We start from the raw sequence: 45987 nt of genomic DNA, 5'->3' as shown, positions 1-45987 counted from the left end.
CGGCGGCTTGTTTCATGAGGGTCTTCCCGACCGGGGTCGACCCGGTGAAGGACAGCTTCCGCAGCCGCGGATCCGCGATGATCGGCGCCGACACGGCCGCCGAGCGGGAGGTGGTGATGACATTGACGACCCCGGCGGGCACGCCGGCCTCGATGAGTAGCTGGGCCACATAGAGCGTGGTGAGCGGCGTGAGCTCGGCGGGCTTGACGACGACGGTGCAGCCCGCGGCGAGGGCGGGGGCGATCTTGCGGGTCGCCATCGCGAGCGGGAAGTTCCACGGCGTGATCAGATAGCACGGCCCCACCGGGCGCTGGGACACCACCATCCGCCCCGTGCCCTCCGGGTTCGACCCGTACCGGCCCGAGACCCGCACCGCCTCCTCCGAGAACCAGCGCAAGAACTCACCCCCATACGTGACCTCGCCCTGAGCCTCCGCCAAAGGCTTCCCCATCTCCAACGTCATCAGAAGCGCGACCTCGTCACGACGCTCCATCAACAGATCGAACGCCCGACGAAGAATCTCACCCCGCACCCGCGGAGCCGTCGCCGCCCACCCATCCGCCGCAGCCACCGCCGCATCCAGAGCACGCACGCCGTCCTCGGGTGACGCATCGGCGATCGTGGCGATGCGCTCGCCCGTGGCGGGGTCGAACACGTCGAGCGTGGCGCCGGCCGAGGCCGGAACCCACGCGCCGTCGATGAGCAGGCCGGTCGGAACCGAGGCCAGCAGCGCCTCCTCGCGGGCGCTCGCGATGCCGGCGCTCACGAGGCGGCCAGGGCGTCGCGCAGCACACCGAGCCCGTCGAGCGCGAGTTCGTCGGAGAGCGTGAGCGGGGGGAGGAAGCGGATGACGTTCCCGAAGGTGCCGCAGCCCAGGAGCACCAGGCCCTGCGCGTGCGACGCGGCGATCACGCGGGCGGTCAGCCCCGCATCCGGAGCGCCCGTCTCGGGGTCGACCAGTTCGATCGCGAGCATGGCTCCCCGGCCGCGGATGTCGCCGATGCGCGGGTCGGCGGCCGCGAGCGCCTCGAGCTCGGTGCGGAACACCGTCTCGAGCTCGCGGGCACGCTCCAGCAGGCCTTCGCTGCGGTAGCTCTCGATGGTGGCCAGCGCCGCGGCGCAGGCGATCGGGTTGCCCGTGTAGGTGCCGCCGAGCCCGCCCGCGTGGGCGGAGTTCATGATGTCGGCGCGCCCGGTGACGGCGGAGAGGGGGAGGCCGCCGGCGATGCCCTTCGCGGTGACGATGAGGTCGGGCTCGATGCCCTCGTGCTCGCTGGCGAAGAAGGCGCCGGTGCGGGCGAAGCCCGTCTGCACCTCGTCGGCGATGAACACCACGTCGTTCGCGCGGGCCCACTCGAGCAGGGCGGCGAGGAAGCCGGGGGCGGGCACGATGAACCCGCCCTCGCCCTGGATGGGCTCGATGACGAGCGCGGCCAGGTTGGCGGCGCCGATCTGCTTCTCGAGGACGGTGATCGCGTTGGCCGCCGCCTCGGCGCCCGAGAGCCCGCCGTCGCGGTAGGGGTACGACAGCGGCGCGCGGTAGACCTCGGGGGCGAAGGGTCCGAAGCCCGACTTGTAGGGCATCGACTTCGCGGTGAGGGCCATCGTGAGGTTGGTGCGGCCGTGGTAGGCGTGGTCGAAGGCGACGACGGCCTGCTTGCCGGTGTGGTGGCGCGCGATCTTGATGGCGTTCTCGACGGCCTCGGCACCCGAGTTGAACAGTGCGGTGCGCTTGTCGAACGACCCCGGGGTGAGCTCGTTGAGCGCCTCGGCGACGGCCACGTAGCCCTCGTAACCGGTGATGGTGAAGCACGTGTGCGTGAAGGCCGCCACCTGCTGCTGCACCGCTTCGACCACCGCGGGGGCGGAGTTGCCCACGCCGGTGACCGCGATCCCCGAACCGAAGTCGATGAGGGTGTTGCCGTCGACATCGCGCAGCACTCCGCCGCCGGCCGCCTCGACGTAGACGGGCAATGAGACGCCGACGCCGTCGGGCACCGCGGCGAGCTTGCGGGCATGCAGCTCGCGCGAGCGGGGGCCGGGGATCTCGGTGACGAGCTCGCGGCGCTGCGGCAGGCCGGGGCCGCCGAGTGGGGGCGCGGGGATGCTCGCGGTGGCGGGCGGGGCGATGGTCACGGTGGCCTCCTCGAGGTGGGTGTGCTGCCCAAGCTAGTGAGTGGAGCGTGATCCTCCATCTGCCGTAGTGGCAATCGAATGGTTGTTCTCTGCCAGAATGGCAGCGACGAGAGGATGCGCGATGCCGGTGTCGATCGATGAACTGCTCGCCGAGACGCGGCTGGCGCTGACGCTGCTCGCTCCGGCCGGGCCGGGCGAGCCCGCCGTGGTCGACTGGTCGCACTCCTCCGATCTCGACGACCCCACGCCCTTCCTCGAACCGGGACAGCTGCTCCTGACCACCGGCCGTCAGTTCACGGGCCTGGCGCCCGGAGACCTGCGGCCGTACTCGGCCTATGTCGCCCGGCTGACCGGCGCCGGGGTGGTGGCGCTCGGCTTCGGCACCGAAGTGGTGCGCGACGGAACGCCCGACGAGCTCGTGCGGGCCTGCCTCGATGCCGGGCTCGCCCTGCTGGAGGTTCCCTACGCCACCCCGTTCATCGCGGTGAGCCGCTTCATCGCCGACCGGGTGGCGGCAGAGGGGCGCGCGCGCCTGCAGGACGCGCTCGACGCACAGGAGGCGGTGTCGAGTGCGGTACTGAGCGCGGGCGGGCTCGCGGCCGCCGTGCGATCGGCCTCGCAGCGGCTCGGGGCCCGGATCGGCGTGCTCGACTCCGACGGCACCGTGCTGGAGGGGCGGGCGGGTGAGGCCGTGCGGGCCAGGGCGATCGCGCTGATCATGAGGGGGAGACGCGCACGCGACAGCGGTGCGGAGTCGGACAGGTGGTGGAGCGCCCAGACCCTCGGCGGGGCGGGCCGGCTCTCCGGCGCGCTCGTCGTGGAGCGCGAGACGCCGTTCGACCCGCTGGAGACCTCGGTGGTCACGGTGCTCGCGGCGCTGACCGAGCTGGCCCTCGAGCACGACGACGACCGCCGCCTGGCTCTGCGGGCCATCGCCCCGCAGCTGCTGGCGGTTCTGCGCCAGCGCGGCACCGCCGGGGTGGACGCCGTGCGCAGCGCTCTCGAGCACCACGGTGTCGGCCTGCCCGAGGAGCCGTTCCGGGTGCTCGCCGCCCGTGTCGACGACCTCCCCGCGGGCGAACTCGACGCGCTCGAGCGCTTGGGCATCTCTCCGCACCGCCGGTTGCTGGTGGTCGTCGAGGGCGACCGCCTTCTCGTGCTCTCCGACCACGGGGGTTCCGACGAGGTGGCCGCGCGTCTGGCCGCCGGCGGCGTTCCGGCGGGTGGCTCCGATCCTGCGGGCTGGAACCGTCTGGGGGAGGCGCTCACCGAGGCCGTGACAGCCCTGGAGGCCGCGCAGGAACCAGGGGTTCTCGGGTTTCACGAGCTCAGCTCGGCGAGCGTGTTCGGACTGCTGACGGCAACCGGTGTGGCCGAGCTCGCACGGCGGCGGCTGAACCCGGTGCGGCAGACGCCGGAGGGGCCGGACCGGTTGCGCGAGGCCGGGGTCTGGCTCGAGCACCAGGGCGCCTGGGACCCCGCGTCGCGGGAGCTCGGCCTGCACCGGCACACGCTCAAGCAGCACATGACCGAGCTGGCGGCGGCGACCGGTCTCGACCTCGACGGCTTCGGCGGCCGGGCGGAGCTCTGGGCGCTGCTGCGAGCGAGCGAGGCAGACCGGAACATCTCGCCGCCGGCGGCGTTGCACTGAGCATGGAGTCACCGCGCCGCGCCACCGTCGTCGTGATCGGCGCCGGTCAGGCCGGTCTCTCCGCTGCCTACCATCTGCAGCGTCGAGGGTTCGCGTCAGCGCTCGAGATGCCGTCCGCCGAGCGCACCTTCGTGGTGCTCGACGCCGACGCCAACCCCGGCGGTGCCTGGTCGCACCGGTGGGAGTCGCTGCGCATGGGCACGGTGAACGGCATCTTCGATCTGCCCGGCTTCCCGGTGCCGCCGGTCGACGAGAGCGAGCCCAGCAGGCTCGCCGTGCCCCGCTACTTCGCCGGTTACGAGGAGCGCTTCCGCTTTCCGATCCTGAGGCCGGTGCGGGTGTCGTCGGTGCGCCGGGTCGACGCCGATCCCCGCGGAGAGCTCGAGGTCGAGACGGATGCGGGTGGCTGGCGCACGCGATTCGTCGTGAACGCGACCGGCACGTGGACGAACCCGCTCCATCCGAGGTATCCGGGTCGGGAGGGTTTTCTGGGCCGTCAGTTGCACACCTCGGAGTACGTCGGCGCCGAGGAGTTCCGGGGGCGCAGGGTGGCGATCGTGGGCGGCGGCATCTCGGCGGTGCAGCAGCTCGAAGAGATCTCCCGGGTCGCCACCACGCTCTGGTACACCCGGCGGCCACCGGTGTTCCACGACGGCCCGTTCGAGCACGAGACCCTGGGGAGGGACACCATCACCCGCGTGACCGCCGACGCGGAGGCCGGCCGGCCGGTCGGCAGCATCGTCTCGTACACCGGACTGGTCTGGACCCCGTACGCACTGGAGGCCGCCCGCCGGGGCGCACTGGAACGCCGGCCCATGTTCGTCGCGATCGAGCCCTACGGAGTCCGTGAGGCGGACGGCAGTTTCACCTCGGTCGACACCATCCTCTGGGCGACAGGCTTCCGCCCGGCGCTCGCCCACCTCGGGCCGCTCGGTCTCGAGAACCCCGGCGGGGGGATCGCGGTCAGCGGCACCCGCGTGGTCGCCGACCCCCGGGTGCACCTCGTCGGATTCGGCCCGTCGCAATCGACGGTGGGGGCGAACCGGGCCGGCCGCGCCGCGGTGGGAGACATCGTGCGCGCGCTCGACGCGGAGCGCCATCCGACCCGCTAGCGTGAGCGACATGGTCTATCTCATGATGAAGAACCGCAAGAACCCGTCGCCGCGCACGAGCTTCATCGCCGTGGGACTGATCTATGTGGCCGCGGTCGCCGACGTGTTCCAGATCATCGGCCACTGGGCGTTCATCGACGAGATCGGCCCCTGGCTCGTCGTGCTCGGTTTCGTGAGCGTCGCCATCCTCCTCACCGTCGCGACCGTGGTGCTCGTGCGCACCCTCAAGACCGTCAAGTACCTCAAGGGCGGCGGCGTGCTCACCGAGCAGCGCTGAGCGGAGCCCGCCGTGCGCACCGATTCCGCGGTCGACGCCGTGGTGGTGGGGGCGGGCCCGAACGGGCTCGCCGCCGCCGTCACCCTCGCCCGTGCGGGGCTCGCGGTGCGGCTGTACGAGCGGGAGGCGACTGCGGGCGGCGGCGCCCGCACCGCCGAACTCACGCTGCCGGGGTTCCGTCACGACGTCTGCTCGGCCGTGCATCCGCTCGCCCTGTCGTCGGGGTTCTTCAGGAGCTTCGGCCTCACGCGGCGGATCGGGTTCGCCGTGCCCGAGATCTCGTACGCGCATCCGCTCGACGGCCGGCGCGCCGGGATCGCCTACCGCGACCTCGATCGCACGGCCGATGCGCTCGGGAGCGACGGCCGGGCGTGGCGCGGTCTGTTCGGCCCGCTGGTGGCGCGCGCCGACGAGGTGGCGCAGTTCACCGGGTCGCACCTGCTGCGGATCCCCGCGCATCCGCTGGCCGCGGCCTGGTTCGGGGCGCGGAGCCTCGAGCTGGCCACTCCGTTCCGGAGCGTGCGATTCTCGGGCGAGGTGGCGCCCGCGATGCTCGCCGGGATCGGCGCCCACGCCATCCAGCCGATCGGCGGACTCGCCGCGGCCGGTGCGGCGTTCTCGCTCGGCGTCACCGCGCACGCGCGGGGCTGGCCCGTGCCGCTGAGTGGGAGCCAGAGCATCGTCGACGCCCTCGTGGCCGATCTGCTCGCCCACGGGGGTGAGCTGATCACGGGCACGCCGGTCGGATCGCTCGCGGAGCTGCCGCCGGCGCGGGCGGTGCTGCTCGACGTCTCGCCGAAGGGGCTGCTCGGGCTCGACCGCGACGGCCGGCTGCCGCGCCGCTACCGGCGGGCCCTCGCGCGTTTCCGGTATGGGCCGGGAGCCGCCAAGGTCGACTTCGCCCTCGCCGAACCCGTGCCCTGGGCGGTGCCCGAGCTCGCGGCCGCGGGCACGCTCCACCTCGGCGGCACCCGCTCCGCCATCGCGGCGGCCGAGGCGGCGGTGGCCGCCGGACGTTCCTCCGACGACCCGTACGTGCTCGTCGCCCAGCCCAGCGCGGTCGACGCGACGAGGGCACCGGAGGGCCGCCACGTGCTGTGGGCCTACACGCACGTTCCCCACGGATCGCGAGCCGACCCGACCGAGGCGATCACCCGGCAGATCGAGCGGTTCGCGCCGGGCTTCCGCGACGTGGTGCTCGCCTCCGCGGCACGGAGCGCCGAACGGCTCGCGGAGTACGATCCGAACTACGTGGGCGGAGACATCGCCGCGGGGGCGGCCGACCTGCGTCAGCTCGTGGCGCGGCCGGTGCTCTCGCTCGACCCCTGGCGCACACCGCTCCGGGGCGTCTATCTGTGCTCGTCGTCGACACCGCCCGGGCCCGGCGTGCACGGGCTCTCCGGGTGGTACGCCGCACGCCGCGCACTCGCGCGGGAGTTCGGGATCGAAGCGCCGTCGCTGCAACCATGAGTACTGCATGCATGCATCGATGCATGCATGCGGTAAGTTAGCTGATGTGAACGATCGCGCATCCGAGAAGGCCTACGACTTCACCAAGGCCGCCATCATCCGCGGCGACTACGCCGGGGGAGCGACCCTCAGCGAGGGCGAGGTGTGCACCGCCCTCGAGCTGAGCCGCACCCCTGTGCACGAGGCCTTCCTGCGCCTCGGGGCGGAAGGACTGCTCTCCCTCGAGGGCCGCAAGGGCGCCGTCGTGGCACCCATGTCGCCGCGCGAGTCGGCCGACGTGCTCGAGATGCGCGAGGCGGTCGAGTCCGCGTGCGCGGCGCGCGTGTGCGCCGAGGGCCGGGGTGCCGAGACCGCGCGGAGTCTCGCCGCCGCGCTCGACGAGCAGGCGAGCGCGGTCGTGAGCGGCGACGTGGAGCGCTTCGTGGAGGCCGACGCGACGTTCCACCAGCTCGTCGTCGCCGCGGCGCGCAACGCGGTGGCCGACCAGGTGTCGCGCCTGCTCGCCGACCGGCAGCAGCGCCTGCGGCACCAGCTCATGCGTGTGCGGCCCGACCGGCTCGCTCTGAGCCTCGATGAGCACCGGATGCTCGCCGCCGCGCTGGCGGCCGACGACGCCACCGCCTACGGCGCCGTTCTGCACGAGCACGTGGCCGCCCACGGCGGCGCACTGTGACCGTGCGGCCCGCGGGCAGGCACTGGCTGCTCGTGTGGGGCACCGTGTTCGTGTGCTCGTGGGGCGGCAACCAGTTCAGCCCGATGCTGCTGCTCTACGAGCAGCGCGAGCACTTCTCCCCGGTGTTCGTCACGTCGCTCCTCGGCGTCTACGTGCTCGGGCTCGCGCCCGCACTGCTCGTGGCGGGCTCGCTCTCCGACCGCCACGGCAGGCGGCCCGTGATGGTGGTCGGGGTCGTGGCCGCGCTGCTCGGCAGCGGGATGCTCGCGCTCGGCGGGCTGAACGGCGCCTTCCTGGTGGCGGGCCGGCTGCTCTCGGGTGTGACGGTCGGGGTGGCCATGGCCGTGGGCACGAGCTGGGTCAAGGAGCTCTCGCAGTCACCGTGGGACCAGGGGGCCGACCGCTCGGCCGGGGCCCGCCGGGCCGCGCTCGCCTTCACCCTCGGGTCGGGTCTCGGAGCCCTGATCGCCGGGCTGCTCGCCCAGTGGGGGCCGTACCCCGAGGTGCTGCCCTTCCTCATCCACCTCGCCGTGACGGCCCCGTTCCTCGTGATCGTGGCGCGTGCGCCCGAGACCAACCTGCTCGGCGGCGTGAGCGGCCCGTGGTGGCGGCAACTCAGGGTGCCGAGCGCCGGCCACCGCCGATTCGTGCGCGTGGTCGCGGTCGCCGCACCCTGGATCTTCCTCTCGGCGGCCGTCGGCTACGGCTACCTGCCCACACGACTGGCGGCGGCCACCGGCGAGAACGGACTCCTCTTCGCCACGGCGGCGACCGTCGTCGCCCTCGGGGTGTCGAGCCTCGTCCAGCCCCTCGCCAAGCGCCTGCACTCGCCGCGATCGGCGCGTGGACTGGTGACGGCGGTGTTCGTGATGGCCGCCGGGCTCGCGCTCGTGACGGGCGCGGTGGCGGTGCAGTCGGTGTGGCTCGGCATCGTCGCCAACGCCGTGATCGGCGCGGGCATGGGCATCGCTCTCGTCTCCGCGCTGCTCGAGGTGCAGGCGATCGCGACCGACCGCGACCTCGCCGGGCTCACCGGGGTGTTCTACGCCGTCGCCTACGTCGGGTTCCTGGCGCCCGCCGGCATCGCGGCGCTGGCCGGTGCCGTCCCGGTCACCACGATCCTCCTGGTGGTGACAGCCTTGGCCGTGGTCGCCGGGGCGGTCGTGCTCGCCTCGAGCCGCCGGTACCTGCAGCGCCCGCCTGCCTGAGCGCGGTCAGTCGGCTCGAAGGGCCCGGTACTCCTCGAGGGTGAGGTCGATCCGCCGGTCGCGCCAGTAGAACTCGCGGTCGTGCTCGCCGATCTCCCGCACCACCCGGCAGGGTGCGCCGAGCGCCACCACTCCGGCGGGGATGTCCCGGGTGACCACGCTGCCCGCGCCGATGACCGAGTCGTCGCCGATGCTCACGCCCGGCATGATGAGCGCGCCGGCGCCGATCCACACGTTGGAGCCGATGGTCACCGGCAGGTTGAACTGGGCCGCCTCCGAACGCAGCTCCGGGTCGACGGGGTGACCCGCCGTGGTGATGGTCACGTTCGGTCCGAACATGACCCGGTCGCCGATGCGGATCGTCGTGTCGTCGACGAGGGTGAGCCCGAAGTTCGCATAGACGCGGTCGCCGAGGTGCACATGCCGGCCCGCCCAGTTGGCGTGCAACGGAGGCTCGATGTAGCAATCGGCGCCGAGTGAGCCGAACATGCGGCCGAGCAGCTCGGTGCGGCGAGCCGACTCGGAGGGCCGCGTGGCGTTGAAGTCGTAGAGCAATTCGAGCGCGGCGGTCTGCTCGGCGGCGAGCTCGGGCTCGTTGGGATCGTAGATGCGGCCGGAGTGCATGCGCTCGAGGTTGTCCATGCAGTCAGCCTCTCACGAGGTCAGAGCGTGTGCGCGAGCAGCTCCAGGCCCACGACGGCCAGGCCCAGCGCCACCTCGAGCAGCAGCACGATCAGGCGCTTCCACCAGCTCAGCCGCACCCGGCGCACCGCGAGGAAGCCGATGACGGCGAGCGAGGCGATGAGCGCGATGACGGTGGCGCGGAGCGACCCCTCGATGCTCCAGTGCCCGAGAGCCGCGAGCCCGATGAAGATCATCGGGAGCACGATCACGCCGAGGGCGCCGAACGAGACGGCGAACATGTGGCGCATCTCGGCGGCGGTGGGCAGCACGCGGTGCACCGCGATGTGGGCGACGACATCGGCGCAGAAGACGGCGAGCACGGCACCGCCCACCGAGATGAGGAGGGTGAGGGCCGCCTGGCCCGGATCGAGGCCGATGGCGTGCGACGACAGCGCCAGCACCACGGCGAGCGCCGTGAAGGTGATGTAGATGCGCTCCTTCAGCCGCTCGGCGCGCTGCTCGGGCACGGCACCCTCGGGCACGGCGCTCTCGGGCACGGGCGGCTCTTCGGTGAAAGAGGTCATCGCCGACGAGTGTAGACCCGTCGGCGGGGAGGCGGGCAGTGCCTGGATAGGCTGGGGAGATGGGCGCAGGGACGGTGTCGCGGATGCGGCTGCCGCGGTCGGGTGCGCGGCGGGCGGCCCTGTCGCTGGTGGCGGTCTTCGCCCTGCTGCTCGGTGTGCTGCAGCTGGCGGTGGGGGCGGCCGACCCCGACGCGAGCCTCGCGGTCACTCTCTTCACCATCGTGTTCTGGGTCTGGGCGGTCGCCGGTCTGATCGCCTGGTGGCGACGGCCGGGGAGCGGAACCGGCGTGCTGCTGCTCGTGGGTTCGGTCGCGGTGTTCCTCTCGGGCCTCGGCAATCTCGGCCTCCCGGTCGCCACGGCCTTCGGCGCCGTGTTCGCCACCGGGATCTTCGCGGTGACGGTGCATCTGCTGCACGCGTTCCCGTCCGGCCGGCTGCGGGGGCGGCTCTCGGTGGCGACCGTGGTGGCCTGCTACGTCGTCGCGCTCGTGCTGCAGGCACCGCTCTACCTCCTCCCCGCCGATGCCGGAGACGTCCGGCGCGCGGCCGAACTGGTGCAGTTCTCGGCGGGGCTCTGTGTGATGGTGGCGACCGCGATCATCCTGGTCGGCCGTCTGCGCTCGGCCGACCGAGCGCACCTGCGCGTGCTGCTGCCGCTCTACCTCTACGGCACCCTCGCGGTGCTCGCGATCCCGCTCTCGACCGTCGTGCTGCCGCCGCTCGTGGCCGATCCCGATCTCATCGGCCTCGTGCAGCTGGCCGTCATCGAGGGCATCCCGATCGTCTTCCTTCTGGGGGTGCTCTTCGGCGGGTACGCCACCACGGGGGAGACCGAGGCGCTGAGCGCCTGGCTGGGGGCGGCCGAGTCGTCGCGCGCGGCCGTGGCGGTGGCGCTGTCGCGCTCCCTCGGGGATGAGTCGCTACGCGTGGTCTACTGGGCGGGGGAGCGCTCGGCGTTCGTCGGCGCCGACGGCGCCGACGCGCCCACGCTCGACGGCGATCCGCACCGGCGGCGCCAGGAGGTGCACGTCGACTCCCGCCTGATCGGGGCGATCGACTACGACAGCAGGATCGTCGGCGACCCCGACGAGGTCTTGCGGGCAGCGAGGGTGCTGGCCGTCGCGCTCGATCGCGAACGGCTCACCGCGGCGGTGCTCGCCACGAACGAGGAGCTGCTGCACTCGCGTCTGCGGCTCGTGGAGACCGCCGACCGTGAGCGCACCCGCATCGCGCGTGACCTGCACGACGGGCTCCAGGCCCAGCTGGTGCTGCTCGCACTCGAGGCGCAGCAGCTGGCGACCGTGCCTGGGGTGGCCGCCACGACCGCCGAGGCGGCCACGGGCCTCCGCCGCCGCATCGACGACTCCGCGGCCGAACTGCGCCGCCTCGTGCACGGGCTGCTGCCCTCGGCCCTGGTCGAACGCGGTCTCTCGGCCGCCGCCGAAGACCTCGTCGACCGGCTCGACCTGAACGCCACGCTCGACGCCCGCATCGACGACGGCGACCTCGACCCCGTGACGGCCCGCACGGCGTACCTCATCGTGGCCGAGGCCCTCACCAACGCGGTGAAGCACTCGGGTGCCGATCGCGTGCACGTCGAGCTGTCGACCGATCGGGGGCGCCTCGTGATCGTGATCGCCGACGACGGGCGGGGCGGGGCCAGAACGGATACGGGCACGGGACTGGAGGGGCTCGCCAATCGGGTCGATGCGCTGGGCGGGGTGCTCGTGCTCGACTCGCCCGCAGGGGAGGGGACCCGGGTGAGGGTGGAGCTGCCGTGCGAGTCGTGATCGGTGAGGACGAGGTGCTGCTGCGCGAGGGGCTCGCGCGGGTGATGGCGGGCGACGGCCTCGAGGTGGTGGCGACGGCCGGCACCGCGGGGGAGCTGGAACGCGAGGTCGCGGCGCACCGTCCCGATCTCGTCGTCACCGACATCCGCATGCCACCGACTCACAGCGACGAGGGTCTGGTGGCCGCTCTCCGCATCCGCCGGGCCTTTCCCGGCACCGCGGTGATGGTGTTGTCGCAGCACGTGCAACGGCGCTACGCGACCGAGCTCCTCGACGACCACAGCGGGGGAGTGGGCTACCTGCTGAAACAGCGCATCGCCGACGTGGGTACCTTCCTCACGGATCTCCGGCGGGTCGCGGCCGGCGGCACCGCTCTCGACCCCGAGGTGGTGGCGGTGCTGCTCTCCCGCGCCGCCCGCGCGGGCAGCCGCGTGGGGTCGCTCACCCCGCGCCAGCTCGAGGTGCTCGGGCTGATGGCCGAGGGCCGGAGCAACGCGCACATCGCCACGCGGCTCGGGCTCAGCGAGAAGGCCGTGGTGCAGCACACCTCGCGCATCTACGACGCCTTCGCGCTGCCGGTCGACGCCGACGACCACAGGCGCGTGCTCGCGGTGGTGCGGTACCTCTCGGAGGCCGGAGGGTCGCCGACGGCGGGGTGAGAGGCCGTCTTCACGGGTGGCGCAGGGAGGCCCGCTCGAGTTCGGCCACGGCGCGATCGAGCACGGCGCGGAGGGACTCGTCCTCGTCGTGCATCCAGACCACCCAGCACCGGTCGAGCGCAGCCACTCCCGCGGCGGCTACCACGGCGGCTCCGAACCGGTCCACACCCGAGTCGGTGAGGGCCTCCGCCAGGGCGTCGATCTGGGGCGCGCGTTCGCGGCGGAGACGTGCACCCACCGCGGGCAGCGACTGGATGAGCGTCATGCGCTGCCGTTGGCGCTGCGGATCGGCCTCCGCCAGCAGGAGTGCCGGCTCGAAAGCGATCCGGAGTCGCGACCACAGACTGCCCGAAAGCGCGATCGGAGAGGCGCGAAGTGTCCGGGAGAACTGATCGACCGGGCCGATCAGCGCGGAGATGATCGCCTCGTCCTTCGAGCCGAGGTACCGGAAGAACGTGGCACGCGACACCCCGACGCCGCGTGCGAGCTCGTCGACCGTGAGGGCCTCGTAACCGCGCTCGATCATCATCTCGAGAGCCGCCTCGGCCATCTCCTGGCGCACAACCTCGTGCGCTCGTTCACGGAGTTCATGTGCCATACTGGTGATCTTAGCTGATACTGAGTCTCACAACAGAGTCAGTGTCTCAGAGAATCGAGAGTCATGAACGCCGGCGGCACCGCATCCTTCACCTCGCCCTACACCCGAATGCGCCAGAACCTCGTCGTCGCCGTGCTGGCGTTCGCGGGGATGGGGGCGTCGTTCATGCAGACCATCCTCATCCCGATCCAGAGCCAGCTGCCGAGGCTGCTGGGGGCGGAGCCGTCGTCGACGGCGTGGGTGATCACGGTCACCCTGCTGGCCTCGGCCGTCGCCGTGCCGATCGCCGGCAAGCTCGGCGACATGTTCGGCAAGCGCACCGTCGCCCTCGTGCTGCTGGGGGTGCTGGTCGCCGGCTCGCTCGTGTGCGCGCTGTCGCCCGGGCTCGTCACGCTCATCGTCGGGCGAGCGCTCCAGGGCATGGGGATGGGGGTCATCCCGCTCGGCATCTCGCTGCTCCGCGACGTCGTGGACACCAGGCGGCTGGGCACGTCGATCGCCCTCGTGAGCGCCACGCTCGGTGTCGGCGGAGCGATCGGCCTGCCCATCAGCGCCCTCGTCACCGAGAACGGCGACTGGCACCTGCTCTTCGTGCTCGCGACCGCCGTCTCGCTGGTCGCCTTCGTGCTCGTCTTCCTCGTCGTGCCGGCCACGGGCGTCCGCACCGGCGGCCGGGTCGACCTGCTCGGTGCCGCCGGACTCGCCGTGGGCCTCGTGGGTCTTCTGCTGGCGGTGTCGCAGGGCAACGTGTGGGGATGGGGGTCTCCGGCCACGCTGGGCTGTCTCGCCGGGGGCGTCGTCGTGCTGCTGGCCTGGGGTTGGTACGAACTGCGCACGAGGAACCCGCTGGTCGATCTGCGGGTGAGCGCCCGACCCGCCGTGCTCACGACCAACCTGGCCTCGGTCGCGATGGGCTTCGCGCTGTTCTCCTCGAGCATCGCCTTTCCGCAGCTGCTCGAGCTGCCGGTCGCGGTAGGCGGGCTAGGGCTCGACCTGCTGAGCGCGAGTCTGCTGCTCATGCCCTCGGGGCTCGCGATGCTCGCCATGTCGCCCGTGGCCGGCCGCATCGAGCGAGCCGTGGGGCCCAAGCCCCTGCTCGTGGCGGGAGCGGCGGTCATCACCATCGCCTACCTGGTGTGCGTGTTCGTGCCGCTCCAGGCCTGGACGATCCTGGTGGTGAACGTCGTGATCGGCATCGGTATCGGGCTCGGCTACGCCGCGATGCCCGCTCTCATCATGGGTGCGGTGCCGCGCAGCGAGACCGGAGCGGCGAACGGGCTCAACACGCTCATGCGGGCCTTCGGCACCACGGTCGCCTCGGCGGTCGTCGGGGCGATCCTCGCCGCCTCGGCGGGCGCCGACGTGACCGGGGCGTTCGGGCTGGTGTTCGTGCTCGGGCTGGTGGCCGCGGTGATCTGCGCGGTGATCGCCCTCCTCATCCCGAAGCCCGGCCGGGTCGACGAGGGAGAGCTCCAGGTGCAGGAGCAGCAGGAGGATGTCACCGCCGGCCCATGATTGTATGACGGTACGGCTGCTAGACAGAAGTCCATGCAGATGTATAGGCTGGCGCACACGGCTTCGATCAAAGGAGATCACCATGACGTATGTCGCCGGCTCGCACCACGTGACCCTCTCCGTCGGACACGCGCAGGAGGACGTGGACTTCCACACCCGCGTGCTCGGACTGCGCTTCATCAAGAAGACGGTTCTCTACGACGGATCGGCCCCCGTCTACCACCTCTACTACTCCAACGCGAACGGCGACCCCTCGGCCGTCATCACCACCTTCCCCTGGGCGCAGGCCGGTCTGTACGGCATCCGCGGCACGAATCAGGCGCGTGAGGTGCTGCTGTCGGTGCCGTCGGGCTCGCTCGAGTTCTGGGCGGCGCGGCTTCGCGATCACGGCATCGAGAGCGTGTTCACCGACGTGTTCGGCGGCCGCAGGCTCGAGCTCAGGCACCCCTCGGGCATCGAGTACGTGCTCATCGAAGTCGAGGGCGACCCGAGGGTCGGCTACACCGGCAACGGCGTGCCGATCGAGTATGCCGTGCACGGCATCTACGGTGTCGGCATCCACGTGTTCGACCAGGACCGCATGGTCGACTTCGGCACCGAGGCGTTCTTCGCCTCGGGCGCGGTGGAGGAGGAGGGCGACCGTGCCCGCTTCCGGGTGGGCGACGCCGGGGTGGGCAACTGGGTGGAACTCACCGGGAACCGCACCGACGAGCAGGGCACGTGGCGCTACGGTGCCGGCGCCTACCACCACTTCGCCTGGAACCTCGACACCCTCGAGAACCAGAACGAGGTGAAGTTCGACATCGAGGGCGCCGGCTACACCGACATCTCCGAGCTCAAAGACCGCACCTACTTCAAGTCGCACTACGTGCGCACCCCGGGCGGGGCCCTGTTCGAGCTCGCCGTCACCCACAACGAGGGCGGCTGGGACTGCGACGAGTCGCCCGAGGAGCTCGGCCGGGCGTTCATGCTGCCGCCGCAGTTCGAGCACGAGCGCGACTCGATCATGGCCAAGCTCGAGCCGCTGCGCGACGAGGACTGAGGCCCGGATGACCCGGCCGGAGACGTCGGCGCTCGAGCGTTGGGGCGACGAGGCGGGCACGACGGCGGTGGTGGCCGTGCACGGGCGCGGTCAGCCGCCGGAGTTCCTGCACGAGGTCTCGGCGCGGCTGGCCGTGCCCGAGCTCGCCTGGTTCGCGCCCTCGGCGCCCGGACGCAGCTGGTACCCGCACCCGTTCCTCGACCCCTCGCCCGAGAACGCCGTGGCACTGGAGGAGGCCCTCGACGCGCTCGTCGCTGCCATCGGGGCGGCCGGGCGCAGCGGCGCCGCGCGCGTGGTCGTGCTGGGTTTCTCGCAGGGCGCCTGCTCGCTCGCGCACCTCCTGCTCACCCGGGAGGTCGGCGTCGCGGCCGCCGTGCTGTTCACCGGAGGCTTCGTGGGACCCCGGATGCTCGACGCAGCGGGTGTGCCGCGGCGAGCGGGCGTGCCCGTGCTGATGCGGTCGGTCGCCCACGACCCCTGGGTGCCCGCGCACCGGGTGGCCGACACCGCCGCGCTGCTCGTGCGTGCGGGGGCGCAGGTCGACGCCCTGGTCGAGCCGGGCACCGAGCACGTGATCACCGAACGGGCCGTGACGGATGCGCGGCGACTGCTGTCGGGGATCGGTGCGTCGTGAGGTTCGACCATCGCACACTCGCGCAACGGGTGCGGTTCGGCACCGGGGGTGCGACCGCGGCCGTCGCCGCCGAGGTCGCGGACCGCGGTGCCCGGGCCGTGATGCTCGTCGCGGGGCCGGGGGAGGCGGAGATCGCGGCGCAGGTGGCCGAGGGGATCGAGCTCGCGGTGGACTGGGGCGAGGTGACGCCGCACGTGCCGGCCGGGCTCGCCGAGCGCGCCCGGGTGGCGGCCCGGGGGGCGGGCGTCGACCTCGTGGTGTCGGTCGGGGGCGGCTCGACCACGGGGCTGGCCAAGGCGATCGCGCTCACCGAGCACATCCCGATCGTGGCCGTGCCCACCACCTACGCCGGGTCGGAGGCGACGAACGTGTGGGGCATCACGACCGACTCCCGCAAGACCACCGGGGTCGACGACGCGGTGCTGCCGGCCTGCGTGGTGTACGACGCCGAACTCACCCTGTCGTTGCCGATCGACCTCACGGTCGCCTCCGGGCTCAATGCTCTCGCGCACTGCGTGGACTCGATGTGGGCGCCGAACAGCGATCCGATCGATCGCGCCCTGGCCGAGGAGGGCATCCGCACCACGGCGTCGGCGCTCCTCGAGCTCGTCGGCGACGGCTCCGACCTCGCCGCGCGCGAACGCATGCTGTTCGGGGCATACGTCTCGGCCGTGGCGTTCGCGTCGGCCGGTTCGGGGCTGCATCACAAGATCTGCCACGTGCTCGGCGGTGCGTACGACCTGCCGCACGCAGCGACCCACACCGTGGTGCTGCCCCACGTGCTGGCCTTCAACGCTCCCGCGGCTCCCGAGGCGGAGACGCGGATCGCGCGGGCTCTCGGCGCCACCGGCGCCGTCTCCGGACTGCGCGCGCTCTACGAGCGGCTGCCGGTCGCCGGTTCGCTCGCCGAGCTCGGGTACGACCTCGCGGCGGTTCCCGAGAGCGTCGAGCTCGTCCTGCCGCTCGTGCCTGCCGGCAACCCTCGTGCCGTCGACCGCGACGCCCTCACGCGCATCCTCACCGCCGCGTGGAGCGGCGACCATATCTGACCGTCAGGGCAGCACGATCTCGAACGCGGTGTCGCCGGGCTGCAGCACCCCGGCGAGCTGGTGCAGCACCTCCTCGTCTCCGTCGATCTCGAGCCCGGGAGAGGTGTGGTCGCCCGCGACGAAGGCCAGGAGCCGAGTTCGGGTGACCGTGAGCTCGACGTCGGAGTCGGCGGCTTCCGGATGTTCACGGGCGATCAGAACGCCGTTGCGGAGGGTGATGAGGTACCGCGTCCCGAGATCGGTGAAGACCACGGAGATGGTGAGATCGAGGTGCCAGGCGCGCGGGCCGTCGACGGCTATGGCGAGCGAGTCGAACAACTGCTCGGCGGTGAGCTGCGCGATGATCGAGGGCGCGTCGGTGGTGGTGGGCGTGCCGAAGTTGCCCTCGCGCAGCTCGTGGGCGCCCGAGAGGAAGAAGTTGCGCCAGGGGCCGTTCTCCGAGCCGTAGCCGAGCTGCTCGAGCGTCTCGGCGTAGAGCCTCCGGGCCGCGACGTGCTGGGGATCGGTGAAGACGGCGTGGTCGAGCAGGGTCGCCGCCCAGCGGAAGTCGCCCTCCTCGTAGGCCTCCCGGGCGAGCTCCACCACACGGTCCACCCCGCCGAGGGCTCGGCAGTACCGCGTCGCCTCCTCGGCCGGAGGGTGAGGCCACAGCCGCGCCGGGTTGCCGTCGAACCACCCCATGTAGCGCTGGTAGATCGCTTTGACGTTATGGCTGACCGAGCCGTAGTAGCCGTGCGTGCTCCATGCAGCCTCCAGCGCGGGCGGCAGAACGAACTGCTCCGCGATCTCGGCGCCGGTGAGACCCTGGTTGAGTAGACGGAGCGTCTGGTCGTGCAGGTAGGCGTAGAGGTCGCGCTGCACCGAGAGGAACCCGACGACGCGCCCGGAGTCCCAGGTGGGCCAGTGGTGCGAGGCGAAGGCCACGTCGCTGCGGTGACCGTAGCGCTCGATCGCCTCGGAGAGGTAGCCCGACCACACGTGCGGGTCGCGCACCAGCGCTCCGCGCAGGGTGAGCAGGTTGTGCAGGGTGTGCGTGGCGTTCTCGGCCATGCACAGCGCCCGGTAGCCGGGGAAGTAGAAGTGCATCTCGCTCGGGGCCTCGGTGCCCGGCGCCATCTGGAACTCGATCTCCACACCGTCGACGACGTGGTTCTCGCCGGTCTCGCCGACGAAGACCGTCGGCACGATCATGCCCACGGTGCCCGTCGAGGTGGTCTGCCCGAGCCCGGCCCCCACCGAGCCGCGCGGGCCGCGGGGGAGGGCCGCGCCGTACATGTACCCCGCGCGCCGCGCCATGGCCGTTCCGGCGTAGATGTTCTCGGCCACGGCGTGCTCCACGAAGCCCTCGGGGGCGATGACCGCGATCGTGCCGGCGTCGACCTCGGCCTGCGAGGCCACGCCGAACACGCCGCCGAAGTGGTCGATGTGGCTGTGCGTGTAGATCACCGCCACCACCGGGCGCTCACCCCGGTGCGCGCGGTAGAGCGCGAGCGCCGCGGCGGCCGTCTCGGCCGAGATGAGCGGATCGATGACGATCACCCCGGTGTCGCCCTCCACGAAGGTGATGTTCGACAGATCGAGTCCGCGCACCTGGTAGATGCCCTCGACCACCTCGAACAGGCCCTGCTTGGCCACGAGCATCGACTGCCGCCACAGGCTCGGGTCGACCGTGTCGGGCGCCTCGCCGGTGAGGAAGCCGTAGCCGTCCGCATCCCACACCACCCGGCCGTCATCGGCGAGCACCGTGCCGGGTTCGAGGGCCGCGATGAACCCCCGGTCGGCGTCGGCGAGGTCCTGGGTGTCGTCGAACGGGAGCTGGGCCAGCCGGGTCCGGTGCGCCTCCCGGATGGGTTCGCTCGCCGCTGTGCTCTCGACCGTCATGATCGCCACCTCTCCGTCGTGGTGCCCCTGTGCATCCGTCCCCACGCTATTGCCGGTCGACCGCTCCACGGAACCCCCACCGTGTCTGTGATCGCGGTCTTGTTCCACGTGCATGTGAGCGGCCACAATGAGCGCACGGCGCCCTCGATGGTCGGCGCGGTGAGGAGGAGCGGATGCGGCCGTTCGCGGGGGTCACGGCGCGCACCCTGCCGCGCGAGCTGCTCGGCGGGGTGACACTGCTCGCCATCGCGGTTCCGCTCAACATCGGCTACTCGCAGATCGCCGGGCTGCCGCCGACCGCCGGCCTTTACGCGCTGGTGGTGCCCGCCGTGCTCTACGCGGTGGTCGTGTCGTCTCGCCAGGTGGTGGCCTCGCCCGACGCGGCGGCCGCCGCGCTCGTGGCCTCGTCGATCGGCGGTCTCGCGGTGGCCGGCAGCGCCGACTACCTCACGATGGCGCTCGCCCAGGCCATCATCAGCGGCGTGCTGTTCGTGCTCGCGGCGGTGTTCAAGCTCGGGTTCCTCGCTTCGTTCCTGTCCAAGCCCATCCTGGTCGGTTTCGTCGGGGGCCTGGCGCTCGACATCCTCGTGTCGCAGGTGGCCAAGATGCTGGGGGTTCCGATCGAGTCGGGAGGCGAGTTCGTCGAGAAGGTCGGCGGGCTGATCACCGGCCTAGGCTCGACGAATCCGTGGTCGCTGGCCATCTCGCTCGCCTCGATCGCCGTGCTCGTGGCGGGCCGTCAGCTGCTGCCCGTGGTGCCCTGGGCGCTCGTCGTGCTGGTCGCCGCGACCGTGCTCATGGTGGCGAGCGACCTCGACGCGGCCGGCGTGTCGGTGCTCGGCGCGATCGAGGCCGGCCCGCCCACACTGACCTGGCCGGTGCTGCCGTGGTCGACCTGGCTGCAGCTCGTGCCCTCGGCGATCGCCCTCACCCTCGTGACGATGGCCGAGGGGCTGCTCGTGGCCCGCAGCTATGCGGAGAAGCGGGGCTACACCACCGACCCGAACCGCGACTTGTTCGCCTTCGGGGTCGCGAACGTGGCCGCGGGAGCCTCGGGCGGTTTTGCCGTGGGGTCGTCGACGTCGCGTACGGCCGCTCTGGACCAGGCCGGTTCGCGCACGCAGCTGCCCTCGGTGGTCGCCGCGGTCGGCACGCTGCTGCTGCTCGTGTTCGGCACGGCGCTGCTCGAAGACATCCCGTCGCCGGCCATCGGCGCGATCGTGGGGGTGGCGGTGCTGCCGCTGCTGGGGGTGCGCGAGTTCCGGGAGCTCTGGCGCGCCGACCGGTTCGAGTTCGCGGTGGGGGCGGCGTGTTTTCTGGCGACGCTGTTCATCGGGGCGATCCCCGGCATCCTGATCTCGTTCGTGCTCGCGCTGGTCAACCTCGCCAAACGGGCGTCGACCCCGCCCATCGACGTGCTCGCGGCCGACGACAATCCGGCGCACTCCCTGCTCGACCGCGCGCCGGCGGGCGCGCTCACGGCTCCCGGAGTGCTCGTGGTGCGGCTGGCGGCTCCGCTGTTCTTCGCCAACGGGTCGGTGTTCGCCGATGCAGTGAAGGCCGCCGTGACGGGAGCGGAGGAGCCCGTGCGTGATCTCGTGCTCGATCTCGAGGCCGTCACCGACATCGACGTCACCGGTGCGGAGGCGTTCACGTCACTGCGGTCGTGGCTCGGCGAGCACGGGGTGGCGCTGTCGTTCAGCCGGGCCCGGCCGGAGACCCTGGCGCGGCTGAAGCGACTGGGGCTTCTAGGCGGCGAGACGGTCTACGACACCAACCGTGCCGCCATCGCGATGCTCAGTGCTCGTTCTTGATGGTGAAGTACGAGCCCCGGATGGTGCCGGCGAGCTTCGAGCGCTGGCGGGCGAACTTGAAGCGCTCGGCGAGTTCGGCCGGCACCTCCATGCCGTCGGAGAGCTTGAAGCCCACCGCGCGCTTGCCCGCGTCGTCGAGCGTGTACATCACGTTGATGGACAGTCCGCTCTGGTAGAACACGTAGGCCATGCGGATGCCCGCCACCTCGAACTCAGTGGCCTCCAGTGGCGGGGAGGCGATCTCGATGTCGCGCTCCTCCTTGAGGATGCCCGTCACCCAGTCGATCGTCGCCTGGGCGTCGGCGGCTGGCTCGACCGTGAACACGTGGTCGTACTTGTTCTTGAAGTAGCGGGCCTCGTTGGCCCGGAGTCCGGCGAGCGCGTCGACCACGGGTGACGACTCGAGCCCCTCGGTCGAGACGGTCACGAAATCCACGGCGTACGACATGCGTCAGCCCTCCTAGTTCTCTTCACAGGGGCGGGTTTCGGCCCTGCTCTCACGATAGCCAGCGGTAGCCGCCGGTGCTTCTCGAAAACGGCTCGATGCCGTCGGGCCACCGCTCGCGCTACGGTGGGCACATGGCGACGGTGGTGCTCGTGCACGGTGCGATGCACGGCGGATGGGCGTGGTCGCCGGTGGCGCGCATCCTGCGGTCGCGAGGCCACGAGGTGCACACCCCCACGCTCACCGGGCAGGGCGAACGGCGCGCGGGCCTCACGCCCGAGGTGGGCGTGCAGACGCACGTGGACGACCTGACCGAACTCCTCTGGTTCGAGGACCTGCACGACGTGGTGCTGGTGCTGCACTCCTACGCCGGGGTGCTCGCGGGGCCGGTGGTGGAACGGTGCGCCGAGCGCCTCCGCCAGGTGGTGTTCGCCGGAGCCTTCACCGCGCGCCCGGGACAGAGCCTCGCCGACGTGGAGCCGCCCGCGGTCGCCGAGCGCTACCGCGAGCTCGCGGCCGGCGACGGTGACGGATGGCGGGTGCCCGCCACGACGGCGTTCCTCGCGCAGTGGGCCGTCACCGATCCGCGGCTGCAGGCCTTCGTGGGCCCGCGGCTGACCGACTTCCCGCTGAAATCGGTGACGGATGCGGTCGACTACGACCCGGGGCCCTTGCTGGCCCTCCCGCGCGTGTACCTCGAGCACACCGCGCCGCCGCTGCCGTCGCTGGCGGCCTCGATGGCCGCCGCCCTCGCCGACGGCGCCGCGCATCGCACCATCGCGACCGGCCACGACATGATGCTCGCCGATCCGGACGGCACGGCCGACCTTCTCGGCGAGCTCCTCTGAGTCTCGCGTCTGAGTCTCGCGCCGGAGCGCCCGCTGCGGACGCCTCAGCGTGGAGCCCGCAGTGCGCGTACCGCCAGCTGCGCGGCGGCGATCACGAGCAGCGCCGCGAACAGCCAGGCGGCCACCGTCGCCGGCAGCAGGAAGGCCAGCGCCACTCCGCCGAACGACGCGGCCGTGGCAGCGGCGCCCACCACCAGCCCGTCGCGCAGGCTCACCATGCCTCCGCGGAGGTTCGTCAGACTGCCCGAGGCCGCGGTGGGGATCATCGCGGCGAGCGAGGTGCCCTTGGCGAGGAGGTCGCCCAGGCTGAAGAGCGCGATGAACGACGGCACCATCACGAGCCCGCCGCCGATGCCGAACAGCCCCGAAGCGACACCCATCACCACGCCGAGGGCGATCAGCGCGAGCACGGTCAGGACCGTGGACGCCGTGCCGGAGCCCCAGTCGAGCCCGTTGCCGCCGCGGGCCGGCGGCACGAGCACGAGGCGCACCGCGACGGCGACGAGCAGCACGATGAACGTCCAGCGCAGCCACCCGACCGGGATGCGCCTGAGCAGCCGGGCACCGGCCCAGGCGCCGACGATGCCGCCCACGGCCACGAGCGCGCCGGCGAGGAGGTCGACCTGCCCGCCCACGAAGTAGGTGACCGAGCCGGCGATCGACGCGGGGAGGATGGCCAGGAGCGAGGTGGTCGAGGCCCGCTTCTGGTCCATGCCCGTGAGCAGCACCAGCAGGGGCACCATCACGATGCCGCCGCCGACGCCGAAGAGTCCGGACAACACACCGCCGAGCAGCCCGACCACGGCCAGCCGCCACACGGGCGGGCGGGGGAGCGCCCCGGCCGAGGTCACGCGAGGCCGTCGAGCAGTGCCGCCACGCGCATCCGGATGTCATCGCGAATGGGCCGAACGTGTTCGAGGTCGAGACCGGCGGGGTCGTCGAGCTGCCAGTCCTCGTAGCGTTTGCCGGGGAAGATCGGGCAGGCGTCGCCGCACCCCATCGTGATCACGACGTCGGACTCCCTCACGGCGTCGACCGTGAGCACCTTGGGCTGCTCCGACGCGATGTCGATGCCGACCTCGGCCATGGCCTGCACGGCCACCGCGTTGATCGCATCCTTCGGCTCGCTGCCCGCCGAGAGCACCTCGACGCGATCGCCGCCGAGCGCCTTGAGGAAGCCCGCGGCCATCTGCGAGCGGCCGGCATTGTGCACGCAGACGAACAGGACGGTGGGGGTGGTGGTCGTGGGCATCGTGCGTCCTCGAATCGGGAGAGGGAGGGTCAGCCCGATTCTCGCAGACCCACAGGCTGGTCGGCCGGCAGGCGCGAGACGTGCTCGACGACCTCACGACGGGTGTTGACACCCCACTTGGCGTAGATGTGGCGGATGTAGGTGACCACGGTGTGCGGCGACACCATCAGCTCTTCGGCGATCTGGCGGGTGGTGAGCCCGGCGTGGATGCGCTGGGCGACCTGGAACTCGCGGTGCGAGAGGCCCGAAGGGTGCTCGGCGTCGGCGCGCGGGCGCCGGTTCACGCCGTGCCGCCGGAGGAGCCGCAGCACCCGGCTGGCGTCGCGCGACGCACCGCAGCTCTCGTAGAGGTCGAGCGCTTCGGCGAGCGCGGCGGTCGCGGTCGCGCCGTCGTCGGAGAGCAGGCCGGCTCCCTCGAGCACGACGGCCTGCACCAGGGGGCGCTCCACCCGGTCGAACACCAGGGCCGCCGCCCTGAGGTCGTCGACCGACCTGTCCCGGATGCCCGCGACGGCCAGCGCGACCGCGAGCACGAAGGTGTTGCCGGGGTTCTGGGCTGTGCGCTCCCGGGCGAGCTCGACGATGAGGTCTTGCGCGTCGCGGTCGCCGGCGAGCTGACAGATGTAGGTGAGCACGATGTCGTCGGCGAAGTCGGCCGGCGTGGTCATCGACGGGGTGGCCTCGCGGAGCGTCGCGAGGGCCAGCCGCGCGTGCTCGTAGGCCTCCTCCGGCCGGCCACGCTCCATCGCCTCCATGGCGAGACTCCAGGTGCCGGTGCGGGTGAGTCCCACGCCGTCGGCGAGCGCCTGCACCAGCGGCCGCACGGTCTCGCGCAGGGCGATGTCGCCGGTGCGCAGCGACACACGGTGCAGCACCACGCCGGCGGTGGCGTTCATGAAGTCGCCGAGACAGAGCCGTTCGCCGAGCGCCAGCACCGTCTCCGCCTGGGTGCGGGCGTCGTCGAGGCGGCCGAGGTGGTAGAGCACCCGGGAGCGGAGCATCATCCAGTAGGCCTCGGCGAGCACGTTGCGGGCGGAGCGGGCGCGTTCGAGTCCCTCGTCGGCGAGGCGCAGGGCCTCGGTGCAGTGGCCGGTGCCGTTGCGCATGAAGGCCGTCCACAGGCCCTCGGGCAGCCACAGGTGGGGGGCGATGCCGGCCGCCGCGGCCCGCGCGAGTGCGCGGCTCTGCAACCGGTCGGCTTCGTCGAACCGGCCCTGGTTGAACCTCAGTACCGACTCGGTGGCGTCGATGGTGGCCAGCGCGGGGCCGTCGCGGTGCTCGTCGGCCACCGACCTCGCCAGCTCGAGGCTGGCCTTGAGGCCGGCCTGGTCGGCCTTGTTGGCGTAGTTGAGCGCGCGCACCGCGAGCAGTTCGACGCGGGTGCGGTCGGAGAGCCCCGGGGCCTCCAGGGCCGCGTCGGCCTCGGCGATGGCGCCGTCGAAGTCCGACTCGGTGAACTGCCGCGCCACGGCAAGGCCGATCCTCGCCGCCGCGTCGGAGGTGAGCATCGGCCGCAGCGTCCTGCCGATCTCCATCGCCTCCTCGAGACGGCCGCTGGCGAGCACGATCGGCAGCAGGTCGGCGATGCGCTCGGCCTGCACGGGGCTGCCGGAGGTCAGCCGCGCGGCGAGCACCACGAGGTCTGCGGCTCCCTGGGTATCGCTCGGGGCGAGATCGCCCGCCGCCGTGAGCAGCAGGTCGATCGAGTCGTGGTCGCCGACCTCGGCGACGGCGGCGATGGTGGTGGCCAGGGCGGCCACCTGGGCGCCGGAGCGGATGCGCGCGTGCAGCACCTCGCGCGCCATTGCCCGCCGCAGGGTGGGGGAGAGCGTGTCGGAGGCGGCCGACCGCACCGTGTCGTGCCGGAACGCCAGCCGCTCCCCGGTGTCGAGCAGGATGTCGTGGTCGAGCAGCGCCTGCACCGCAGGGGCAGCCTCGGTGGCGGTGCTGCCGAGGATCTCGAGCACTCCGCCGAGCGGGAACTCCCTCCCGTAGAGCGACCCCACCTGGATGATGCGCTGAGCGGCGGGGTCGAGCCGGCCGAGGCGGTCTCTGGTCGAGGCGCCGAACCGGGCCGGCAGGGTGTCGCCCTCGAGGTCGATCACGCCTCGGCCGACCTGCAGGAGACCCTCTTCCTCGAGTCCGCGCAGCAGCTCGAGCACGAGCAGCGGCAGGCCGCTGGTCCGCCGCATCGCCCGCTGCACCGACGGCCCGGGTGCGCTCCCGAACGCGTCGCAGAACATCGCGGCGGTCGCGTCGTCGTCGAGCGGCGGGAGCTCGCGCACCGCGCCGGTCTCGGCGAGCTGGTGGAGGAGCCGCTGGTGACCCGCGCCGAAGACGCCCGACCGCGTGGCGACGAGCCAGAACACCGGCAGCCCCTGCAGGTCGTCGAGCAGGGTGCGCACGGCGCCGAGCGACCCCGCGTCGAGCCACTGCAGGTCGTCGACCACCACGAGCAGTCCCGTGGTGGCGGCGCGGTCCTCCAGGCCGTCGGCGATGAGTCGGGTGAGCCAGTAGGGCGGTGCGCTGCCCCGCATCACCGTGGCGAGGTCGTCGGTGGTGAGCAGGGGTGGGTGGATGCGCGTCGCGGCGTCGATGAGCGCACCGAAGGGCGAGAGCGCCGAGTCGTCGGGCGTGATCGCGAGGGCGGGGATGCCGTGCGCCTTCGCGTGCTGCAGAGCGTGCTGCACCAGGCGGGATTTGCCGATGCCGGGCTCGCCGCTCAGCACCGCGACCGCGCTCCCGCCGCGGAGCACCCCGTCGATCCCGCGCTCGATCTCCCGCACCTCGGCCTGCCGGCCACGGAGGGGGAGTCGATACGGTCCGGGGCTGGGCACACGACCACGGTAACCCGCCGGGTCGTCGCCGTCGCTGACCCCTGTGGACCCCCTCACGCGCATCCAGGCGCCCATGCGATGTCGGCCGTCGCGGCGGGGGATGTGGGCGGGATGCGCCGTGCTTAGCGTCGTCGATGCGGGTGGTGAGAAGGCCTCCGCCATGATCGGAAGGAAGTAAGACGATGAGCGTGATCGTTCGCGATGACCTGGTGCTCTCGCACGCGGTGGTGACGGCGGATGTGACGGCGCCGTTCGAGCACATCGACATCGAGCAGTGGCTGAAGACGCTGCCGACCCACGAGTACCAGCGGTGCGCGCCGGGCGACCACAAGGCGGCCGGGTACACGGTCGACGACGACGGGGTGCCGATGTCGATCAACGTCGAGATGATCGGTGCCGGACTGGTGATCCAGCAGTACCGGTACGAGGTGGCGTCGCCGCACTACTGCAAGATGGTGTCGATCTCGGATGTGTACTCGCCGGCGGGGTGGACGACGACGCAGGTGATCTGGGAGCTGGGGATGGAGCAGCTCGAGGGCGACTGCCTGCGCTATGTGAACACGGTCACGTCGCACCCCACGGAGGACTTCCTGAAGTTCATCACGGCGAGTGGCCAGACGTTCGAGCAGGCGGCGGCGGCCAGGCAGGCGGCGTCGGGTGCGCACTGCGAGGTCGAGACCCCGCACTACGCGCGGAGTATCGCGGCCTTCGCCCTGGCCCGCGCGGCCGAGAGCGCACCGGCGGCGGTACCGGCAACGGCCCCGGCCGCCTGAGCCCGAGAGGAGCACCGGCATGTCCGAGGCGATCCGATTCGATCATCCGGGAGCACCGGATGTGCTGCGTCTGGTGCGCGTCGACCGGCCGGTGCCCGGCCTGGGCGAGGTGCTCATCGAGGTGGCGGCCGCCGGCGTGAACAACGCCGACCTGCTCGAGCGGCGCGGGCAGTACCCGGTGCCGCCGGATGCGCCCCCCGGGCTGGGGCTCGAGGTGGCGGGCACGGTCATCGCGGCGGGCCCGGGTGTGACGCAGTGGCGCGCGGGCGACGCCGTCTGCGCCCTGGTGGCGGGCGGCGGCTACGCCGAGGAGGTGGTGGCGCCCGCCGCCCAGGTCATGCCTGTGCCGCGGGGCCTCAGCATGATCGAGGCCGCAGCGATCCCCGAGGTGGCGTGCACCGTCTACTCGAACCTGGCCATGATCGCCGGGCTCCGGGAGGGGCAGTCCGTGCTCGTGCACGGAGCGGGCGGGGGCATCGGGTCGTTCGCCATCCAGTGGGCCACCGCGATCGGCGCGCGGGTCGTGACGACCGCGGGGAGCGCGCTGAAGACCGCGACGGCGCTCGAGTTGGGCGCCGTCGCCGCGGTCAACTACCGCACCGACGACTTCGTCGCCGCCACCCTGGCCGCCACCGACGGGCGGGGCGTCGACGCGATCCTCGACATCGTCGGGGCGACCTACCTGCGGCGCAACATGGAGTGCCTGGCGCTCGACGGCCACCTCGTGGTCATCGGAGGCTCGGTCGGCCCCGTGACCTTCGACCTCTGGGAGCTCATGTCGCGGCGCGCCAGCGTCTCCGCCACCCTGCTGCGCGGCCGACCGGCGGCGCAGAAGGCCGAGATCGTGGCCGGTGTCACCCGCGACGTGCTGCCGCTGCTGGAATCCGGGGCTGTGCGAGCAGTCGTCGACTCGGTGTTCCCGCTCGCCGAGGCGGCGCGAGCCCACGAACTGCTCGAGTCGGGCGGCACCGTCGGTAAGGTCGTGCTCGAGACCAGCCGGCACCGGCCCCGGTGACGGCGACTGGAGGCGCGATGGCGGCGAACGGGGCCGGCACCAGGCCGGGCGCTCTCGCGCCCCTGGCCGTCCCGATCTTCCGGGCGCTCTGGATCGCCGCCCTCGTGAGCAACGTCGGCAGCTGGATGCAGACGGTCGGTGCGCAGTGGTTCATGGTCGAGAACGGCGGCTCGCCGCTGCTCATCGCCCTCGTGCAGACCGCGTCGGCGGCCCCCGTCCTGCTGCTCGGCGTGCCGGCCGGCGTGCTCGGCGAACTTCTCGACCGCCGTTCCCTCCTCATCTGGGTGCAGGCCGCCCAGGTGGTCGTGAGCGCCGGACTCGTCGTGCTCACGGTCTCGGGTGAGCTCAGCCCCGTGCTGCTGCTCGTCCTCACCCTGGTGCTCGGTGCGGCCTCCGCCGTCGAGTTGCCGGCCTACCAGGCGCTGTCGACCGAGATCGTGCCCGAGCCGATGATCCCGAACGCGGCTTCGCTCAGCTCGATCTCGGTCAACCTCGCGCGTGCCATCGGCCCCGCGATCGCCGGTGTGATCCTCTCCGGCCTCGGCGTGGGCTTCGTCTTTGCCGTCAACCTCGCGAGCTTCGCGTTCTTCCTCGTCGTGCTGGCACTCTGGCGGGGATATCGCCCCCGGGCGCACGATCCGGAGCGCTTCGTCGACGCCACCCGCGCCGGAGTGCGCTACGTGGCGAACGCCGGGGTGGTGCGGCGCATCTACCTGAGGCTCGGCCTGGTGGTGCTTCCCGGCAGCGTGCTCTACGCCCTGCTGCCGCTCATCGCCACCGAGCGCCTGGGGCTGGGGTCGATCGGGTACGGCGTGCTGCTGGCGGGTCTCGGAGCGGGCTCGATCGGTGCGGCGTTCCTCGTGCCCGTGCTGCGCGACGCGATCGGCCCGAATCGCACGGTGCTGCTGGCCACACTGCTGTTCGGAGCGGGCACGGTCGTCGTGGCCGTCTCGCCGGTGCTCGCCCTCACCATCCCCGTGCTCGCCCTGGTGGGTGCGGCCTGGATCGGGGTGGTGGCCACGCTCAACGGCTCCGTGCAGGCGTTCCTCCCCGTCTGGGTGCGGGCCCGCGGCCTCTCGATCTATCAGATGGTGCTGTTCGGCGCGACCGCGGCGGGCGCCCTGCTCGGCGGCGCGGTCGCGGGGTGGGCGGGTGCCGCGGCCACCTGCGCCGGTGCGGGTGCCGTCGTGATCGTGGTGGCTCTCACCCAGCTCGCCTGGCCGCTCCTGCCCATGGCGGAGAAACGCCCATGGCGGAGAAACGCCGGGAGACGGTGCCGCTCCCGCTCGCCGAGGCACACGACGGCCCCTCGGTCGACGCGGCGGGATCCACGCAGGTGCTCGTGCGCTACCGCGTCGCTCCCGGGAACCGGGCCGAGTTCGTCGAGCGGATGCGCCTGGTCGAGCACAGCAGACGGCGCACGGGCGCCCGCAGCTGGGGGCTCTACCTCGACCGTGAGAGTCCGGGCGACTACGTCGAGCTCTTCGCCGTGGGCAGCTGGCAGGAGCACCTGCAGCAGCACGACAGCCGTCCCACGCAGTACGACGACGACACCCTCCGCGCGGCCGGTGTCCTCGCCGAGTCGGTCACCGTCCACCACCTCGTCGAGGAGCGGCCCGATCGCCGTTCGGCCACGCATCACCACCTCTGAAAGGAATCCCCGTGTCCACCACCCCGTCCCGTCACGTCGCCTCCCTCGTCGACGCCGTCCCCACCTTCGAGAGCGAGCTCGGCTCCGTCGCCCAGCTCGCCACCTCGAACTTCCCCATCCTCGAGGGCATGACCCTCAAGCGCATCGTGCTCGAGGCCGGGGCGATGCGCGAACCGCAGTGGAACGTGAACTCGAACCAGATCGCCTATGTGACCGCCGGCACGGTGCTGGTGTCGATGCTCGCCACCGGTGACGAGTTCGCGACCTTCGTGGTGAAGACCGGCCAGATGTACCACGTGGCTTCGGGGGCGGTCTACCACATCGAGAACGTGGGGGAGGGCACCGCCGAGATCATCGCGGCCCTGCGCACCGGCGATCCGAAGCACTTCTCGCTGCAGAACAGCGTCAGCGTGATGAGCGACGCGGTGCTCGGCAACACCTACGGCCTGCCCGCATCCGACTTCTCCGGGTTCCCGCGCGGCGCCGCGCCCCAGATCGTGCAGCGCACCGGTGCGGCGGTGATCCCCGAGAGCGCGGGCCTGCCCAACGCGCACCTCTTCGACGCCGACGGGCAGATCGCCCCGCTGGCCTACCCCTACGGCTCCGCGAAGCTCGCCCGCAAGCAGTTCTGGGCTGCCCTGGAGGACCTCTCTATGTACGCCCTGAACATCGGGGGCAACGGCATGCGCGAGCCGCACTGGCACCCGATCACCGCCGAGCTCGGCTACGTCAAGAGCGGGCACGCTCGCATGACCGTGCTCGACCCCGACGGGTCGGTCGACACCTACGAGCTGCGGCCGGGTCAGGCCTACTTCGTGCCCAGGGCCTACCCGCACCACATCGAGGCGCTCGGCGAGGAGGGCATCGAGTTCCTCATCTTCTTCGACCAGTTCGTGCCCGGAGACGTGGGCTACCGGGCGACCGCCACCGCCTTCTCCCGCGAGGTGCTCTCGGCCGCCTTCCAGGTGCCCGAGCGAGAGCTGCCCGTGTTTCCCTTCACGCCCGTCGACCCCCTGATCGTCGAGCGCACCAACCCGCGCGACCCGTCGCCGGGCGAGGCCTGATCCCGCGGCGGCGGGAGGGGACGAGGGGGTCAGTCTCGTTGAGCGGGCCGCGGTTACCGTGGAGTCGTGGGGACGGATGCGCACGCGAGCGGAGCAGGCGGAGCGGCACGCCAGGAGGCCGCCGAGGTGCTGGGCTTCTGGCCGTCGCTTCCCGCCGTGGTGTGCGACCGCCGGCTCACGGTGCTCGCCTCGACGCCGCTGGCCAGGGCGCTCTCGGAGGCCTTCGAGCCGGGCGAGAACCTGGTGCGGTTCGTCTTCCTCTCGCCGCGACGGCGCGAGTCGAGCGAGCACTGGGCCTCCTCGGCCCAGGCCACCGTCGGACTGCTGCACGGCACGGTCGACGAGCGTGACCCCGATCGGCGCACGGAGCGGATGCTCGGCGAGGTGTCGACGCACTCGCGCGGGTTCTCGCAGCTCTGGGCCGACCCGCGGGTGCTGCCTCCCCAGACCGGCACGGTGGCGATCGAGGACACCGCAGCGGGCGATGTCCTGCTCCATTTCGCGGTCCTCGACGGGCCGCGGCCTGCGGACACCCTCGTGATCGTCTTCGCTCCGGCCGACGATCCGGCGCGTCAGGCGCTCAGCAGGCTGGCGCTGTCGTCCTCGTCGCCGGATCGTCGCGCGAGGTGATCGAGCGCCTCGATCCCGCGTGAACCCGCCGTCGGGAAGAGGATGGTGATGAAATGGGGCGCCGGGCCTGGCACGTCGAGGGTCTGCCAGCGGAAGTCGACCCAGCCGAAGGTGTCGACGTGGGCGGGCCGCACGCCCGAGAGCTGAGGGCGGGCGTCGTGCTCGGCCCAGAGTGTCCGGAACAGCGGATACCGGTTCGTGAGCGCACCGACGATCTGGTGGAACCCGGGGTCGTCGAGGTCACCGTGGTAGCGGAACGCCGCCGTCATCTCGCGCAGAGTGGATTCCCACTCGGCACCCTCCTCGGCGTCGGGGGACTCGGTCGTGACGTGCGCAGCCTGCTCGAAGGCCGAGACGAGGAGATTGACCCCCGGTCTCAGGAGTCCAGGTGCCAGCGCCCGCGCGAGCGACGTCGCCGCGAGCACGTTCTGATTCGCGTCGGTGGCATAGGCGGGCAGGGTGGCCCACTGGTCGAGCAGCGCGGTGACCGAGGCGCTCAAGGGGTGGGATTCGGTGGCAGGGCGCAGGAACGGTCGCGGCGCCGCGAGTCTCACCAGGTAGCGACGGGCGTCGTCGTCGAGCCGGAGCGCCCGCGCGAGCCCGGCGATGACCTGGTCGGACGGCCGGCGGTCCTTGCCCTGCTCCAGCCGGAGGTAGTAGTCGGGGCTGACCCCCGCGAGCTCGGCGACCTCTTCGCGGCGGAGGCCGGGTACCCGGCGCCCGGGCTTCGCGACGAGACCGACCTGCTCGGGCGTCGTGCGTTGCCGCCGGGCCCGGAGGTAATCACCGAGCTGCGACCCTGGAGTGAACGGGGTCATGGTCGGTGGGCTCCTCACGTATAGGTGGCCGGATGTGGTCGCTGGCCGGGGGCCTTTTCATTGTGGGCACCGGGACCGTGCATCCGGGAGACACGATCAGGCCATGAATGGTGCAGAACCGGACATCCGGGTGTCCCTGGCGACACCAGCCGCGCCGGCTCCGGGTCTGGGTAGCGTGGGCGGCATGACCGAGGAGGATCAGGAGAGGGGCGTGCCGCCCGACATCGCCGCCATGATCGCTTCGTGGCCCGCGACCCCCGCGTTCGTGCGCGACCGCTATCTCACGGTGGTCGCCGCCAACCGACTCGCCCGGGCAGTGTCGACCGCTTTCCACCAGGGAGTGAACCTCGCCGTCGCGGCCTTCGAAGACGATGACCTGCTGCGGGAGGCCGGCGACCGTCCGCTCGCCCGGGACCGCGTGATGGAGCGACTCAGGGAGTCGCTCGCCCGGCACGAGACGGATGCGCGGTTCGAGGCTCTGCTCGCGCGGTTGGCGCTGAGCGATGACGCGCTCGGCGTGGAGCGGCGTGAGTCACCCGGCGCGGACGCACCGTCGGTGACCCTCGGTTTCACGCAGGCCGACGGTGGCGTGGTTCGTCTCACCTCCATGGAACTGGGCATCCAGAACCACCACGACCTGGTGCTGGTGGTGTGGCGGGCCGCCGATGAAGACTCGCGGCTGGCACTGGCCAGACTTCAAGGTCTGCAGTGATTCCGCATCTGCGGTGCTAGCCTGTCGTTCATGTCGCAGATACGGATTCGTGACGCCGCCACGTTTCTCGGGGTGAGCGACGACACCGTGCGCCGCTGGATCGAGCAGGGCCTTCTCGAGGGTGAGAAAGACGAGTCGGGGCGCACCGTGGTCGACGGCCTGGCGGTCGCGCATCTCGCGCGCAGCTCGGCCGTCATCCCGGTCGACCCGTCCGAGATCGGGCGGTCGGCGCGCAACCGCTTCGTCGGCGTGGTCACCGAGGTGATCGTCGACACCGTCATGGCCCAGGTGGAGTTGCAGTGCGGCCCCCACCGGGTCGTCTCCCTGATGAGCAGTGAAGCCGTGCGCGAACTGGGTCTGGAGCCCGGTTCGGTCGCCATCGCGGTCGTGAAGGCCACGACCGTCATCATCGAGACCCCTGGGGGAAAGGCCTGACATGTCACTCGCCACGAAGCTCACCACCGCTCTGCTCGCCGGAGGAGTCGCCCTGTCGCTGGCGGCCTGCGCCGGCACGAGCTCCTCCACCCACTCCGGAGAAGACACCACCGCCGCGCCCACCGCGACGGCGGCGGCGCTCGAGGGCTCCATCACCGTGTTCGCGGCGGCGTCGCTCAAGTCGACCTTCACCGAGCTGACCGAGGAGTTCGAGGCGGCGAATCCCGGCGTCACCGTCGAGCTCAACTTCGCCGGGTCGAGCGACCTCGTCACGCAGATCACCGAGGGCGCACCGGCCGACGTGTTCGCCTCGGCCGACGAGAAGAACATGACGAAGCTCACCGACGCGGGCCTCATCGAGAGCTCGGCCCCGGTCGACTTCGCCACCAACGTGCTCGAGATCGCGGTGCCGCCGAGCAACCCCGCCGGGGTGGCCTCGTTCGCCGACCTCGCCGATCCCGCGGTCAAGACCGTCATCTGCGCCCCCCAGGTTCCCTGCGGTGCGGCCACGCTCACCGTCGAGGAGGCGACCGGCGTCGACATCACCCCCGTGAGCGAGGAGTCGTCGGTCACCGACGTGCTCGGCAAGGTCACCAGCGGCGAGGCCGACGCGGGCCTGGTGTACGTCACCGACGTGATCGCCGCGGGCGACGCCGTCGAGGGCATCGAGTTCCCCGAGTCGAGCGAGGCCGTGAACGTCTACCCGATCGCCCCGGTCACCGCCACCGAGAACCCGGATGCGGCCCAGGCCTTCATCGACTTCGTCACCGGCGAGGTGGGGCTCGGCGTGCTCGCCGCCGCGGGCTTCGGCCAGCCGTAACCGAGGGTCACCCGCTCGTGTCGCGCGCGACCGCGTCCTACTCCGGGGTGCCGCGGTGGATCGTCGCCGTCGCGGTCATCGGCGCCGCCTTCGTGGTGCTGCCGCTGGCCGCGATGGTGGTGCGCGTGAACTGGGCCGAGTTCATCCCGCTCATCACCTCGCCGGCCTCGGTCGACGCCCTCTGGCTGAGCCTGCGCACCTCGGTGATCTCGACGGCCCTGTGCATCCTGCTGGGGGTGCCGATGGCGATCGTGCTCGCGCGCACCAGCTTCTGGGGGCAGAAGGTGCTGCGCTCCCTCGTGCTCCTGCCGTTGGTGCTGCCGCCCGTGGTCGGTGGCATCGCCCTGCTCTACACCTTCGGCCGGCGGGGGCTGCTCGGTCAGAGCGTCGAGGTGCTCGGCGTCACGATCGCCTTCTCGACCACCGCGGTCGTTCTGGCGCAGACCTTCGTGGCGCTGCCGTTCCTCGTGCTGAGCCTCGAGGGCGCGCTGCGCACCGTCGGCACCCGCTACGAGGCGGTGGCGGCCACCCTCGGGGCGCGCCCGACCACGGTGCTGCGGCGGGTCACGCTCCCGCTCGTGCTGCCCGCGCTGGTGTCGGGTGCGGTGCTGTCGTTCGCCAGGGCGCTCGGCGAATTCGGGGCCACACTGACCTTCGCCGGGTCGCTGCAGGGGGTCACCCGCACCCTGCCGCTGGAGATCTACCTGCAGCGGGAGACCGATCCGGATGCGGCGGTCGCGCTCTCGCTCGTGCTCGTGGCCGTCGCGGTGGTCGTGGTGGCGCTCGCGCACCAGGCGGGGGAGTCGGAGGGACTGAGGTTCTGGCGGAGGCGGTCGGCGTGAGTCTGGAGTTCGCGGCCACCGTGGCCGAACGGGGATTCGAGGTGCGACTCACCGTCGGAGCGGGGGAGACCGTCGCGGTGCTCGGCCCCAACGGGGCCGGCAAGTCGACGCTGCTCAACCTGATCGCCGGTCTGCTGAGGCCCGACACCGGGGAGGCCGTGCTGGGGGAGCGCACCCTGTTCTCCCTCGGTGCGGGTGGTCGCCGCTCGTGGTCGCCGCCGCATCAGAGAGGTGTCTCGATGCTGGCGCAGGAGGCCCTGCTGTTCCCGCATCTCACCGCGGCCGAGAACGTGGCCTTCGGCCCGCGCAGCAAGGGTGTCGCCGGAGGCGCGGCGCGCACGCTGGCCGAGACCTGGCTCGACCGGGTCGACGCGGCTGCGCTCGCCGACCGCAAGCCCGCCCAGCTCTCCGGGGGGCAGGCGCAACGCGTCGCCGTGGCCAGGGCCCTCGCCTCCGACCCCTCGTTGCTGCTGCTCGACGAGCCCATGGCCGCTCTCGACGTGTCGGCCGCGCCCGCGTTGCGCCGCACGCTCCGTGAGGTGCTCGCCGACCGGGCCGCGCTCATCGTCACCCACGACGTGCTCGACGCCTACACGCTCGCCGACCGGGTGATCGTGCTGCAGGGGGGCAGGGTCGTCGACCAGGGGCCGACGCGTGCGGTGCTCGACTCGCCCACGACACCCTTCACGGCCGGGCTCGCGGGGCTCAACCTGCTCACCGGCATCGCGGTCGACGCGGAGTCGGTGCGCACGGACTCCGGGCATGTCGTGCGGGTGCGACCCACCGAGGCGTTCGGATCCGGGGCCCGCGTCGGGGTGGCGGTGCGGCCGGTGAGCGTGTCGGTCACGGGCGAGGATCCGGGGGCGCCGGGCGAGGGGATGAACGCGCTGTCGGTCACGGTCACCGACCTGGAGCCACGGGGCGACCTCGTGCGGGTGCGGGGCGACGAGCTCAGTGCCGACCTGCCTCCGGCCGCGCTCGCTGCGCTCGACCTCGCCCCGGGATCGCGGGTCTGGTTCGTGTTCGCCCGCTCGGAGACCGCGGCCTACCCTCTCTGAGCGCCTGCTCGCCCTCGCACCACGCCTCCTCGAGGCTCATAGTCGACTCATAGGCGGGTCATCGAAACCCTTCGGATCCCTCGCGGAGACTGTGGGCAATCCGATGAGAGCGAGGACACCATGAGCAGAATCCCCGAACCCGAACAGACCCCTGAGGGCCCGGCCTACGAAGGCCGGTTGCTCGACCGGGCGGACGAAGAGGTCGTCGACCAGGGCGTCGCCTTCGACATCCGCACCCTCATCAGCCGACGGACCGTGCTGAGCGTAGTCGGCTTCGGCGTGGGCGCCGCGGCGCTGGCCGCCTGCACCACCGGAACGTCCGACTCGTCGTCCTCGACCGGTTCGGCCTCTACCGGTTCCGGCTCCTCGGACTCGGGCACGAGCGGCACCACCACGACGGGCGAGCTGCCCTCGGGCGAGATCCCCGACGAGACCGCGGGACCGTACCCCGGCGACGGGTCGAACGGGCCCGACGTGCTCGAGGAGTCCGGCGTCGTGCGCAGCGACATCCGGTCGAGCATCGGCGGCGGCACCACAGCGACGGGCGTGCCGATGGCGCTCTCGCTGACCATCCTCGACATGGCGAACGACGACGTGCCGTTCGAGAACGTGGCCGTCTACGTGTGGCACTGCGATGCCGCCGGCGGGTACTCCATGTACTCCGACGGGATCGAGGACGAGACCTACCTGCGCGGCGTGCAGGTGGCCGACAGCACGGGAACCGTGTCGTACACCTCCATCTACCCCGCCTGCTACAGCGGCCGGTGGCCGCACATCCATTTCGAGGTCTACCCGAGCGTCGACGACATCAACGACTCGGCGAACGCGATCGCCACCTCGCAGGTGGCGCTGCCGCAAGACGTCAGCGAGGCGGTCTACGCGCTCGACGAGTACGCCGGATCGACCGAGAACCTGGCGCAGGTCAGCCTCGACTCCGACAACGTCTTCGGCGAGGACGGCGGGGCGCTGCAACTGGCGACGGTGAGCGGCGACATCGACTCCGGCTACGTGGTGTCGCTCACCGTGCGCGTCGACACCAGCACCACGCCCACCTCCGGGTCCGCGCCGTCGGGCGGGGGAGAGGGCGGCGGCGGTGGCCAGGGTGGCACCCCTCCGTCGGGCGGCGGGGGCGGCGGAACCCCTCCCGGCCAGTGACCTTCATCCATTCCTCGAGAAAGTGAGACAAGACCATGGGATTCCTGCAGAACCTGACCGGATGGCACGCGCTCATCCTGCTCGCCGTCGTGCTGCTGTTCTTCGGCGCGGCCAAGCTGCCGAGCCTGGCCAAGAGCCTGGGGCAGTCGGCGCGCATCCTCAAGTCGGAGGTGTCGGCGCCCGAGACGGCGAATGCGGAGGCGGCTTCTGAGACGGCCGCCGAATCGGTCGCTGTGACTGCTGCCGTGCCGGTCGCCGTGCCCGTCGCGCAGAAGGCCTGACCGTGTCCGTCGCCGCTGCTGAACGGAGCGCCCCGGAGGTGCGAGGCCGCATGACGCTGGCCGCGCACCTCCGGGAGGGGCGGAGGCGCCTGCTGCGCGCCGCCCTCGCCGTGCTGCTGGGTGCGGTGGCGGGCTACCTGCTCTCGGACGCGATCCTGGAGCTCTTGAGGGCGCCGATCGCCGCCCTCGCCGAATCGCGCGACGCGAGCCTCAACTACGACAGCGTGAGCGCGGCCTTCGACCTCAAGGTGCGCATCGCGCTCTACGCCGGGATCGCGCTGTCGAGCCCGGTGTGGCTCTACCAGCTGTTCGCCTTCTTCGTGCCGGGGCTCACCCGCAGGGAGAGACGCTACACGCTGGGTTTCTTCTTCGCCGCCGCGCCGCTGTTCGTGGCGGGGTGCGTGACCGGCTTCGACCTCTTCCCGCACGTCGTCGAGATGCTCGCGAGCTTCGCGCCGAGCGACGACAGCACGGTGCTGGTGGCGTCGTACTACGTCGACTTCGTGCTGAAGCTCGTGCTGGCGGTGGGCGTGGCCTTCGTGCTGCCGGTGTTCGTGGTGCTGCTCAACTTCGTGGGGCTGCTGCCGGGCCGCGCGATCGTCAAGGGCTGGCGGGTGGCGGTGCTCGGCATCCTCGTGTTCAGCGCCCTGGCGACGCCGTCGGCCGACGTGGTGTCGATGTTCCTGCTCGCCGTGCCGATGGCCGCGCTCTACGCGGCGGCCGCGGTGGTGGCGGTGCTGCACGACCGGACTGTGGCCCGGCGGCTCGATCGTGAGCTCGCCTCGGTGCTCGACGAAAGGATGATCGCATGTTCGGACTGACCTTCGAGAAGCTGCTGCTGATCGGTGTGATCGCGGCGTTCATCATCGGGCCGCAGCGCTTGCCGCTGTACGCCGAGAAGCTCGGGTCCTTCGTGAGGGCCGTGCGCGGCTTCACCGAGACCGCCAAGTCGCGGGTGGCCGAGGAGCTCGGCCCCGACTTCGATGCGGAGGACTGGAAGAAGCTCGATCCCCGGCAGTACGACCCGCGCCGGATCGTGCGCGACGCCCTCGCCCCGGAGGAGTCGGCGGGGGAGGGGTCGCCCGAACGGGAGCCGTCCGCGTCGTTCGACGCGCCGTCGTCCGCTCCTCGGGTCACCCCCGTCGCCGCATCCGCTCCACCCAAGCCCGCGAAGCCCATAGCCCCGGGCGGCTGGCAGGAGGCCATGCTCGCCCGCGTCGGGCCCTCTTCGCGGGGCGCGGCGTAGGTTCTGCATAAGAATTCGGGGTGGCAAGCCCTGTGAGAGCTCGCCACCCCGAATTCTTATGCAGAAGTCACCGGCCGTGGTGCGCGCCGTCGTGGTGACAATCGTCGTCGGTGCCGTGGTCGTCGTCGTCGAGCAGCATCCCGACCGAGGTCGCGCAGGCGTCGCCCTTCCAGGCCTCGACGCCCTCGCGCACGGCGAAGACCACGATCACGAGCGCGGCCACCGGGTCGGCCCACCACCAGCCGAACAGAGTGTTGAGGAGCAGGCCGAGCAGAACCGCCGCTGAGAGGCAGGCGCACACGAGGGTCTGCTTGGAATCCGCGACCGCGGTGGCCGACCCGAGCTCTCGCCCGGTGCGGCGCTCCGCGAGCGAGAGGAAGGGCATGATGACGACGCTGAGTGCGGTGAGCACGATTCCCACCGTGCTGTGCTCCGGCTCGATGACCCGGGTGAGGGCGAGCACCGCGCTCACGCTCACATAGACGGCCAGCGCGAAGAAGGCCACCGCGATCACCCGCAGCGTCCCCTTCTCCCAGTGCTCCGGATCCCGGCGCGTGAACTGCCAGGCGACGGCGCCCGCGGAGAGCACCTCGATGGTGGAGTCGAGCCCGAACCCGATGAGCGCCCCGGACGACGCGGCCGAGCCCGCGGCGATCGCCACCACCGCCTCGATCAGGTTGTACCCGATGGTCGCGGTGACGATGAGCCGGATGCGTCGCTGCAGCACCGTTCGGCGCGCGTCGCCCAGCTGTGCGACCGCCGCCGTCATCGGGCCGCCGCCCCGCAGCATCCGGGTACCGTGCACGCTTCGTCGTTGCACGGCGCCGACGTGTCGACCGCCAGCACGACGCCCACCAGGTCGTTCAGGGCCCGTGCGAGGTGCGCATCCGCGATCTCGTAACGCTGATGCCGCCCCTCCGGCTCGGCCACGACGATCCCGCAGTCGCGGAGGCAGGTGAGGTGATTCGACACGTTCTGCCGCGTCATCCCGAGGCTCTCGGCGATCGCTGCGGGATACGCCGGAGCCTCGAGCAGCAGCAACAGGATGCGCGACCGACTCGGGTCGGCCATGGCGCGCCCCAGCCGGTTCATCACGTCGAGCCTGCTCGTCACGATCTCCATGACGCCATTAATACAGCATGCGCTGTATTAATCAACCTAGGCTCAGCGGATGCGGGTGCCACCACGGGCGAAGAGGTCGCGGAGGAGCGCGATCTCGGCGCCGTGGTGGAGGATCTCGTGGTTCTGCCACCACACGATCGAGGTGAAGGTCTCGTCGGTGTCGCTGCCGTAGGGATAGCTGCTCAGTCCGGTGCGGTCGTAGTCGCTCTCGGGCACGCCGAGCATCGCGCTGCGGAACGAGTCGATGGCGCCGGCGACATCTCCCAGCGGTTAGTAGCGCGCACGGTCGAATGAATGGTCGCCCCCGAGGTGATCGGCCCGGCCGGTGAGCGTCTCTGTGAGGTGGTCGAGACGCCAGGCGATCGTGGTCACGAGTGGAGGCCACGGGCTCTGCGGAGCGGCATCGCGACCCCAGTCGCCGGCGCCGATGAGCTTCGCTGCACCCGTGCCAGGGCCGTCGACGCGCCGGCGCACCGACCAGCAGTCGTCCACGGGCTCCCACAGGTACTCGGCGTCTGTCAGTGCCGGCACCTTCACCTCGACATCGTCACCGGAGTTGCTGGTGGGGCCGGTCAGCCGAGCGAGCAGCCGCTCGACCGCCCAGTCGTACTGCTCGAGCAGAGGCGCGAGACGCTGGTTCGTGATCATGCGCCCGAGCCTAAGCCGGTCACGCAGAACCGCACGGATGCGCCGCTGGGGCACGGGGGAGAGAGGTCTTGCTACTCTGCCCTCATGAAGCGACCCTGCACGGCGAGGGCGCGAAACGCCATCGTGTGGACGGCACTAGCTTGTACGTTAATCTCCTTGCTCTGCATCGCAGTGTTCTTCGTGACCCGTCAGGACTGGGTGATGCAGATCGGACTCGTCTTCGCAGTCCTTGGACTGCCGGTGAGAATCTCTGTCTGGTGGGTCGATATGAGGGCCCAGATGGCCGCAGAACGACGCGAGAGGGCGAACCGCCTGGCGCGCTACTCAGGGGTCGAGGCGGCCGAGAGGAGCCAGATCGACGGAAGGAAGCACAGCAGGGGAGCGAGGAGTGCGGCGATGATCGTGCGGGCCGAGAACGTGCTGGTCTTCCTCGTTCGTATTCCTATCACCAGAGCGGTGATGCCGAGCGCGGTACCGATCAGGTTGATGGCCGCGACCGCGCCGGCTCGACCCTGCAAGGCGAGCTCTTCGGCGGGTGATATGACGGAGGTGTCTTGGCTGTCGATCGCGGCGCCCGCCAGCTCGGTCGATCCGTAGAGGATTCCCCATGTGCACATCGGTGCTTTCAGGTGTGTTTTAGACTGTGATTTGTCTGGCATTCATTTGGGTTCTGATTGCCTTTTTGGCTGTAGTGGGGTGAAATGGATGCATGGCTATCGCTACCTCACGTCCTGGCCTTCGTGCTTACGAGGACTCGCTGCGGCTGGCGCCCGGCGAGATCATCTCTGCCTTGCGCGAGACGCTCGGTGCCACCCTTGTCGCCTACCTCGGCGGTGTGCAGGAGACACGAGCGGTCCGCGAGTGGGCCGAAGGTTCACGCTCTCCCTCGAGCGAGGTCATCAAGCGACTCCGGACCTCCTATTATGTGATGGCCATGCTTCGGGATAGAGAGTCGCCGTCGACGGTGGCGAGCTGGTTTCAGGGCTTGAACCCCGAGCTCGACGACGTGGCGCCGGCCCGAGTGCTCCGCGAGCGGGATCTCGACGACGCTGGGCCGGCAGTGCTGTCGGCCGCCCGATCCTTCATCGCGCACGGCTAAGTGAGCATGCAAGGAGCAGGTCTTGAGCTCCGGAACGACCCAGGACTCGTGTGGAGAGTCGGATTCACATCGAATCCATGGGCGTGGAGCGACTGGAAGTACGCCACTCGCCTTCGACCTCGACCCCGCCGGGGTCCGCGTCAACGCCGTCGCCCCCGGCATTACCATGACCGACGAACTCGCCCGACGTGACCCCTACCGCACCTGGGCGGAACGATCCAGCGACAAACAAGCGCTGAAGGGTCACTCCGCCCCGGATGACGTCGCTGCCGCAGCCGCGTTTCTCGCCTCCGACGACGCCCGATTCATCACCGGGCTGATTCTCCCTGTCGACGGCGGCCTCACCGCCGCCAGCGGCCTCCCAGCCTTCTCCTGACCATCACCCCAGCAGGCGGTCGACCCAGGTCTGTCGCGCAGCGACCGCAGCCTGCGAGATCGCCGCGTCAGCCATCAGCTCAAAGCCGTGAAAGCCGCCCACCCACATGGAGCTCGGCCTGCACTCCGGCGGCCCACAGGCTGCTCGCATACGCCACGTCCTCGTCCCGGAACACCTCTGCACTCCCACAGTCGATGTACGTCGACGGCAGACCGGTCAAGTCGGTAGCTCGTGCGGGCGCGGCGTAGATGGACACCTCCGGGGTGCCTCGCCTGCTCCCCAGCAACGCTGTCCACCCTGTCAGGTTGGAGCTGCGATCCCAGGTTCCTGCACCATCGAACTGCAAAGTGGATACCGTACTGTCGCGATCGTCGAGTATCGGGCAGATCAGTAGCTGACCAAGAAGCGCCGGGCCCTGACGGTCCCGGGCAAGCAACGCAATCCCCGCAGCGAGTCCGCCACCCGCACTCATGCCAGCGGCCGGCACGTACCGCGTTGGGTGGTCCTGTGAGGAGCACGCCGCCTCTAGCGCGTGACCGTAGCGTCTGCACAGTGAGCACTTTTCAGTACGACCAGAGCCGACGAAGTGAGCTGAAATCGCTCGTGGATTCCCTGACTTTTCATCCCGCTTTCGTCTATGACAAGCACATGAATGTGGTTGAGTCCAATCAGTTGGCCAGGGAGGTGGCGGCAGGATTCTCGGCGGGCAGCAATCTCGTGAGGACTGCGTTTTTCTCAGCTGCTGCTCATGCGAGCCCTGAAGATCTTGCGATCGGGCGCGCCCAGCTTGTGGCGCTCCTGAGGGAATCACTGCTGCGGAATGCTGAAGACGGGACCTACCTCGACCTTATTGGAGAGTTGGTGGCTCGGAGCACTTCGTTCTCAACAGAGTGGGCGAAAGAGCCGTCGCCAAGCATGTCGGGAAGGCTGGAATTCAACCACCCTGCCGTCGGGGTCTACTCGCTCGTGTTTCATCTCTTTACAATCGGTGGTTCAGCCGACGACACTCTTGTTATATGGAGCCCTGCGGACGACAGCGGCCGAGTAGCCCTGGAGAGCTTGGGTCGCCTCAACTCTCATCTAGATTCGAACTGAGGGCTCAGCCGCGAGCCGTATCCAACACCTTGATACGGGCTACCACCCCGGGAGGACGAAGATTGTCCAGGCGAGCACCGGTGCCACGACGATCATGGAGAGACCCCACCGCAGAAGCTGACTGAAGAGCCGGTCGCGGTGCTCGGCGGGCACGTTGGCGATGATGAGCGCACCTGTGGTCGAGAAAGGCGAGGCGTCGACGACTGAGGATGCGATCGACAGTGCGATCAGCATCGTCACGGAGTTGACGTCGCCTGCGAGCATGAACGGAACTGCGAGGGGCACCAGCGCACCCAAGATGCCGGTCGTCGAGGCGAACGCGGAGACGACGCCGCCGAGGAGGCAGATGAGCAGTGCGGCGAGCAGGGGTGCTCCTACGGATCCGACGGCGTTTCCGAGGTAGTCGATCGCCCCGACCCTCTCCAGCAGTCCGACATACGTGACGATGCCGGTGATGAGGAAGACCGTGGGCCATGCGATCATCGGGACCGCTGCTTTGCCCGCGCGGGGCGAGACGATGGAGACCACGACTGCTGCGGTCAGTGCGGCGAAGCCGATGTTGACTGCGAAGAACAGAACGGATGCGACCATTCCTAGGATCGCGCACAGCGTCAGAACCACGGCAACGGTCGTCGCCGGCAGGTCTGCTCTCGACGCGGGGATGCTCGTTGTGTCCACGACGTCGACCTTCGGTGCGTTGCGGCGCGTGAACCAGAGGTGCAGCACGAGGCAGAGCAGCAGGTTGAAGGTGAACGTGCTGAGGAAGAGCAGCCCTGGTGAGTATGCGAGGCCGGCTTGATCTGCCAGTCCGTTCACGATGATGCCGAAGACGCCGATCGGTGAGAACTCGCCGGCGCTGACCCCGTTGGCGATCATCAGCCCCATGAACAGGGGTGATATGCCATTGCGTCGTGCAAGGCTCAGAGCGGTCGGTGCGATGATCGCGACGGCAGCGGGAGGAACCGCGCCCGCCGCGCCCAGAGCGGCCGCGATGGTGAACATCACCCAGGGCAGCGCCCAGGTTCGTCCTCCGGTGAGGAACACGGCGCGTTCGACGACCCAGTCGATCGTGCCGTTGTTCTGGGCTATGGCGAAGAGGAACGTGACTCCCACCAGGATGACGAACAGGTCGGTCGGGAATCCGGAGAGGACATCGTCGATTCCCTCCCCCGCCAGGAGTGTCCCGACGAGGAAGGTGGCGACGAGCGCGATGGCTCCCATGTTGATCTTCAGGAGCGCGGACGCCACGAAGATGACGACGAGTACGGCTATGGATATGAGTTCGAGAGGCATCATCGGCTCCGAATGCAGTCAGGCTCTGGGGGGGGTCAGTGTGCAGCGAGGAGGCTGCCAAATCCGGCATACCGGTCGGTGATGCCCATTTTGCGGAGCGCGTTCCAGTAGATGGCGGTACCGACCGCGAAGACGGGTTTGTTAAGCCGTTCCTCCATCGTGGCAGCGACCTGGGCGAAGTGCAGATTGGTGCCGAGCTGAATGATGGCATCGGGCTTGTGCGAGTCGGCGACCTCGACGGCGCGTTCCAGCGTCTCCGCGGTCTGGGAGGCGACCTCGATGATGCTCTTGCACTTGAGGCCTTCGATGTGCACGACGTCGTAGCCGCGATCGGAGAAGTACGAGGCGGCCTGCTTCTCGATGATCGGGTAGTAGGGCGTCACCAGGGCGATCTTTCTGGCCCCGACGGCCTCGAAGGCAGCTTCTGCAGACTGAGCGCCCATCGTGACGGGCACTCCTGATACCTCTTCGAGGTGCTCTTGCAGCGCGAAGCTGCCCTTGACCCCGCCCATGAAGCTCTGGGAGGACATGCCGAGGATCAGATGGTCGATGAGTGCTTCGTTGAGTCGTCGGACGGACTCGTCGAGGTTCGCGGCGACGTGCTTCATGATGATCGCCCAGTCCTCGTCGGCGTCGATCGACTGGTTGGGTACGTAGTAGCGGTCCACGGCATTGATCACGCCGGCGGGTCGCATGTCCATCATCTCGTTCTCGACGATGACATTGGGCCCAGGCGTCATGATGCCGATGACGCCGCGAGGTCCCATCGAGTTGACGTAGCGCGTGCGGTCGTGAGTGGTGCCGGTGATGGTGTCGGTCATGATTCTCCTCGTCGAGATGTGTCGGTCGTTCGACGCTATCGACGGCCTCTTTGCGCGGACCCCGCTCAATGCGGATCATCTACATCCGAAAATCGGATGTAGGGTCGAGCTATGCAGCTCGGCTGGATTCGCTCGTTCGTCGCCGTCGTCGAGCATGGGGGATTCGTCCGCGCGGGCTTGCACCTTCGCCGGGCGCAGTCCAGAGTGAGCGCAGACGTGGGCAGCCTTGAGCGTGAGCTCGGAAGCGTGCTGGTCGAGCGGAGTCGAAGGCCTGTCACGCTGACAGCGTCGGGGGAGGCCTTCCTCGGGCATGCTCGGGACATCCTGTCGAGCTTCGACAAGGCGCGCGTCGAGGTGGCCGCGCTGGGAGGCGAGGCGTATGGCGCCGTTCGGCTGGGGAGCATCTCGAGCGTGGCGAGCCTGGTGCTGCCCGACGTCCTGGAACGGTTCTCCCGCCTGCATCGTGCCGTGTCCGTCGATGTCATCGAGATGCCGACCGCTTCGCTCGCGGAGCTGCTGTTCACCGGCACCGCCGATCTGGCTCTGATCCCTCGCGCCCACGTCGAGTCCTTTCCGGAGCTCTCGTGGACCGAGCTGTGGACGGAGCCGCTCCTGGTGCTGGTCCACACCGGCCATGACCTGGCAGGTGAGGGCAGCGTCGGCCTGTCGAGTCTCGCCGGGCTCGACATCATCACTCCGGGTGACGGACGGAGTGCCGGAGGGATATCGCCGGAGATCGGTCATCTGCTTTCCCGTGCTGGGGTGGTTCCGGCGTCGAGTCGACTCGTCGCTTCACCGAGCACCTTGGCTTCGATGGTGCGAGCGGGATTGGGTGTGGGGGTGATGAGCGCCCTGGGTGTGTCGCTCGTGGGCGAAAGTGGGCTGGCGACTTTGGCGATCGAAGACGATCACGCGGTGAGGCGGGTGGTCATCG

At 70.8% G+C, this 45987-nt stretch carries 51 protein-coding genes and 1 pseudogene (1 of these 52 cut by a window edge); 33 read left to right on the top strand and 19 right to left on the bottom strand.

The window, feature by feature from the left end; translation table 11 throughout:
- On the bottom strand, nt 1-766 hold a 766-nt coding region (locus N1031_RS16695; RefSeq protein ID WP_375163645.1), incomplete at its 3' end, for an aldehyde dehydrogenase family protein.
- The gene (gene gabT / locus N1031_RS16690) at nt 763-2130 is read right to left on the bottom strand and encodes a 4-aminobutyrate--2-oxoglutarate transaminase (RefSeq protein ID WP_259480891.1); all 1368 of its coding nucleotides are present in this window, start codon (nt 2128-2130) and stop codon (nt 763-765) included. The genes N1031_RS16695 and gabT, both read right to left, overlap by 4 nt.
- Nucleotides 2131-2257: 127 nt before the next feature.
- Between gabT and N1031_RS16685 the strand changes: the two genes are divergently transcribed.
- From N1031_RS16685 to N1031_RS16660, 6 genes are read left to right on the top strand one after another with little or no spacing between them, the layout of a single operon-like run.
- On the top strand, nt 2258-3787 hold the full coding sequence (locus N1031_RS16685; protein ID WP_259480885.1) for a helix-turn-helix domain-containing protein: 1530 nt from the start codon (nt 2258-2260) through the stop codon (nt 3785-3787).
- A 2-nt stretch (nt 3788-3789) separates the two neighbouring features.
- Complete coding sequence (locus N1031_RS16680; RefSeq protein WP_259480884.1) at nt 3790-4899, top strand: NAD(P)-binding domain-containing protein; 1110 nt, start codon at nt 3790-3792, stop codon at nt 4897-4899.
- Between the two features lie 10 nt (nt 4900-4909).
- Nucleotides 4910-5176 carry a hypothetical protein gene (locus N1031_RS16675; protein WP_259480883.1) on the top strand — a complete coding sequence of 89 codons (267 nt, stop codon included), beginning with the start codon at nt 4910-4912 and terminating at the stop codon, nt 5174-5176.
- 12 nt (nt 5177-5188) lie between these two features.
- On the top strand, nt 5189-6646 hold the full coding sequence (locus N1031_RS16670) for a phytoene desaturase family protein (protein WP_259480882.1): 1458 nt from the start codon (nt 5189-5191) through the stop codon (nt 6644-6646).
- Nucleotides 6647-6692: 46 nt separating this feature from the next.
- Nucleotides 6693-7319, top strand: coding sequence for a GntR family transcriptional regulator (locus N1031_RS16665; protein ID WP_259480880.1), 627 nt, complete (start codon nt 6693-6695; stop codon nt 7317-7319).
- A complete protein-coding gene (locus N1031_RS16660; protein ID WP_259480879.1) occupies nt 7316-8527 on the top strand; it encodes an MFS transporter in 1212 nt (403 codons plus the stop codon). Before N1031_RS16665 ends, N1031_RS16660 begins: the two co-directional genes overlap by 4 nt.
- Nucleotides 8528-8533: 6 nt before the next feature.
- Here N1031_RS16660 and N1031_RS20465 read toward each other — a convergent pair whose 3' ends face one another.
- Both N1031_RS20465 and N1031_RS16645 read right to left on the bottom strand, forming a co-directional pair.
- Nucleotides 8534-9169: a sugar O-acetyltransferase gene (locus N1031_RS20465; protein WP_310795710.1), complete on the bottom strand. Its 636-nt coding sequence runs from the start codon at nt 9167-9169 to the stop codon at nt 8534-8536.
- 20 nt (nt 9170-9189) lie between these two features.
- Entirely contained in the window at nt 9190-9735 is a 546-nt protein-coding gene (locus N1031_RS16645) for a hypothetical protein (protein ID WP_259480878.1), read from the bottom strand.
- Nucleotides 9736-9794: 59 nt separating this feature from the next.
- On the opposite strand from N1031_RS16645, the gene N1031_RS16640 reads away from it, so the two are divergent.
- Nucleotides 9795-11525, top strand: coding sequence for a sensor histidine kinase (locus N1031_RS16640; RefSeq protein ID WP_310795709.1), 1731 nt, complete (start codon nt 9795-9797; stop codon nt 11523-11525).
- On the top strand, nt 11513-12184 hold the full coding sequence (locus N1031_RS16635; protein WP_259480877.1) for a response regulator transcription factor: 672 nt from the start codon (nt 11513-11515) through the stop codon (nt 12182-12184). Before N1031_RS16640 ends, N1031_RS16635 begins: the two co-directional genes overlap by 13 nt.
- Before the next feature lie 10 nt (nt 12185-12194).
- On the opposite strand, the gene N1031_RS16630 is transcribed toward N1031_RS16635, so the two are convergent.
- Complete coding sequence (locus N1031_RS16630; protein ID WP_259480876.1) at nt 12195-12782, bottom strand: TetR/AcrR family transcriptional regulator; 588 nt, start codon at nt 12780-12782, stop codon at nt 12195-12197.
- A 63-nt stretch (nt 12783-12845) separates the two neighbouring features.
- On the opposite strand from N1031_RS16630, the gene N1031_RS16625 reads away from it, so the two are divergent.
- The 4 genes from N1031_RS16625 to N1031_RS16610 all read left to right on the top strand — a co-directional run bounded on the left by N1031_RS16625 (nt 12846) and on the right by N1031_RS16610 (nt 17022).
- Nucleotides 12846-14297, top strand: a complete 1452-nt coding sequence (locus N1031_RS16625; RefSeq protein WP_259480875.1) for an MFS transporter — start codon at nt 12846-12848, stop codon at nt 14295-14297.
- 82 nt (nt 14298-14379) lie between these two features.
- Nucleotides 14380-15339, top strand: a complete 960-nt coding sequence (locus N1031_RS16620) for a VOC family protein (RefSeq protein ID WP_259480874.1) — start codon at nt 14380-14382, stop codon at nt 15337-15339.
- 7 nt (nt 15340-15346) lie between these two features.
- Nucleotides 15347-15973 (top strand): alpha/beta hydrolase, encoded by a 627-nt coding sequence (locus N1031_RS16615; RefSeq protein WP_259480873.1) that lies wholly within the window; start codon nt 15347-15349, stop codon nt 15971-15973.
- A complete protein-coding gene (locus tag N1031_RS16610) occupies nt 15970-17022 on the top strand; it encodes a maleylacetate reductase (protein ID WP_259480872.1) in 1053 nt (350 codons plus the stop codon). Before N1031_RS16615 ends, N1031_RS16610 begins: the two co-directional genes overlap by 4 nt.
- 3 nt (nt 17023-17025) lie before the next feature.
- Here N1031_RS16610 and N1031_RS16605 read toward each other — a convergent pair whose 3' ends face one another.
- A complete protein-coding gene (locus tag N1031_RS16605; RefSeq protein WP_259480871.1) occupies nt 17026-18903 on the bottom strand; it encodes an alkyl/aryl-sulfatase in 1878 nt (625 codons plus the stop codon).
- A gap of 173 nt (nt 18904-19076) precedes the next feature.
- Here N1031_RS16605 and N1031_RS16600 point away from each other — a divergent pair, with 173 nt between their 5' ends.
- Entirely contained in the window at nt 19077-20717 is a 1641-nt protein-coding gene (locus tag N1031_RS16600) for a SulP family inorganic anion transporter (protein ID WP_259480870.1), read from the top strand.
- Here N1031_RS16600 and N1031_RS16595 read toward each other — a convergent pair.
- Nucleotides 20701-21165, bottom strand: a complete 465-nt coding sequence (locus N1031_RS16595; protein ID WP_259480869.1) for a DUF8821 family protein — start codon at nt 21163-21165, stop codon at nt 20701-20703. The two genes, N1031_RS16600 and N1031_RS16595, sit on opposite strands and share 17 nt — an antisense overlap.
- Before the next feature lie 131 nt (nt 21166-21296).
- On the opposite strand from N1031_RS16595, the gene N1031_RS16590 reads away from it, so the two are divergent.
- Entirely contained in the window at nt 21297-22010 is a 714-nt protein-coding gene (locus N1031_RS16590; protein WP_259480868.1) for an alpha/beta fold hydrolase, read from the top strand.
- Nucleotides 22011-22054: 44 nt separating this feature from the next.
- On the opposite strand, the gene N1031_RS16585 is transcribed toward N1031_RS16590, so the two are convergent.
- From N1031_RS16585 to N1031_RS16575, 3 genes are read right to left on the bottom strand one after another with little or no spacing between them, the layout of a single operon-like run.
- On the bottom strand, nt 22055-22861 hold the full coding sequence (locus N1031_RS16585) for a sulfite exporter TauE/SafE family protein (RefSeq protein WP_259480867.1): 807 nt from the start codon (nt 22859-22861) through the stop codon (nt 22055-22057).
- Nucleotides 22858-23262, bottom strand: coding sequence for an arsenate reductase ArsC (locus N1031_RS16580; protein ID WP_259480866.1), 405 nt, complete (start codon nt 23260-23262; stop codon nt 22858-22860). The genes N1031_RS16585 and N1031_RS16580 overlap by 4 nt, the downstream gene beginning before the upstream one ends.
- A gap of 29 nt (nt 23263-23291) precedes the next feature.
- Nucleotides 23292-26099, bottom strand: a complete 2808-nt coding sequence (locus N1031_RS16575; RefSeq protein WP_259480865.1) for a helix-turn-helix transcriptional regulator — start codon at nt 26097-26099, stop codon at nt 23292-23294.
- Between the two features lie 182 nt (nt 26100-26281).
- Between N1031_RS16575 and N1031_RS16570 the strand changes: the two genes are divergently transcribed.
- From N1031_RS16570 to N1031_RS16550, 6 genes and pseudogenes are all read left to right on the top strand, one after another.
- Complete coding sequence (locus N1031_RS16570; RefSeq protein ID WP_259480863.1) at nt 26282-26872, top strand: hypothetical protein; 591 nt, start codon at nt 26282-26284, stop codon at nt 26870-26872.
- 19 nt (nt 26873-26891) lie between these two features.
- A complete protein-coding gene (locus tag N1031_RS16565) occupies nt 26892-27887 on the top strand; it encodes an NAD(P)H-quinone oxidoreductase (RefSeq protein WP_259480862.1) in 996 nt (331 codons plus the stop codon).
- A 17-nt stretch (nt 27888-27904) separates the two neighbouring features.
- Nucleotides 27905-29116 (top strand): annotated as a pseudogene (locus tag N1031_RS16560) (MFS transporter); the annotation flags it as partial.
- A gap of 20 nt (nt 29117-29136) precedes the next feature.
- Entirely contained in the window at nt 29137-29538 is a 402-nt protein-coding gene (locus tag N1031_RS20530; RefSeq protein WP_375163646.1) for an MFS transporter, read from the top strand.
- 11 nt (nt 29539-29549) lie between these two features.
- On the top strand, nt 29550-30602 hold the full coding sequence (locus N1031_RS16555) for a cupin domain-containing protein (protein ID WP_259480861.1): 1053 nt from the start codon (nt 29550-29552) through the stop codon (nt 30600-30602).
- Nucleotides 30603-30668: 66 nt separating this feature from the next.
- A complete protein-coding gene (locus tag N1031_RS16550; protein WP_259480860.1) occupies nt 30669-31232 on the top strand; it encodes an MmyB family transcriptional regulator in 564 nt (187 codons plus the stop codon).
- Here the strand turns inward: N1031_RS16550 and N1031_RS16545 are convergent.
- Nucleotides 31175-32050, bottom strand: a complete 876-nt coding sequence (locus tag N1031_RS16545) for a helix-turn-helix transcriptional regulator (protein WP_259480859.1) — start codon at nt 32048-32050, stop codon at nt 31175-31177. The two genes, N1031_RS16550 and N1031_RS16545, sit on opposite strands and share 58 nt — an antisense overlap.
- Before the next feature lie 184 nt (nt 32051-32234).
- Between N1031_RS16545 and N1031_RS16540 the strand changes: the two genes are divergently transcribed.
- From N1031_RS16540 to N1031_RS16500, 9 genes are all read left to right on the top strand, one after another.
- Nucleotides 32235-32762, top strand: coding sequence for an MmyB family transcriptional regulator (locus tag N1031_RS16540; RefSeq protein ID WP_259480858.1), 528 nt, complete (start codon nt 32235-32237; stop codon nt 32760-32762).
- A 30-nt stretch (nt 32763-32792) separates the two neighbouring features.
- Nucleotides 32793-33197, top strand: coding sequence for a TOBE domain-containing protein (locus N1031_RS16535; RefSeq protein ID WP_259480857.1), 405 nt, complete (start codon nt 32793-32795; stop codon nt 33195-33197).
- A gap of 1 nt (nt 33198) precedes the next feature.
- Nucleotides 33199-34017, top strand: coding sequence for a molybdate ABC transporter substrate-binding protein (modA, locus tag N1031_RS16530; protein WP_259480856.1), 819 nt, complete (start codon nt 33199-33201; stop codon nt 34015-34017).
- Nucleotides 34018-34034: 17 nt separating this feature from the next.
- Nucleotides 34035-34859, top strand: a complete 825-nt coding sequence (locus N1031_RS16525) for an ABC transporter permease (RefSeq protein ID WP_259480855.1) — start codon at nt 34035-34037, stop codon at nt 34857-34859.
- Nucleotides 34856-35917 (top strand): sulfate/molybdate ABC transporter ATP-binding protein, encoded by a 1062-nt coding sequence (locus N1031_RS16520; protein ID WP_259480854.1) that lies wholly within the window; start codon nt 34856-34858, stop codon nt 35915-35917. The genes N1031_RS16525 and N1031_RS16520 overlap by 4 nt, the downstream gene beginning before the upstream one ends.
- Before the next feature lie 120 nt (nt 35918-36037).
- Nucleotides 36038-37072, top strand: a complete 1035-nt coding sequence (locus N1031_RS16515; RefSeq protein ID WP_259480852.1) for an intradiol ring-cleavage dioxygenase — start codon at nt 36038-36040, stop codon at nt 37070-37072.
- A gap of 35 nt (nt 37073-37107) precedes the next feature.
- Complete coding sequence (locus N1031_RS16510) at nt 37108-37353, top strand: twin-arginine translocase TatA/TatE family subunit (protein ID WP_259480850.1); 246 nt, start codon at nt 37108-37110, stop codon at nt 37351-37353.
- A gap of 50 nt (nt 37354-37403) precedes the next feature.
- Nucleotides 37404-38174 carry a twin-arginine translocase subunit TatC gene (tatC, locus tag N1031_RS16505; protein ID WP_259480889.1) on the top strand — a complete coding sequence of 257 codons (771 nt, stop codon included), beginning with the start codon at nt 37404-37406 and terminating at the stop codon, nt 38172-38174.
- Complete coding sequence (locus N1031_RS16500; protein WP_259480849.1) at nt 38162-38599, top strand: twin-arginine translocase TatA/TatE family subunit; 438 nt, start codon at nt 38162-38164, stop codon at nt 38597-38599. The genes tatC and N1031_RS16500 overlap by 13 nt, the downstream gene beginning before the upstream one ends.
- Before the next feature lie 67 nt (nt 38600-38666).
- Here the strand turns inward: N1031_RS16500 and N1031_RS16495 are convergent, their stop codons facing one another.
- The 5 genes from N1031_RS16495 to N1031_RS16475 all read right to left on the bottom strand — a co-directional run bounded on the left by N1031_RS16495 (nt 38667) and on the right by N1031_RS16475 (nt 40986).
- Nucleotides 38667-39368: a cation efflux transmembrane domain-containing protein gene (locus tag N1031_RS16495; RefSeq protein WP_259480888.1), complete on the bottom strand. Its 702-nt coding sequence runs from the start codon at nt 39366-39368 to the stop codon at nt 38667-38669.
- Nucleotides 39365-39721: a Cd(II)/Pb(II)-sensing metalloregulatory transcriptional regulator CmtR gene (gene cmtR, locus N1031_RS16490; protein WP_259480848.1), complete on the bottom strand. Its 357-nt coding sequence runs from the start codon at nt 39719-39721 to the stop codon at nt 39365-39367. Before cmtR ends, N1031_RS16495 begins: the two co-directional genes overlap by 4 nt.
- Nucleotides 39722-39763: 42 nt before the next feature.
- Nucleotides 39764-39946: a hypothetical protein gene (locus N1031_RS16485; protein ID WP_259480847.1), complete on the bottom strand. Its 183-nt coding sequence runs from the start codon at nt 39944-39946 to the stop codon at nt 39764-39766.
- A gap of 45 nt (nt 39947-39991) precedes the next feature.
- A complete protein-coding gene (locus tag N1031_RS16480; protein ID WP_259480846.1) occupies nt 39992-40369 on the bottom strand; it encodes a hypothetical protein in 378 nt (125 codons plus the stop codon).
- A 320-nt stretch (nt 40370-40689) separates the two neighbouring features.
- Nucleotides 40690-40986, bottom strand: coding sequence for a hypothetical protein (locus N1031_RS16475; RefSeq protein ID WP_259480845.1), 297 nt, complete (start codon nt 40984-40986; stop codon nt 40690-40692).
- A 173-nt stretch (nt 40987-41159) separates the two neighbouring features.
- Here N1031_RS16475 and N1031_RS16470 point away from each other — a divergent pair, with 173 nt between their 5' ends.
- Together N1031_RS16470 and N1031_RS16465 are read left to right on the top strand one after the other, a co-directional pair.
- Nucleotides 41160-41468, top strand: a complete 309-nt coding sequence (locus N1031_RS16470) for a hypothetical protein (protein WP_259480844.1) — start codon at nt 41160-41162, stop codon at nt 41466-41468.
- Nucleotides 41469-41490: 22 nt separating this feature from the next.
- Nucleotides 41491-41844: an SDR family oxidoreductase gene (locus N1031_RS16465; protein ID WP_259480843.1), complete on the top strand. Its 354-nt coding sequence runs from the start codon at nt 41491-41493 to the stop codon at nt 41842-41844.
- Between the two features lie 79 nt (nt 41845-41923).
- Here N1031_RS16465 and N1031_RS16460 read toward each other — a convergent pair whose 3' ends face one another.
- Nucleotides 41924-42316: an alpha/beta hydrolase fold domain-containing protein gene (locus tag N1031_RS16460; protein WP_425551844.1), complete on the bottom strand. Its 393-nt coding sequence runs from the start codon at nt 42314-42316 to the stop codon at nt 41924-41926.
- Nucleotides 42317-42396: 80 nt separating this feature from the next.
- On the opposite strand from N1031_RS16460, the gene N1031_RS16455 reads away from it, so the two are divergent.
- Nucleotides 42397-42939 (top strand): MmyB family transcriptional regulator, encoded by a 543-nt coding sequence (locus N1031_RS16455; RefSeq protein ID WP_259480842.1) that lies wholly within the window; start codon nt 42397-42399, stop codon nt 42937-42939.
- A gap of 39 nt (nt 42940-42978) precedes the next feature.
- Here N1031_RS16455 and N1031_RS16450 read toward each other — a convergent pair whose 3' ends face one another.
- Nucleotides 42979-44232, bottom strand: a complete 1254-nt coding sequence (locus N1031_RS16450; protein WP_259480840.1) for an SLC13 family permease — start codon at nt 44230-44232, stop codon at nt 42979-42981.
- Between the two features lie 35 nt (nt 44233-44267).
- Nucleotides 44268-45053, bottom strand: a complete 786-nt coding sequence (locus N1031_RS16445) for a maleate cis-trans isomerase family protein (protein ID WP_259480839.1) — start codon at nt 45051-45053, stop codon at nt 44268-44270.
- A 111-nt stretch (nt 45054-45164) separates the two neighbouring features.
- On the opposite strand from N1031_RS16445, the gene N1031_RS16440 reads away from it, so the two are divergent.
- On the top strand, nt 45165-45987 hold the 5' portion of the coding sequence (locus tag N1031_RS16440; RefSeq protein ID WP_259480838.1) for a LysR family transcriptional regulator. The gene runs 113 nt beyond the window's last position; 823 of the gene's 936 nt are visible here — the first part of the coding sequence; it begins with the start codon at nt 45165-45167; the stop codon falls past the right edge of the window.

Origin of the sequence: Herbiconiux moechotypicola (genome assembly GCF_024979255.1) — a bacterium.
Classification (GTDB): Bacteria; Actinomycetota; Actinomycetes; order Actinomycetales; family Microbacteriaceae; genus Herbiconiux; species Herbiconiux moechotypicola.
The sequence above is the reverse complement of the archived record's forward strand: the minus strand, read 5'-3'. Positions and strand labels throughout refer to the sequence as shown.

Excerpts from the sequence above, each read along its gene's own strand:
- N1031_RS16685 (WP_259480885.1), top strand. The coding sequence starts at position 2,258 with ATGCCGGTGTCGATCGATGAACTGCTCGCCGAGACGCGGCTGGCGCTG.
- N1031_RS16680 (WP_259480884.1), top strand. The coding sequence starts at position 3,790 with ATGGAGTCACCGCGCCGCGCCACCGTCGTCGTGATCGGCGCCGGTCAG.
- N1031_RS16675 (WP_259480883.1), top strand. The coding sequence starts at position 4,910 with ATGGTCTATCTCATGATGAAGAACCGCAAGAACCCGTCGCCGCGCACG.
- N1031_RS20465 (WP_310795710.1), bottom strand. The coding sequence starts at position 9,169 with ATGGACAACCTCGAGCGCATGCACTCCGGCCGCATCTACGATCCCAAC.
- N1031_RS16645 (WP_259480878.1), bottom strand. The coding sequence starts at position 9,735 with ATGACCTCTTTCACCGAAGAGCCGCCCGTGCCCGAGAGCGCCGTGCCC.
- N1031_RS16640 (WP_310795709.1), top strand. The coding sequence starts at position 9,795 with ATGGGCGCAGGGACGGTGTCGCGGATGCGGCTGCCGCGGTCGGGTGCG.
- N1031_RS16630 (WP_259480876.1), bottom strand. The coding sequence starts at position 12,782 with ATGGCACATGAACTCCGTGAACGAGCGCACGAGGTTGTGCGCCAGGAG.
- N1031_RS16625 (WP_259480875.1), top strand. The coding sequence starts at position 12,846 with ATGAACGCCGGCGGCACCGCATCCTTCACCTCGCCCTACACCCGAATG.
- N1031_RS16620 (WP_259480874.1), top strand. The coding sequence starts at position 14,380 with ATGACGTATGTCGCCGGCTCGCACCACGTGACCCTCTCCGTCGGACAC.
- N1031_RS16615 (WP_259480873.1), top strand. The coding sequence starts at position 15,347 with ATGACCCGGCCGGAGACGTCGGCGCTCGAGCGTTGGGGCGACGAGGCG.
- N1031_RS16605 (WP_259480871.1), bottom strand. The coding sequence starts at position 18,903 with ATGACGGTCGAGAGCACAGCGGCGAGCGAACCCATCCGGGAGGCGCAC.
- N1031_RS16600 (WP_259480870.1), top strand. The coding sequence starts at position 19,077 with ATGCGGCCGTTCGCGGGGGTCACGGCGCGCACCCTGCCGCGCGAGCTG.
- N1031_RS16595 (WP_259480869.1), bottom strand. The coding sequence starts at position 21,165 with ATGTCGTACGCCGTGGATTTCGTGACCGTCTCGACCGAGGGGCTCGAG.
- N1031_RS16590 (WP_259480868.1), top strand. The coding sequence starts at position 21,297 with ATGGCGACGGTGGTGCTCGTGCACGGTGCGATGCACGGCGGATGGGCG.
- N1031_RS16580 (WP_259480866.1), bottom strand. The coding sequence starts at position 23,262 with ATGCCCACGACCACCACCCCCACCGTCCTGTTCGTCTGCGTGCACAAT.
- N1031_RS16570 (WP_259480863.1), top strand. The coding sequence starts at position 26,282 with ATGAGCGTGATCGTTCGCGATGACCTGGTGCTCTCGCACGCGGTGGTG.
- N1031_RS16565 (WP_259480862.1), top strand. The coding sequence starts at position 26,892 with ATGTCCGAGGCGATCCGATTCGATCATCCGGGAGCACCGGATGTGCTG.
- N1031_RS20530 (WP_375163646.1), top strand. The coding sequence starts at position 29,137 with ATGGCGGAGAAACGCCGGGAGACGGTGCCGCTCCCGCTCGCCGAGGCA.
- N1031_RS16545 (WP_259480859.1), bottom strand. The coding sequence starts at position 32,050 with ATGACCCCGTTCACTCCAGGGTCGCAGCTCGGTGATTACCTCCGGGCC.
- N1031_RS16540 (WP_259480858.1), top strand. The coding sequence starts at position 32,235 with ATGACCGAGGAGGATCAGGAGAGGGGCGTGCCGCCCGACATCGCCGCC.
- N1031_RS16535 (WP_259480857.1), top strand. The coding sequence starts at position 32,793 with ATGTCGCAGATACGGATTCGTGACGCCGCCACGTTTCTCGGGGTGAGC.
- modA (WP_259480856.1), top strand. The coding sequence starts at position 33,199 with ATGTCACTCGCCACGAAGCTCACCACCGCTCTGCTCGCCGGAGGAGTC.
- N1031_RS16515 (WP_259480852.1), top strand. The coding sequence starts at position 36,038 with ATGAGCAGAATCCCCGAACCCGAACAGACCCCTGAGGGCCCGGCCTAC.
- N1031_RS16510 (WP_259480850.1), top strand. The coding sequence starts at position 37,108 with ATGGGATTCCTGCAGAACCTGACCGGATGGCACGCGCTCATCCTGCTC.
- tatC (WP_259480889.1), top strand. The coding sequence starts at position 37,404 with ATGACGCTGGCCGCGCACCTCCGGGAGGGGCGGAGGCGCCTGCTGCGC.
- N1031_RS16500 (WP_259480849.1), top strand. The coding sequence starts at position 38,162 with ATGTTCGGACTGACCTTCGAGAAGCTGCTGCTGATCGGTGTGATCGCG.
- N1031_RS16495 (WP_259480888.1), bottom strand. The coding sequence starts at position 39,368 with ATGACGGCGGCGGTCGCACAGCTGGGCGACGCGCGCCGAACGGTGCTG.
- cmtR (WP_259480848.1), bottom strand. The coding sequence starts at position 39,721 with ATGGAGATCGTGACGAGCAGGCTCGACGTGATGAACCGGCTGGGGCGC.
- N1031_RS16485 (WP_259480847.1), bottom strand. The coding sequence starts at position 39,946 with ATGCTCGGCGTGCCCGAGAGCGACTACGACCGCACCGGACTGAGCAGC.
- N1031_RS16480 (WP_259480846.1), bottom strand. The coding sequence starts at position 40,369 with ATGATCACGAACCAGCGTCTCGCGCCTCTGCTCGAGCAGTACGACTGG.
- N1031_RS16475 (WP_259480845.1), bottom strand. The coding sequence starts at position 40,986 with ATGTGCACATGGGGAATCCTCTACGGATCGACCGAGCTGGCGGGCGCC.
- N1031_RS16460 (WP_425551844.1), bottom strand. The coding sequence starts at position 42,316 with ATGAGTGCGGGTGGCGGACTCGCTGCGGGGATTGCGTTGCTTGCCCGG.
- N1031_RS16450 (WP_259480840.1), bottom strand. The coding sequence starts at position 44,232 with ATGCCTCTCGAACTCATATCCATAGCCGTACTCGTCGTCATCTTCGTG.
- N1031_RS16445 (WP_259480839.1), bottom strand. The coding sequence starts at position 45,053 with ATGACCGACACCATCACCGGCACCACTCACGACCGCACGCGCTACGTC.